Source organism: uncultured Streptococcus sp. (assembly GCF_902463925.1).
Lineage (GTDB): Bacteria > Bacillota > Bacilli > Lactobacillales > Streptococcaceae > Streptococcus.
Map to the genome: position 1 here is coordinate 1 of NZ_CABQHE010000004.1, position 56,290 is coordinate 56,290.

At 39.9% G+C, this 56,290-nt stretch carries 66 protein-coding genes; 56 read left to right on the top strand and 10 right to left on the bottom strand.

Translation table 11 applies throughout. The annotated features are described in order from the left end of the window. Positions 1-157 precede the first annotated feature (157 nt). From RDY04_RS03810 to RDY04_RS03820, 3 genes are all read left to right on the top strand, one after another. On the top strand, positions 158-454 hold the full coding sequence (locus tag RDY04_RS03810) for a bacteriocin immunity protein (protein WP_303951700.1): 297 nt from the start codon (positions 158-160) through the stop codon (positions 452-454). A gap of 340 nt (positions 455-794) precedes the next feature. Next, positions 795-1,040, top strand: a complete 246-nt coding sequence (locus RDY04_RS03815; RefSeq protein ID WP_303951703.1) for a hypothetical protein — start codon at positions 795-797, stop codon at positions 1,038-1,040. Positions 1,041-1,164: 124 nt separating this feature from the next. Next, positions 1,165-1,545, top strand: coding sequence for a bacteriocin secretion protein (locus tag RDY04_RS03820; protein ID WP_303951706.1), 381 nt, complete (start codon positions 1,165-1,167; stop codon positions 1,543-1,545). Positions 1,546-1,623: 78 nt separating this feature from the next. Here RDY04_RS03820 and RDY04_RS03825 read toward each other — a convergent pair whose 3' ends face one another. Beyond that, complete coding sequence (locus tag RDY04_RS03825) at positions 1,624-3,891, bottom strand: Xaa-Pro dipeptidyl-peptidase (RefSeq protein WP_303951708.1); 2,268 nt, start codon at positions 3,889-3,891, stop codon at positions 1,624-1,626. A 120-nt stretch (positions 3,892-4,011) separates the two neighbouring features. On the opposite strand from RDY04_RS03825, the gene gla reads away from it, so the two are divergent. Next, on the top strand, positions 4,012-4,875 hold the full coding sequence (gene gla, locus RDY04_RS03830; RefSeq protein WP_303951711.1) for an aquaglyceroporin Gla: 864 nt from the start codon (positions 4,012-4,014) through the stop codon (positions 4,873-4,875). 86 nt (positions 4,876-4,961) lie between these two features. Here gla and RDY04_RS03835 read toward each other — a convergent pair whose 3' ends face one another. Both RDY04_RS03835 and RDY04_RS03840 read right to left on the bottom strand, forming a co-directional pair. Then, positions 4,962-5,126 carry a type II CAAX prenyl endopeptidase Rce1 family protein gene (locus RDY04_RS03835; protein ID WP_303951713.1) on the bottom strand — a complete coding sequence of 55 codons (165 nt, stop codon included), beginning with the start codon at positions 5,124-5,126 and terminating at the stop codon, positions 4,962-4,964. A gap of 60 nt (positions 5,127-5,186) precedes the next feature. Continuing rightward, positions 5,187-5,324, bottom strand: coding sequence for a hypothetical protein (locus RDY04_RS03840; RefSeq protein WP_295493454.1), 138 nt, complete (start codon positions 5,322-5,324; stop codon positions 5,187-5,189). 283 nt (positions 5,325-5,607) lie between these two features. Between RDY04_RS03840 and RDY04_RS03845 the strand changes: the two genes are divergently transcribed. From RDY04_RS03845 to RDY04_RS03855, 3 genes are read left to right on the top strand one after another with little or no spacing between them, the layout of a single operon-like run. Beyond that, positions 5,608-6,363, top strand: a complete 756-nt coding sequence (locus RDY04_RS03845) for a CppA family protein (RefSeq protein WP_295493452.1) — start codon at positions 5,608-5,610, stop codon at positions 6,361-6,363. Continuing rightward, the gene (locus RDY04_RS03850; protein ID WP_303951718.1) at positions 6,363-7,310 is read left to right on the top strand and encodes a serine hydrolase domain-containing protein; all 948 of its coding nucleotides are present in this window, start codon (positions 6,363-6,365) and stop codon (positions 7,308-7,310) included. Before RDY04_RS03845 ends, RDY04_RS03850 begins: the two co-directional genes overlap by 1 nt. Then, positions 7,294-7,491 carry a DNA-binding protein gene (locus RDY04_RS03855; RefSeq protein ID WP_303951720.1) on the top strand — a complete coding sequence of 66 codons (198 nt, stop codon included), beginning with the start codon at positions 7,294-7,296 and terminating at the stop codon, positions 7,489-7,491. Before RDY04_RS03850 ends, RDY04_RS03855 begins: the two co-directional genes overlap by 17 nt. A gap of 16 nt (positions 7,492-7,507) precedes the next feature. Here the strand turns inward: RDY04_RS03855 and RDY04_RS03860 are convergent, their stop codons facing one another. The 3 genes from RDY04_RS03860 to pflB all read right to left on the bottom strand — a co-directional run bounded on the left by RDY04_RS03860 (position 7,508) and on the right by pflB (position 11,163). Next, positions 7,508-7,960, bottom strand: coding sequence for a GNAT family N-acetyltransferase (locus tag RDY04_RS03860; RefSeq protein ID WP_295493446.1), 453 nt, complete (start codon positions 7,958-7,960; stop codon positions 7,508-7,510). 84 nt (positions 7,961-8,044) lie between these two features. Beyond that, entirely contained in the window at positions 8,045-8,719 is a 675-nt protein-coding gene (locus RDY04_RS03865; protein WP_303951929.1) for a carbonic anhydrase family protein, read from the bottom strand. 131 nt (positions 8,720-8,850) lie between these two features. After that, positions 8,851-11,163 carry a formate C-acetyltransferase gene (pflB, locus tag RDY04_RS03870; RefSeq protein ID WP_303951723.1) on the bottom strand — a complete coding sequence of 771 codons (2,313 nt, stop codon included), beginning with the start codon at positions 11,161-11,163 and terminating at the stop codon, positions 8,851-8,853. A gap of 265 nt (positions 11,164-11,428) precedes the next feature. On the opposite strand from pflB, the gene dinB reads away from it, so the two are divergent. The 15 genes from dinB (at position 11,429) to RDY04_RS03945 (ending at position 24,203) form a co-directional block, all read left to right on the top strand. Then, positions 11,429-12,532, top strand: a complete 1,104-nt coding sequence (gene dinB, locus RDY04_RS03875) for a DNA polymerase IV (protein ID WP_303951725.1) — start codon at positions 11,429-11,431, stop codon at positions 12,530-12,532. A gap of 468 nt (positions 12,533-13,000) precedes the next feature. Beyond that, entirely contained in the window at positions 13,001-13,234 is a 234-nt protein-coding gene (locus RDY04_RS03880) for a hypothetical protein (RefSeq protein ID WP_302683975.1), read from the top strand. Positions 13,235-13,285: 51 nt separating this feature from the next. Next, positions 13,286-13,615 carry a hypothetical protein gene (locus tag RDY04_RS03885; RefSeq protein WP_303951729.1) on the top strand — a complete coding sequence of 110 codons (330 nt, stop codon included), beginning with the start codon at positions 13,286-13,288 and terminating at the stop codon, positions 13,613-13,615. Positions 13,616-13,682: 67 nt separating this feature from the next. After that, a complete protein-coding gene (locus RDY04_RS03890) occupies positions 13,683-14,513 on the top strand; it encodes a transporter substrate-binding domain-containing protein (protein ID WP_303951730.1) in 831 nt (276 codons plus the stop codon). A gap of 611 nt (positions 14,514-15,124) precedes the next feature. Then, positions 15,125-15,871, top strand: a complete 747-nt coding sequence (locus tag RDY04_RS03895) for an amino acid ABC transporter permease (protein ID WP_302545493.1) — start codon at positions 15,125-15,127, stop codon at positions 15,869-15,871. After that, positions 15,871-16,614: an amino acid ABC transporter ATP-binding protein gene (locus tag RDY04_RS03900; protein ID WP_048788176.1), complete on the top strand. Its 744-nt coding sequence runs from the start codon at positions 15,871-15,873 to the stop codon at positions 16,612-16,614. The genes RDY04_RS03895 and RDY04_RS03900 overlap by 1 nt, the downstream gene beginning before the upstream one ends. 214 nt (positions 16,615-16,828) lie before the next feature. Further along, the gene (locus tag RDY04_RS03905; protein ID WP_003093939.1) at positions 16,829-17,053 is read left to right on the top strand and encodes a DUF4059 family protein; all 225 of its coding nucleotides are present in this window, start codon (positions 16,829-16,831) and stop codon (positions 17,051-17,053) included. A 32-nt stretch (positions 17,054-17,085) separates the two neighbouring features. Continuing rightward, positions 17,086-18,039, top strand: coding sequence for a thioredoxin-disulfide reductase (gene trxB / locus RDY04_RS03910; protein ID WP_303951933.1), 954 nt, complete (start codon positions 17,086-17,088; stop codon positions 18,037-18,039). 142 nt (positions 18,040-18,181) lie between these two features. Continuing rightward, positions 18,182-18,730, top strand: coding sequence for a 16S rRNA (guanine(966)-N(2))-methyltransferase RsmD (rsmD, locus tag RDY04_RS03915; protein WP_308000823.1), 549 nt, complete (start codon positions 18,182-18,184; stop codon positions 18,728-18,730). A gap of 32 nt (positions 18,731-18,762) precedes the next feature. Beyond that, the gene (gene coaD, locus RDY04_RS03920; protein WP_303951737.1) at positions 18,763-19,260 is read left to right on the top strand and encodes a pantetheine-phosphate adenylyltransferase; all 498 of its coding nucleotides are present in this window, start codon (positions 18,763-18,765) and stop codon (positions 19,258-19,260) included. 16 nt (positions 19,261-19,276) lie between these two features. After that, positions 19,277-20,314 carry a SepM family pheromone-processing serine protease gene (locus RDY04_RS03925; protein WP_303951936.1) on the top strand — a complete coding sequence of 346 codons (1,038 nt, stop codon included), beginning with the start codon at positions 19,277-19,279 and terminating at the stop codon, positions 20,312-20,314. Between the two features lie 85 nt (positions 20,315-20,399). Beyond that, the gene (locus RDY04_RS03930) at positions 20,400-21,344 is read left to right on the top strand and encodes a TIGR01212 family radical SAM protein (RefSeq protein ID WP_303951740.1); all 945 of its coding nucleotides are present in this window, start codon (positions 20,400-20,402) and stop codon (positions 21,342-21,344) included. Continuing rightward, positions 21,341-21,889: a class I SAM-dependent methyltransferase gene (locus RDY04_RS03935; RefSeq protein WP_014634968.1), complete on the top strand. Its 549-nt coding sequence runs from the start codon at positions 21,341-21,343 to the stop codon at positions 21,887-21,889. Before RDY04_RS03930 ends, RDY04_RS03935 begins: the two co-directional genes overlap by 4 nt. Next, positions 21,886-22,128, top strand: a complete 243-nt coding sequence (locus tag RDY04_RS03940) for a hypothetical protein (RefSeq protein ID WP_303951743.1) — start codon at positions 21,886-21,888, stop codon at positions 22,126-22,128. Before RDY04_RS03935 ends, RDY04_RS03940 begins: the two co-directional genes overlap by 4 nt. 8 nt (positions 22,129-22,136) lie before the next feature. Continuing rightward, a complete protein-coding gene (locus RDY04_RS03945; RefSeq protein WP_303951746.1) occupies positions 22,137-24,203 on the top strand; it encodes a sodium:proton antiporter in 2,067 nt (688 codons plus the stop codon). Between the two features lie 49 nt (positions 24,204-24,252). On the opposite strand, the gene RDY04_RS03950 is transcribed toward RDY04_RS03945, so the two are convergent. Further along, complete coding sequence (locus tag RDY04_RS03950) at positions 24,253-24,573, bottom strand: hypothetical protein (protein WP_303951749.1); 321 nt, start codon at positions 24,571-24,573, stop codon at positions 24,253-24,255. A gap of 404 nt (positions 24,574-24,977) precedes the next feature. Further along, complete coding sequence (locus tag RDY04_RS03955) at positions 24,978-25,760, bottom strand: ABC transporter ATP-binding protein (protein ID WP_303951752.1); 783 nt, start codon at positions 25,758-25,760, stop codon at positions 24,978-24,980. A 109-nt stretch (positions 25,761-25,869) separates the two neighbouring features. Here RDY04_RS03955 and RDY04_RS03960 point away from each other — a divergent pair, with 109 nt between their 5' ends. From RDY04_RS03960 to RDY04_RS03980, 5 genes are all read left to right on the top strand, one after another. Further along, positions 25,870-27,201: a hemolysin family protein gene (locus RDY04_RS03960; protein ID WP_303951755.1), complete on the top strand. Its 1,332-nt coding sequence runs from the start codon at positions 25,870-25,872 to the stop codon at positions 27,199-27,201. Between the two features lie 386 nt (positions 27,202-27,587). After that, the gene (locus RDY04_RS03965) at positions 27,588-27,869 is read left to right on the top strand and encodes a hypothetical protein (RefSeq protein ID WP_303951757.1); all 282 of its coding nucleotides are present in this window, start codon (positions 27,588-27,590) and stop codon (positions 27,867-27,869) included. Beyond that, the gene (locus tag RDY04_RS03970; RefSeq protein ID WP_303951760.1) at positions 27,866-28,018 is read left to right on the top strand and encodes an LPXTG cell wall anchor domain-containing protein; all 153 of its coding nucleotides are present in this window, start codon (positions 27,866-27,868) and stop codon (positions 28,016-28,018) included. The genes RDY04_RS03965 and RDY04_RS03970 overlap by 4 nt, the downstream gene beginning before the upstream one ends. Positions 28,019-28,205: 187 nt before the next feature. After that, positions 28,206-29,006, top strand: coding sequence for a pyruvate formate-lyase-activating protein (gene pflA, locus RDY04_RS03975; RefSeq protein ID WP_003094298.1), 801 nt, complete (start codon positions 28,206-28,208; stop codon positions 29,004-29,006). A 69-nt stretch (positions 29,007-29,075) separates the two neighbouring features. Further along, positions 29,076-29,828: a hypothetical protein gene (locus tag RDY04_RS03980; protein ID WP_303951761.1), complete on the top strand. Its 753-nt coding sequence runs from the start codon at positions 29,076-29,078 to the stop codon at positions 29,826-29,828. A gap of 78 nt (positions 29,829-29,906) precedes the next feature. On the opposite strand, the gene RDY04_RS03985 is transcribed toward RDY04_RS03980, so the two are convergent. After that, positions 29,907-30,359 (bottom strand): universal stress protein, encoded by a 453-nt coding sequence (locus RDY04_RS03985; RefSeq protein ID WP_002891687.1) that lies wholly within the window; start codon positions 30,357-30,359, stop codon positions 29,907-29,909. A gap of 358 nt (positions 30,360-30,717) precedes the next feature. Between RDY04_RS03985 and RDY04_RS03990 the strand changes: the two genes are divergently transcribed. The 12 genes from RDY04_RS03990 to gatB all read left to right on the top strand — a co-directional run bounded on the left by RDY04_RS03990 (position 30,718) and on the right by gatB (position 41,413). Then, positions 30,718-31,932 carry a pyridoxal phosphate-dependent aminotransferase gene (locus RDY04_RS03990; RefSeq protein WP_003096246.1) on the top strand — a complete coding sequence of 405 codons (1,215 nt, stop codon included), beginning with the start codon at positions 30,718-30,720 and terminating at the stop codon, positions 31,930-31,932. Positions 31,933-32,189: 257 nt separating this feature from the next. After that, on the top strand, positions 32,190-32,975 hold the full coding sequence (codY, locus tag RDY04_RS03995) for a GTP-sensing pleiotropic transcriptional regulator CodY (RefSeq protein ID WP_003093975.1): 786 nt from the start codon (positions 32,190-32,192) through the stop codon (positions 32,973-32,975). Positions 32,976-33,041: 66 nt separating this feature from the next. Next, on the top strand, positions 33,042-33,593 hold the full coding sequence (locus RDY04_RS04000) for a cysteine hydrolase family protein (RefSeq protein ID WP_303951765.1): 552 nt from the start codon (positions 33,042-33,044) through the stop codon (positions 33,591-33,593). A gap of 228 nt (positions 33,594-33,821) precedes the next feature. Then, positions 33,822-34,721, top strand: coding sequence for a YafY family protein (locus RDY04_RS04005; protein ID WP_303951767.1), 900 nt, complete (start codon positions 33,822-33,824; stop codon positions 34,719-34,721). A gap of 62 nt (positions 34,722-34,783) precedes the next feature. Next, entirely contained in the window at positions 34,784-35,398 is a 615-nt protein-coding gene (locus RDY04_RS04010; protein WP_303951938.1) for a GyrI-like domain-containing protein, read from the top strand. Between the two features lie 145 nt (positions 35,399-35,543). Then, positions 35,544-36,983 (top strand): 6-phospho-beta-glucosidase, encoded by a 1,440-nt coding sequence (locus RDY04_RS04015; protein ID WP_303951769.1) that lies wholly within the window; start codon positions 35,544-35,546, stop codon positions 36,981-36,983. Positions 36,984-37,201: 218 nt separating this feature from the next. After that, positions 37,202-37,336, top strand: coding sequence for a hypothetical protein (locus RDY04_RS04020; RefSeq protein WP_303951772.1), 135 nt, complete (start codon positions 37,202-37,204; stop codon positions 37,334-37,336). 9 nt (positions 37,337-37,345) lie between these two features. Then, on the top strand, positions 37,346-37,612 hold the full coding sequence (locus RDY04_RS04025) for a glycosyltransferase (RefSeq protein ID WP_303951776.1): 267 nt from the start codon (positions 37,346-37,348) through the stop codon (positions 37,610-37,612). Further along, positions 37,548-38,063, top strand: a complete 516-nt coding sequence (locus tag RDY04_RS04030; RefSeq protein ID WP_303951778.1) for a glycosyltransferase — start codon at positions 37,548-37,550, stop codon at positions 38,061-38,063. The genes RDY04_RS04025 and RDY04_RS04030 overlap by 65 nt, the downstream gene beginning before the upstream one ends. A gap of 139 nt (positions 38,064-38,202) precedes the next feature. Beyond that, on the top strand, positions 38,203-38,505 hold the full coding sequence (gene gatC, locus RDY04_RS04035; protein ID WP_002884769.1) for an Asp-tRNA(Asn)/Glu-tRNA(Gln) amidotransferase subunit GatC: 303 nt from the start codon (positions 38,203-38,205) through the stop codon (positions 38,503-38,505). After that, positions 38,505-39,971 (top strand): Asp-tRNA(Asn)/Glu-tRNA(Gln) amidotransferase subunit GatA, encoded by a 1,467-nt coding sequence (gatA, locus tag RDY04_RS04040; RefSeq protein ID WP_303951781.1) that lies wholly within the window; start codon positions 38,505-38,507, stop codon positions 39,969-39,971. Before gatC ends, gatA begins: the two co-directional genes overlap by 1 nt. Beyond that, on the top strand, positions 39,971-41,413 hold the full coding sequence (gene gatB, locus RDY04_RS04045; protein ID WP_303951783.1) for an Asp-tRNA(Asn)/Glu-tRNA(Gln) amidotransferase subunit GatB: 1,443 nt from the start codon (positions 39,971-39,973) through the stop codon (positions 41,411-41,413). Before gatA ends, gatB begins: the two co-directional genes overlap by 1 nt. A gap of 102 nt (positions 41,414-41,515) precedes the next feature. On the opposite strand, the gene RDY04_RS04050 is transcribed toward gatB, so the two are convergent. Then, on the bottom strand, positions 41,516-41,881 hold the full coding sequence (locus RDY04_RS04050; protein WP_303951786.1) for a hypothetical protein: 366 nt from the start codon (positions 41,879-41,881) through the stop codon (positions 41,516-41,518). Positions 41,882-42,038: 157 nt separating this feature from the next. Between RDY04_RS04050 and RDY04_RS04055 the strand changes: the two genes are divergently transcribed. The 17 genes from RDY04_RS04055 (at position 42,039) to RDY04_RS04135 (ending at position 56,163) form a co-directional block, all read left to right on the top strand. After that, positions 42,039-43,475: a 6-phospho-beta-glucosidase gene (locus RDY04_RS04055; RefSeq protein ID WP_303951788.1), complete on the top strand. Its 1,437-nt coding sequence runs from the start codon at positions 42,039-42,041 to the stop codon at positions 43,473-43,475. A 54-nt stretch (positions 43,476-43,529) separates the two neighbouring features. Further along, a complete protein-coding gene (locus RDY04_RS04060) occupies positions 43,530-43,769 on the top strand; it encodes a SemiSWEET transporter (RefSeq protein WP_303951791.1) in 240 nt (79 codons plus the stop codon). Positions 43,770-43,900: 131 nt separating this feature from the next. Beyond that, entirely contained in the window at positions 43,901-44,215 is a 315-nt protein-coding gene (locus RDY04_RS04065) for a PTS cellobiose transporter subunit IIB (protein ID WP_303951794.1), read from the top strand. A 157-nt stretch (positions 44,216-44,372) separates the two neighbouring features. Beyond that, the gene (locus RDY04_RS04070) at positions 44,373-46,355 is read left to right on the top strand and encodes a transcription antiterminator (RefSeq protein WP_303951796.1); all 1,983 of its coding nucleotides are present in this window, start codon (positions 44,373-44,375) and stop codon (positions 46,353-46,355) included. A gap of 9 nt (positions 46,356-46,364) precedes the next feature. After that, positions 46,365-46,679: a PTS cellobiose transporter subunit IIA gene (locus tag RDY04_RS04075; protein ID WP_004183301.1), complete on the top strand. Its 315-nt coding sequence runs from the start codon at positions 46,365-46,367 to the stop codon at positions 46,677-46,679. A gap of 29 nt (positions 46,680-46,708) precedes the next feature. Continuing rightward, the gene (locus RDY04_RS04080) at positions 46,709-47,215 is read left to right on the top strand and encodes a hypothetical protein (RefSeq protein WP_303951800.1); all 507 of its coding nucleotides are present in this window, start codon (positions 46,709-46,711) and stop codon (positions 47,213-47,215) included. A gap of 59 nt (positions 47,216-47,274) precedes the next feature. Beyond that, a complete protein-coding gene (gene celB / locus RDY04_RS04085) occupies positions 47,275-48,621 on the top strand; it encodes a PTS cellobiose transporter subunit IIC (protein ID WP_303951802.1) in 1,347 nt (448 codons plus the stop codon). Positions 48,622-48,711: 90 nt separating this feature from the next. Beyond that, entirely contained in the window at positions 48,712-49,095 is a 384-nt protein-coding gene (locus tag RDY04_RS04090; RefSeq protein WP_303951804.1) for a hypothetical protein, read from the top strand. Between the two features lie 76 nt (positions 49,096-49,171). Further along, positions 49,172-50,089, top strand: coding sequence for a DMT family transporter (locus RDY04_RS04095; protein WP_303951806.1), 918 nt, complete (start codon positions 49,172-49,174; stop codon positions 50,087-50,089). Between the two features lie 137 nt (positions 50,090-50,226). After that, the gene (locus RDY04_RS04100; protein WP_002884676.1) at positions 50,227-50,754 is read left to right on the top strand and encodes a YqeG family HAD IIIA-type phosphatase; all 528 of its coding nucleotides are present in this window, start codon (positions 50,227-50,229) and stop codon (positions 50,752-50,754) included. Further along, positions 50,754-51,872, top strand: a complete 1,119-nt coding sequence (yqeH, locus tag RDY04_RS04105; protein WP_303951811.1) for a ribosome biogenesis GTPase YqeH — start codon at positions 50,754-50,756, stop codon at positions 51,870-51,872. The genes RDY04_RS04100 and yqeH overlap by 1 nt, the downstream gene beginning before the upstream one ends. Before the next feature lie 29 nt (positions 51,873-51,901). Beyond that, positions 51,902-52,219, top strand: coding sequence for a ribosome assembly RNA-binding protein YhbY (gene yhbY / locus RDY04_RS04110; protein WP_002884193.1), 318 nt, complete (start codon positions 51,902-51,904; stop codon positions 52,217-52,219). A gap of 71 nt (positions 52,220-52,290) precedes the next feature. Beyond that, on the top strand, positions 52,291-52,923 hold the full coding sequence (locus RDY04_RS04115) for a nicotinate-nucleotide adenylyltransferase (protein ID WP_295493331.1): 633 nt from the start codon (positions 52,291-52,293) through the stop codon (positions 52,921-52,923). Next, positions 52,920-53,510: a bis(5'-nucleosyl)-tetraphosphatase (symmetrical) YqeK gene (yqeK, locus tag RDY04_RS04120; RefSeq protein WP_303951817.1), complete on the top strand. Its 591-nt coding sequence runs from the start codon at positions 52,920-52,922 to the stop codon at positions 53,508-53,510. Before RDY04_RS04115 ends, yqeK begins: the two co-directional genes overlap by 4 nt. 23 nt (positions 53,511-53,533) lie before the next feature. Next, on the top strand, positions 53,534-53,887 hold the full coding sequence (rsfS, locus tag RDY04_RS04125) for a ribosome silencing factor (protein ID WP_014632696.1): 354 nt from the start codon (positions 53,534-53,536) through the stop codon (positions 53,885-53,887). A gap of 438 nt (positions 53,888-54,325) precedes the next feature. Further along, the gene (locus RDY04_RS04130) at positions 54,326-55,066 is read left to right on the top strand and encodes a class I SAM-dependent methyltransferase (RefSeq protein ID WP_303951822.1); all 741 of its coding nucleotides are present in this window, start codon (positions 54,326-54,328) and stop codon (positions 55,064-55,066) included. A 5-nt stretch (positions 55,067-55,071) separates the two neighbouring features. After that, positions 55,072-56,163, top strand: coding sequence for a nucleotidyltransferase (locus RDY04_RS04135; protein WP_303951823.1), 1,092 nt, complete (start codon positions 55,072-55,074; stop codon positions 56,161-56,163). Positions 56,164-56,290: the final 127 nt, after the last annotated feature.

The following is a 56,290-nucleotide window of genomic DNA, read 5'->3' on the forward strand; positions in this document are numbered from 1 at the left end:
GATTGAGTATCTCCCTCAATTTTTTTCATTTTGTATATGAATGACCATTCAGGACGTATAGCCACTTTTTGGGACGCTGGCTTTTAAATGACTATCAGTGTGCTATACTAAAGATGTGATTGAAAAATTAGTTGAAAGAAATAAGGAGGTTTTCTTAATGACAGGACTTAAATGGTTTGCAGGAGGCAAAGAGAGACGAAAACAAGCAGTAGCTATCATCGATGAAGTAATTGAAACTATTGGAGATAAGCCAGATTATGCTGATTTGAAGCAGGTCCTGCACTCCTACCGAACGGAACTTGCAGACTCTCGTTCAGCCACTCCCTATATCTTAAGCAGGATGTCACTGGAAATATCCGAAGTGGTCAGAAAAGACCAGCTAACCTTGTTTCCCTTTATCGAGGAGCGAATGGCAGAGTTGCGAAAATTGCTAGCGATTCGTTATGGCTATTGATGTCATTAGGGAGGATTTCTTGGTTTTAAGGTTGAGTTGTCCATTGAGAAAAGGAAGATGGAGCAAAAAGGTTCTTTTCCAATCTGTTGAGGAGCAGAGAAAGAACCTTAAGTCCTAGTTATGATTATGACAAGCGGACAAGTGATTGTGATAAAAGGTGAGTGCGATGCCTTATCTTAACCGACTTCGTTCAGGAAAGTTACTTTATTTACAACTCATGGTTGTTGCCTAAGGTTTGATAGATGGTAATATTGGTTTAGAATTATTATATAATGGTTCTTCTTTCTTATTTTAGTTACCCCTGGGTTTGGTTTCCTTACTGTGTCTGACCTACCTACCAGTGTTCATCGGACGAGAGCTTGACCGTCGTCCACTTGAGGAACGACAGTTTACTCCTAAACAAATTTACGCTGGTATGGGCTTGGCACATTTGGCTATTATTTTAGCTGGTATTTATCGTTTGCTGACGGTGAGAGGTGCCGAATGGCGCCTAATCATTATTGTTGTGATTGTTTTGGATATTTGTTTACTAGCTTTTCTGACACCTAGAGTGCTTAAAATCATTAAACAAAGTGAACGAGGTTAGAATGGCAGTTTATGATAGACACGCCTATAAAAATAGCGAGGCTGTAAGTGCTTATCTATGCTTTTGTAACTTTGTAGGTATTGTGAAAACTTTCTGTTTGAGAGAAGTGTGAGGTTTCAGTTTTATGTCAAAAAATCTACATGCTCTTACGGCCATTGTTTTGTCCCAATTGCTTATTGAGTGGATGGGATTCTTTTTAGGTATTCCTCTTAGTAAGATTCTGGTTTTAACAGTACTTAGCAGTCTAGCAGAGATCTTGATGCATCTTTTCCTAAGCAAAAAATCTAAAGTTGCTTTGAGTGATAAAGAGATATGGCATCAATACTTTTTATTCGTTAAGAAGACACTCTGGCTTTCCATTTTGTTTGTTGGAATTTTTCTTTTTTATACGTTGACTAAATCTGACAGCTTTATGCTTTATTTTTACTGGCATATCTTTGTGTTATTCCACCGTCTTGGCTACATCATTTGTTTAAATAATATTAAAATAAATCGTAAAAATTGAAGCCTAAATCTTGTTTATTTCCACACAATCAAAAAATCCCATGGGAGTTCTCATCCTATGGGATTTTTGCGATAAAGACTAATAAGGCAATGTCATCTGACTTTGGCTTAGGTCCACAGTCAATTCATAGTCACTATTATCACGAATAGTGTGCTCAAAGTCTGTGGTATAGAGGACCAGTCGGAGTTTGTCGCCCTTGTTAAGTTTGTAGATGGTTGGTTGCAAATCCAAACCGATAGTCATCCATTTGTTTGGAGTGACATTCTCAATGCTAAGGAGGTTCTTGCGATTTTGCAGATTAAGGTGTCCTTTGGTAATGACACGGTATTTTGCCTGCTTGAATGGCAATTCGCGTAAGGCTTCTTCCTTGAAGAGACGGCCGTTATCTAAATTCATACGTTTGAGTGCGGGAATAGGTGCGAGATACTTCTTATCACCCATTTCTAGAACTTGGGCCGAGATGAGACCACGGTTTGTACTAGACTTAACCTTGAGCTCAAGGTGGACACGACCATTGATTTGGATATCTTGATCCAGTTCAAAGTCCAAGGTAATGGCATTGGCTTTGTCTGCAAAGAGGTCATCCTTGAAGCTTTGGTAAGCTTTACAATATTTGTTGAAGGTTTCCTCTTCATAATGGTTAGCGATGCTAGCTTCAGTCTCACCAAGATGAATGTTTTTACCATTGTCGTGTCCAAAGTTATCGAGAACTTTCCAGGTCTGTTCAGACTGGTTGTTTTGCCAGATGACTGTAGGCAGTGTGTAGCCATTATCCAAACCAAGGAGTTTCTGACAAATCAAGGCGTTCATACTTTCTCGGAAGTCGATAGACTGCCAAGCATTCATGTAAACGTGGGTACCATTGTGGAAGAAGAGGTGTTTGTCAAGAGAGTCTGGAAGAGCATTGAACATTTGATAGACGTTAATCGGTTTGACATTCCAGTCTTGGCTACCATGTGTAAAGACAACAGTAGCTTTGACACGGTCCGCGAACTGCACATAGTTACGGTCATGCCAGAATTGGCTATAGTCCCCATGTTTACGATCAATAGCTGTGCTTAGCTCATTGAGGTAGGCCTGGTAGTCTTTTTGGTGGCGTAGGTATTCTCCAGCTAATAGGGCACGAGAATAAGTGAATTCAGTCAAGGTATCGAGATCCTCACCAGGGTAGCCTCCAGGACTAACGAGGAGTCCATTTTCACGATAATAGTCGTACCAAGAAGAAATACCCGCTTCAGCAATAACCATCTCCAAACCGTCAACGCCAGTTGTAGCAAGGGCGTTGGACATGGTACCCAAGTATGAAAGTCCAGTAGTAGTCACCTTACCAGAAGCCCAATCAGCAGTGATGGTGTGCTGTCTGCTACGACTAGTAAAGGCGCGTGCACGACCATTGAGCCAGTCAATGACAGCTTTGTAGGCCAGAACTTGTTGATAGTCTCCAGAGGTCATGAAACCTTCCGAGTTGAAAGTACCGACACCAGATACATAGATAGAAGCCACACCACGAGCCAACATGTAATCGTTAAGTGTATAGGTATCAGTGTGAGCAAAACGCTCCTGAGCCTTCGTGACAGGATTGATAGGCGTAAGATCTGCCTCTGGTGTCTTGATTTCTGGTTGGCTAAGGGAGATTTCACCTGCTGGTTTGACGAGCAAGTCTCCCTCCATCTTGTGGGTGAGCTTATCAGAGGCAGGTTCATTAGTCCCTTGTTGATAAGGACTTGCGGTCATCATGGCTGGAACCGGGAAGTCCACATTAGGACGTAAGATGGTTACCTTGACCAAGTCTAACTGTCCATCCTTATCGGTATCTACAGGAGTCTCGACATAAACCACTTCACGGTGAAGTTGATTGGTGTCAAATGTGGCCAAGCTCTTACCATTAAAGAAGACGTAGTCATTGCTTACAGGGATCAAATCCTGAGCTACTAACTGATCAATTAAGGTATTGCCAGACTGTTTGCGTGTTGCTAGCAATTGATGGAGGTTATTAAGGCTACCATCAAAAGTGATTGGAAAGGCCATTTTCTCTAGGAAAGCAGCACTGTCTGTAAAGTCCACATTAGGGACAAATCCTAGCATTTGAAGAGCTACCAAACCAAAGACTTTAGCAGTCAAAGGACGGTCTGATTGGAAGAAGGTTAGGAGATCAGTATCTGAATCGGCAATCCAGCTTTTCAGAGACAAATCAGTATCTTCAAAGAAAAGGAAGTACTTGCGAACAAATGATTCAAAATTGGCTTTGGCACTAGCATCTAGAGAAACTTCAAACCCCAAAGAACGGAGCTCTTGACAAGCAATTTCAGGACTAACAGGGATGTAACTAAACTGGTTAAATTTCATATTTAAAAACCTCAAAAATAATACGTAAACATTCCAGAAATATCTTTACATCAGACATTATACTTGATAAAATGATAGATGTCTAAATTATTGTAAAATCGAAAGGAAATAAAGAGACAAATGAATGATTTTCTAAAAGAAGCGTTCACCAGTGAATGGGTTTTGAAATACCTCACTGAGTTTATTGCGACTGCTTTTCTAGTAGCACTTGGTAATGGTGCTGTTGCTAATGTTGAGCTTAAGGGAACAAAAGGTAACAAATCTGGTTGGATTGTAATCGCCTTTGGTTATGGTTTTGGTGTTATGATGCCAGCTCTTATGTTTGGTGATGTTTCTGGTAACCACATCAACCCTGCTTTCACCCTTGGACTTGCTGCATCTGGATTGTTCTCATGGGTAGGCGTTCCTGGATACCTTGTTGCACAACTTCTCGGTGCCTTCCTAGGCCAAGCTATTGTGGTTTGGGTTCACCAGCCTTACTATGTACAAACTGAGAATCCTAACAATATTCTCGGTACCTTCTCAACTATCTCAGCAGTTTACGATCATGACAACACTCCAGAAAATCGTAACCGTGCATGTCTTAACGGTTTTGCCAATGAGTTTGCAGGTTCATTCCTTCTATTCTTTGGTGCTCTTGCCTTGACTAACAACTACTTTGGTCACAAGCTTGCCCAACAAGCTCTTGCTGCTGGTTACACTAAAGAAATGGTTGATGCACAATTCCATGGATCGCTTGAAACAGCTCACATCGGTGTTGGTTTCTTGGTTGCCGCTTTAGTTCTTTCATTCGGTGGACCTACTGGACCAGCCCTTAACCCAGCCCGTGACTTGATGCCACGTCTTCTTCACCACCTTTTGCCAACATCAGTTCTTGGTGAGCACAAAGGTGATTCTAAATGGTGGTATGCTTGGGTTCCAGTTGTAGCGCCAATCCTTGCAGGACTTTTGGCAGTATTCTTGTTCAAAGCTCTCTACCTTTAATCAATAACCAAAAATCTGAAGCATTGTCTTCAGATTTTTTTATGCCTAAAATTTGAAAGTAGCAAAAACTGAGAAAGTTTTCTAAGTCACATCGGATTAGTCATTACTAGAATGGTAGCACCTAAGGTGAAAACATTCCATAGGATATGAAGCGAGATAGTCGATGATAGATTTTCTCTTTTTTGGTAGACTATAGAGAGAGCCAAGCCCATTCCAATATAGAGGAAGAGGTGGGCAAGGTTGGTAGGCATATGGAATAGGAAAAAGAGACCGGTACTTACTAAAGCAGTAACTATTGAATAAGGAGCAAACTAAGAGCAAACCGACTTACGAAAGAGTAGTTCTTGCAAGAAGGCAGTAATCATCATGCTAATGGTTACTGGGAGGATAGACGTTGTCGTAAGAGTTCTTTGAAGTTCTGCATGGTAGTTGGTGTGGGTCAGTAGCATAAGATTGCTCCCAATAACTCTCATCAAAAAATAAGAACAAAACCCCAAGTAGTAAAAAGAATCCCTGATAGGTATGTCTAAACGCCAAATGATTGACGAAAGTTTTCAGAGTCTTTATTATATTCTAAAATGAGGAAATAGCTACTCAAAAAGTGAATAAACTATAATGTTTTTCACAATTTATGCGAAAGAAAGTGAAAAAAATTACAATCCTGTTTTTTCTTAGGAAAATTCTTGTCACACAGACTCTTTTTGGATAAAATAGTAAAGAATGGAGGGTGCCATGACGCAATCAGGGAATTTTAAGTTTCACACACCAATTTTTCGTGTGAATAATAGACAAGAAAATATCGATTTTTACCAAAATACGTTAGGATTTAAGCTTTTGACTGAGGAAAATGCTCTTGCTGTCTTCACTGACTGGGCAGAACGTAACTCACTTTTTGTAATTGAGGAGTCTCCAGCTTACCGTTGCCGTGCAGTTGAAGGTCCTAAGAAAATTAATAAAGTGGTCATTAAGGTTTCAAATCCACTTGAGATTGAGTACCTTTTGGCGCGTGATGATCATCAAGCTAAGGCTATTTTCCAAGGTGAAAATGGTTACGCTTTTGAGACTATCTCACCAGAAAATGGTCTTATTTTGGTGCATGCCGAAGATGATTTGTCAACTCTAAAGACAGTCGAGTATGCAGATGTGGAAGAAAATGAAGACTTTAAAGGTGTTTCAGACTTTACCGTTCAGTCTTTGACTTTGAATGTTGTGGATACGGTTAAAGCAGCCTTCTTCTATGACAATCTTTTTGGTGAAGAACTACCTTTATCTATTCACTTTGAAAAGGCAGAAGGTCCTGACCTTCAAGTAACTCCTGATCAAACTTGGGATTTGGAAATTCTCGAGTTTAAGGTGGCAGAGGACTATGACTTAGTTGCCTTGCATGATAAACTTGAAGAGGAACAGTTCTCAAGTTACTTGGATAGCAAAGGACACCTACTTGCATTGACTGATATGAGTAATATTGAGGTTTGGCTAACAAAATAATGACTGATTTTCAACAAACATTAGCAACAATTACAGACTACATCAAGGCTGACATCTTTCCGGGTGCCAGCCTTGCACTTTATGATGGACAAGATTGGCAGGAGCACTACCAAGGGACTCAGGATGGAAAGAATCCGGTAGTTCCAGGACTAACCTATGATCTAGCTAGTGTCTCTAAGGTGGTGGGAGTTGGGACTCTTTGTATCTTCTACTTACAGTCAGGAAAACTGGGTTTGGATGAGAAGTTCTCCATCTATTATCCTGAAGTAGCAGACCAGACGCTAACCCTTCGTCAGCTTCTTTCTCATAGTAGCGGAATTGATCCTTTTATTCCAAATCGTGATGAATTAGACCAAAAGGGCTTGATTGCTGCAATAAACGCCATCAAAGTTAAGGCTGATAAACCTTTCTTGTATACAGATATTAATTTTATTCTCCTAGGTTTGATGCTTGAGAAAGTCTCTGGACAAACACTGGATAAGCTTTTTGACTCCGAAATTTTCCAACCGTTTGGTATGTCTGAAACAGGGTTTGGGCCAGTTGACCTTGCTGTTCCAACTGTTGAGGGAATTCCGGGAGGAACTGTTCATGATCCCAAGGCTCGAGTGCTCAAAGAGCACTCAGGTTCAGCAGGTCTCTTTTCAACCCAAAAGGACTTGGAAATCTTTGTTAACCATTATTTGAAGGATGATTTTTCTAAAAATCTGACGCAAAATATCAGTCAATCCAAGAAGGAGCGTAGTGTCGCATGGGACCTTCAAGGCGATTGGATTCTTCATACTGGTTATACAGGTACCTTTGTGCTTATCAATATCCCAGCTCAACGTGCAGCTATTTTCCTCAGTAATCGTACCTATTACAAGGATGAGAGGACTCAATGGATCAAGAACAGAGATGCTTTGATTGAGATAATGAAGAAGGAGTTGGTTTGTGGAACGGTCGAGTAGACACTCTAAGAAAAGAAAGCTTGTCTCTTGCTTTTTTGGTCTACATGGAAATTTTGCCCCTTCTTTTTATAGGGGTGAAATACTGGAAAAAATCACAGAAATATTAAAAGCAGGAGAAAATGTGGCAGTTCTTGCTATCGAGCATAGCTATTCTATATTTTCAACAAAAGAAGAAGCTTAAGCAGTTGACTTACTGCTTAAGCTTTTTTACTTACTAAGGATTTTTCAACCGTGATGTGTTGGATACCAGCTTCTTCGAAGATTTGGCCGACTTCTTGATAGCCATTATTGAGATAGAACTTAAGTGCCCCTAGTTGAGCATGGAGAGAAATAGATTTGAAGCCCTGCTCTTGAGCGAAATCTTCAGCCTCTTTTAGGAGGATGCTACCCAGACCTTGACCTTGGTAGTCGTCAAGCACGGCCATGCGTTGGAGTATAACTTGTGTTAAGTCTATGTTAGGAAGTAGGCGTACGGTTGCTGTAGCCTGGCCCTTGTCATCATAGAGGACAAAGTGAATGCAGTAGGCTTCATTGGCATCGATCTCGATGGAGCGCGGAACTCCTTGGCCCTTAACGAAAACGGTGTTTCGAATAGCCACAGCATCTAGATAAGTCTCTGAAAGTGTATCTCTTGTATGTTTGATAATCATAGGAATAGTGTAGCAAAGATTTTACTCTATCGTCAATGAGAAAAAGCGTGATAAGAGGAGTAGTCACCAAGCTTTTGATAGGTTTTATTCTTTAATGTTTCGGCCGTTTGCATCTTGGATAGGACGGTTGTTTTCAAATCCAAGAGTTTGGGTGAATTCTTCCACCTGTTCCTTACTGACAGTTTCTTGGCTTCTGAAGACAATCCAGTTAACGCCTTCAGTACAAGGCAATGTTATCAATGAGCCTTCAAAGTTGTAATAGTCCTTGTTTTCAGGATAGAAATCATCAAGTAAGATAGCCTGAGATAAATCCGTTTCAGTATTAGTGGCTTGAGGCATTTTATCCCAGATTAATTGCAAGGCTTGGTTTTTATCTCCATAGTTATTGAGAACTGAGACAACTGTGATTTTTTCATTATCCATCTTGTAGACGAAATGCCCTTCAAGAAGATAGGTTTTGCTATCTATTTCATTCTCAACTTGGCCTTCTGATTCTTGATTATTAAGGTTTAGTTCTGGGAGATCAACGTCCTCAGCTCCGGTGATATTAATGTGGGATTGTTCCTTACCCGCCTTGCTGAGTTTATAATCTTTAGAAAGGTCACCCCAATGTTCAGGAGCAGTTTTACCCGTATAGCCCCATTGGACCTCTTGAGACTTAGAGGTTTTACTTTGAGTTTCAGACTGGCAGGCTACGAGTAGGATGGTACTGGCTATAAGAGACAATAATCCAATTAGCTTAAAACTTTTCTTAGTTATAATCCCTAGATGCTTTTATTTTATAGCTAATATGAAAGAAAGTAAATTATAGTTTATTTAGAAAATTATAATTAAAAAATAAGTGTTTTACAAAAAGAAAAGAACTCGCTATTGCGAGCTCTTTATTCATTTTATCCCAAAGCGTCATCCATTGAAAGAACTTCGTGGAAGACACGTTGTGTCAATTCAGTTTTTTGTTCTGGAGTGAGGTATTTAGTGTTTACACAGTATCCAGAGATACGCACGATAACATCTTCACCGCTCATGATCTTTTCATAAACATCTGACAAGTCCATAACGTTCAAGTTAACGTGTTGTCCACCGTTTTCGAAGTATCCGTCAAGGATTGTTACCAAGTTGTCGACTTGTTCGTCACGAGTTTTACCAAGAGCACGAGGTGATACTTGAGTTGTCAATGAGATACCGTCAGCAGCATAACCGAAGTCAAGGCTAGAAAGTGAGTTCAAGTTCTGCAACCAACCACCTTTAGCTTTGTTAGATGGGTTAGCACCTGGTGAGAAGAATTCCAATTTAGACAAGTTCACTGAACCATCTTCGTTGAGGTATACCCCTTTGTGAACTGGAGAGTTACCAGTTTGTTTAGAGTAAGCAACGTTAGAAGTGATTGTAAGAAGTGAAACTGTAGCTTCTGCATCTTTGTAGAGTTTGTGGCTACGAAGACGAGTAGTGTAAGCTTCGATCAACCATTCTGCCAATTCGTTTGAACGTGGGTCATCTTCACCCCAACGTGGGTATTCACCGATTGTTTCGTAGTCGTAGATGTAGCCATCTTCGTCACGGATTGGTTTAACTGTAGCGTATTTGATTGCTGACAATGTATCAACAGTATTTGCGAAACCACAGATACCGAATCCCATGTTAGCACGTTGTTTAGTTGGTAAGAAGGCCATTTGAACAGCTTCGTAGTTGTACTTATCAGTCATGTAGTGGATGATGTTAAGGGCATCTACGTAAGTGTCAGTCAACCAGTCAAGAGATTTTTCGAAGTTAGCTTTAACAGTGTCAAAGTCAAGAACTTCATCACGGACTGGATCGATGTCAAATACTTTGTAGTCTTTATGAACATCGTCGTAACCACCGTTCAAACCAGTAAGAAGGGCTTTAAGAACGTTAACACGAGCACCGAAGTATTGGATGTTGTGGCGTTGTTCTTCGTTTTCTGGGTCAAGTGGTGATACACAACATGAGATACAGCTCATTTCACCGTATCCGTCTTTAGCCATAGTAGTCACCCCTTCGTATTGGATAGAAGAGTGTTTGTGAGACATTGACATACAATAACGACGGAAAGCGTATGGCAATTTGTCAGTCCAAAGAACTGTCAAGTTTGGTTCTGGAGAGTTACCGATGTTGTCAAGAGTGTTCAAGAAACGGTAGTCCATCTTAGTAACACGGTGACGTCCGTCAGCACCCATACCAGCCATAGAAGTTGTGATGAATGTTGGGTCACCTGAGTACAATTGGTCGTAAGCTTTTGTACGAGCAAATTTAACTGTACGAAGTTTCATAACGAAATCATCAACGAATTCTTGGATTTCTGATTCAGTGTAAGTACCACGAGCAAGGTCACGTTCTGCGTATACGTCAAGGACGATTGGCACACGACCAAGTGAAGTAGCGGCACCGTTGATTACACGACATACTGCCATGAAGGCGATGTTTGTCCATTGGATAGCTTCTTTAGTATCGAAGGCTGGACGACGAACATCTACACCGTAAAGGTCACCAAGGCGAACAACATCTTGAAGTGCTTGGTATTGAAGGTTAACTTCTTCACGAAGACGGATAGTTTCTTCGTCGATTTCTTTGATAGCATTCCAGTCGTTAACTTTTTCTTGCATCAAGTAGTCAGCACCATAAAGGGCAAGACGAGCGTAAACCCCGATGATACGTCCACGTGAGTAAGCATCTGGAAGACCAGTAACTGTGTGAGCGTGACGTGCACGACGGATGTTTGAAGTGTAAGCACGGAAGATACCGTCATTAACTGTAGTTACGTATTTAGTGAAAATTTCGTGTACAGCTGGATCTGGTTCATAACCGTGTTCTTTCAAAGCAGTTTCTGCCATACGGATACCACCTTTAGGCATGAAGTTCAATTTGAAGAGCTCATCATTTTGAATACCATAGATAAGTTCATCTTCTTTTGAAATGTATCCTGCGTCAATGTCAGCGATTGAAGTTGGACGAGTATCCATTGGGAAGCGTCCTTCAGCTTCATAGCCTGCTTTAGTTTCATCTACGATTTTTTTAATTTTTAGAGAGCGTTCAGTTGGTCCTGCAAGGAAGCTTTCATCACCATCATAAGGTTTGTAGTTTGCTTGAACGAAACGTGAAACACTAGCTTTTTCTTTCCAGTCAGTTCCTTTAAAGCCTTCCCATGCTTTTTCAAAAACATCTGTGTTAGTTTTAACCGTTGCCATATTTGGTTCTCCTATAATTCTAGTAACAAATCATCTGTTACATTCTCTAAAAGTATTCTATCACACAGTAACCGCTTACACAACTTTAAAACTGCGTTTTTAGAGACATTCTTTTATAATACAGTTTCGAAAATGAAAAATCTGTATTATAAATTTCTGTTTTTTGATAGATTTTGTTATCATAAGGGGAGAATGCTTTGTAGTCCCAAAGTTTTATGTGAAAAGCTTTACAGTGAGATAAATCTGAGAAAGGAGGCAGGGAGCCATGTTAGAGTTTCCTCTAATAAATGATACCAGTCGGAAAATCATCCATATTGACATGGATGCCTTTTTTGCTCAGGTCGAGATGAGGGATGACCCCAGTCTTAAGGACAAACCGGTTATTATCGGTCACGATCCCAGAAAAACAGGAGGTCGTGGTGTGGTGTCTACTTGTAATTACGAGGCTAGAAAATATGGTGTCCATTCAGCCATGTCTTCTAAGGAAGCCTATGAACGTTGTCCTAATGCTGTCTTTATCTCAGGAAATTATAGTCATTACAGAGAGGTGGGGATGCAAATTCGTGAGATTTTTAAACGCTATACCGACTTGGTAGAGCCCATGTCTATCGATGAAGCCTATCTTGATGTGACGATAAATAAGCTTGGTATCAAATCGGCGGTTAAAGTAGCTAAGCTTATCCAGTATGATATTTGGCAGGAACTTCACCTGACTTGTTCAGCAGGCGTTTCCTATAATAAATTTATTGCCAAACTAGCCTCTGATTTTCAAAAGCCTGCTGGTTTGACGGTGGTACTTCCAGAGGAGGCTCAGGAATTTTTGGAAAAGCTACCTATTGAAAAGTTTCATGGTGTTGGTAAAAAGTCAGTTGAGCGTCTTCATGACATGGATATATACATCGGTGCCGATCTTTTGAAAATTCCTGAGATAACCTTAATAGACCGCTTTGGCCGTTTTGGTTTCGATCTCTTTCGAAAGGCTAGAGGCATTTCCAATAGCCCAGTAAAGCCTAACCGTGTCCGTAAATCTATCGGAAGTGAGCGAACCTATGGTAAGCTCCTGTATAATGAAGATGACATCAAGGCTGAGTTGACTAAGAATGCTAGACGGGTAGCGGAAAGTGCCCAGAAAAATAAAAAAGTCGGTCGTATCATTGTTATCAAGGTTCGTTATTCGGACTTTTCAACCCTAACCAAACGTATGACCTTGGACAAATCGACCCAGGACTTTGACACCATCGAAAGGGTTTCCCATAGCATTTTTGATCAGCTAGACGAAAATAGCAGTGGTGTTCGACTGTTGGGTGTTACGCTGACAGGTTTGGAAGATCAAGAAGGTAGACAGTTAGACTTAGACGATTTAGCGTGACTATATTATAGTAGAGTTTTGACTTGTTACGTTGCCAGTTGACCTTAAAGCATTATCAGACCTGTGCTATCTTAATTAGTAAGTAATAGAAATGGGGTAATAAAAGTAATGAAAAAGTTTTTACCTACCTGTGCTTGACTTTAACAACCTTCTTGATTCTTGTAGCCTGTACTTCAAATAAGCCAGTTAAAAAGAAAAAAACGAATCAACTTCGACATAACGTGTCAAGACGAATGCGACGATTTTGATTGATATCATGCTTGGAAAATTAAGTAACAGTTTTTCAAAACTATACAGAAAAAATTATGAAACAGGACCGAAACGAATGTCTTTAAAAAACAGGTTGCAGTCACTATTGAAGAGAAGAAATTCACGCCTGAAGAAAATGACACCTATAAGTACATCGAAGGCTATGATGCTAAGGCACCAATTCAAGTGTTTTCAAAGTTTCTCAGGGTACGCCGTAATATGATTAGCAAGATTCAGGACTATAAACTGAAGGATGTTAAAGTCAAGGAAAATGAAGCAACAGTGACTGTTACTTTACGCTCTGTTAATGTCCATGGAGCTGAAGCTGCTGTTCGTACTCTCCTCATGAGTCTCTATGGTATTAATATTGACAAGTTGAAGCACTGGAACCAATCTGATAAGAGTAATGATGAAAAGGGTAAGATCAAAGATCTCACAACGAAGTTCCTTTAGGGTGAAAACTTTAACGGTGATTTAACGCCATTTAAGAATATTGATAAAGAATTGTTCTATATACCTTTGACAGGTGCAGATAATTTGGAAAGAACCTTCAAATTTACCGAAGATAATGGGGGCAACTGGACTATCTCTACAAAAGATTATAAAGAACTTGTCGAGGCTCTGATTGGCCATGATGAATCAGGAATTAAAGCCGTTTACGCCGAACGTATCCATAAGAATTTGTCAGACTATCAACCTGAAGATAGTAGCGACTCAAGTAATAAGTTAAAGATAAAAAGAGTTATCACTGATGTGGCAGCTCTTTTCTATCTTGTTATTTCTAGCCTTATCCCTATAACCTTTATCTATCACCTCTTAGGTTTTTATTATTAGACGAGTTTGGATGAAGATGGTAAACTGTTATCACTAACTATTAATGAAAGTATCGAGGATTATAGATATGAAAAAATGGCTTGCAGGCATAGGGATTCTTGGCTTGTCGGTTTTGACTTTGGCAGCTTGTGGAAACAAAAATGACAGTAAGGCATCTGGTGAAAAGCAGACGATTACTGTTGCGACTGACTCTGATACGGCACCTTTCACTTTTAAAAAAGGTGATGACTTCAAGGGTTATGATATTGATTTGGTCAAGGCTATTTTCAAGGATTCGGACAAATATGAGGTCAAGTTTGTAACGACACCTTTTGATTCCATCTTGACAGGGGTGGATTCTGGACGTTATCAGATTGCAGCTAATGACTTCAACTACAATGAAGAACGTGCACAGAAATATAGTTTTTCAGATCCGATTTCACGTTCTAACTATGCAATTACCAGTGCTGAGGGTACCAAGTATACTAGCCTAGACGATTTGTCTGGTAAGACGACAGAGGTGCTTCCTGGCTCTAACTACGCTCAGTTGCTTGAAAATTGGAACCACGCCAATGCGGACAAGACACCAATTACAATCAACTACGCTTCTAGTTCAACTGGTCTTTCAACGCGTGTTCAACACATTCAAGAAGGAAAAATTGATTTTATCCTTTACGATGCCATTTCGTCTGAGTACATTGTTAAAGATCAAGGCTATAAGTTGGCTGTAAACAAGATTAAAGACGATATCGGTATGAAGACTGATGGACTTGAATATCTTCTTTTCTCAAATGATAAGCAAGGTAAGGAACTCAAGACTTTTGTCAATAAGCGTATCAAAGAGCTCAAGAAGGATGGAACCCTTGCCAAACTCAGTAAGGAATACTTCGGTGGCGATTACGTCAGTGATTTGAAATAAGATGGTTAAAAGGTGAGACCGCTGTCTCAGCTTTAGATCGAAAACAAAGTTTTCTTTTGAGGCTTTCCTTAGGTAACAACGGACGTCAGTGACCTTCTTCGAAGTTTCATGACTAAGTTTTAAGCCTAAGGATTTAAAACTTCCGAACACCTGACACTTTAATGTTTCAGGTGTTTTTCTCACGGCGGAAAGCCTTGGTTTATGCTTACTTTGTTCCTAAAATAAGGATTCGTTGAGAGAAATTCTCAAAAATCTGTTTAAACCTCAACAAGATAGTGTTATCAGTGATATGATTTCCTTATCACTATGATAAGAAAAGACTATTTCACAGACTTTCCGAGTCGTGCTAAAATGAATATTATAAAATTTATGATAAGATATTAGGACGGTTAGCACTAGGCTAACCGACTTTTTTAGAAAGAAAGGGCAACATTGTGAAAAAGAGTATCGAAGCATTTAATCGGTCACCTTGGTATCTCCAAGTTATCATTGGTTTAATTGGTTTGGCAGTAGTTGTTGCTTTGGCTATTCCCGTATCATGGTTAGTGGAGATTCTTTGGAGTTATATTTTGCAATTGGTTACAATTGTCTTCAAATGGATTTCATCTTGGATGCCAGCTGGTAAGCTCTTCTCATGGAAGGCTGTCTTTGATGCGGTTCCTCAGATTGTAGAACGCTTGCCTTTAACCTTGGGCTTGACCATTGCAGGTGCCTTCTTTGGATTGATTTTGGCCCTCGTCTTTGCGGTTGTTAAGATTAATCGAGTTCGTATCCTTTATCCGATTCAAGCTGTTTTTGTGAGTTTCTTGCGCGGGACACCGATTCTTGTCCAACTCATGTTGACCTACTATGGTATTCCACTCTTCCTTCGTTACTTGAATGGTGAATTCGGATTAGATTGGAATATTAATGAGATTCCACCAGCTATCTTCGCTATTACAGCCTTTGCCTTTAACGAAGCGGCTTACATGAGTGAAACTATTCGTGCGGCAATTCAGGCTGTTGATGCTGGGGAAATCGAAGCTGCCCGTTCTCTTGGGATGACATCAGCACAGGTTTACCGTCGTGTCATTATTCCAAATGCGGCTGTTATTGCGACACCAAGTTTGATTAACAGTTTGATTGGTTTGACTAAGGGAACATCACTTGCCTTCAGTGCTGGTATCGTCGAAATGTATGCACAGGCTCAAATCCTAGGTGGTGCTGACTATCGTTACTTTGAACGTTATATCTCAGTAGCTCTTGTATACTGGGTAATCTCAATCTTGATTGAAAACATTGGTCGTTCAGTTGAAAATCATATGGCTATTAAGGTTCCTGAAGCGACTGACATTTCTGGAATTGGAGGTGACCGCTAATGATTAGCATCAAAAATTTGACCAAGGAATTTTCAGGGCAAAAGGTTCTCGATGGCATTGATATTGATATTGAAAAAGGTGAAGTTGTCGCTCTTGTTGGTGCCTCTGGTGCAGGGAAGTCGACTATCCTTCGTAGCTTGAACTATTTGGAACAGCCTGATTCTGGTACAATTATCATTGATGATTTTAAGGTGGATTTCGAAACAATTACCAAAGAGCAAATCCTTACCCTTCGTCGTAAGTTGGCCATGGTTTTCCAACAGTTTAACCTCTTTGAACGTCGTACAGCCTTGGATAATGTTAAGGAAGGTCTTAAGATTGTTAAGAAACTTTCTGACGAAGAAGCTACTAAGATTGCGAAAGAAGAACTCGCTAAGGTTGGGCTTTCTAATCGTGAAAATCACTACCCACGCCACTTGTCAGGTGGTCAAAAGCAACGTGTGGCCTTGGCCCGTGCCCTTGCCATGAAGCCTGATGTGCTCTTGCTTGACGAACCAACATCTGCTCTTGACCCTGAGTTGGTTGGTGAGGTTGAAAAATCAATCGCTGATGCGGCTAAGTCAGGTCAAACCATGATTTTGGTCAGTCACGACATGAACTTTGTTTATCAAGTGGCTGATAAGGTGCTTTTCCTTGAAAAAGGTCATATCCTTGAACAAGGAACACCTGATGAAATCTTTAACCATCCAAAAGAAGAGCGAACAAAAGAATTTTTCGCTTCTTATTCAAAACAATACCTTTAAGATGGGATTTTTGTTACAATAGAAAAGGTGGTGGGATAGGACTACATTTTTAGTTTATAGTCAAAGTCCCACAAGGATGATTAGTCGCCTTTGAATACTTCAAAGGCGACTAAGGAGTCCAATCAGATACTACACCGCGCAGTTATTACTATTCGGATTCAGAGGTTGGAGAATATTGTCTCAGCCTTTTCTATTTTTTACTTTAGGATGATTTATGTTATTAAATATTTTTAAATTTTATCTCTTAGGCCTTGTGATTGCTTTCTTTGTTTGCTTGGTGCTTGGTGCCCTTTGGCTTGGATGGCGTGCCCTACGTCGTGCAGACAAAACCGTTAAGGAGCGTCAAGGTGCCCTCTATGATGCTATTATGATGTCGATGGTTTCGATTCCAGTATTAGCATTTGCTTTTATGGCGATTCTTATCGTACTGAATGCATAATTCTAGCTTTGTTGGCACATTAGGTGTAAGATATCTCTACAAGAAAATCATATAAGGAGTTACTCATGTACGATACAATTGTTATTGGAGCTGGTCCTGCGGGAATGACTGCAGCACTTTATGCAGCCCGTGCCAACCTTAAAGTGGCAACTTTGGAGCAAGGTGCTCCTGGCGGACAGATGAATAACACGTCCGAAATTGAAAATTACCCTGGTTTTGAAAGTATTTCTGGTCCAGAATTATCAATGAAGATGTTTGAACCATTGGAAAAATTGGGCGTTGAAAATCTTTACGGTATCGTGTCTGGTATCGAAGACAAGGGTGATTATAAAGTTGTCAAAACTGGTGACGAGGAGTACCAAACCAAGACAGTTATCATTGCGACTGGTGCTAAACACCGCCACATTGGTGTTGCTGGTGAAGAAGAGTACAACAGCCGTGGGGTATCTTACTGTGCGGTGTGTGATGGTGCATTTTTCCGTAATCAAGACCTCTTGGTTGTTGGTGGTGGAGACTCTGCTGTTGAAGAAGGGATTTATTTGACACGCTTTGCCAACAGCGTGACCATTGTTCACCGTCGTGATGAATTGCGTGCCCAAAAGGTCCTTCAAGACCGTGCCTTCGCCAATGAGAAAGTCAAGTTTATCTGGGACTCAGTCGTTGAAGAAATCAAGGGTGATGACATCAAGGTTCGCAGTGTTGATATCAAGAATGTCAAAACTGGTGAGGTGACTAACCACGAATTTGGCGGTGTCTTCGTTTATGTGGGACTTGATCCTGTTTCAGATTACTTGACAGGTCTCGACATCACTGACCAAGATGGTTGGGTAATTACAGATGATAAGATGGCGACACGTATTCCTGGTATCTTTGCCATTGGGGATGTCCGTCAGAAAGACCTTCGCCAAATTACAACAGCCGTAGGGGACGGTGCCACAGCCGGTATCGAAGCTTATAACTATGTGACTGCACTTGGTGATAACTAAAATGAATGGAAACTCGGGAGGTTCTCGAGTTTTTTTGTGTTCTCTTGGGGGAATTTAACTTGTCTAGTCCTCTTTGGACCAACATCTAAGTGTGATTTTTTGTTATAATAGAAAAGTCTTACTAAAAAACAGTAAAAACGAGGTGACCGACTTGCGTGTTGTAGCAGGTGAATTTGGCGGGCGTCCGCTTAAAACGTTAGAAGGCAGAACGACTCGTCCAACAACGGACAAGGTCAAGGGTGCCATTTTCAATATGATTGGTCCTTTCTTTGATGGAGGACGTGTTTTGGATCTTTTTTCTGGGAGTGGTAGTCTGGCTATTGAGGCTATCAGTCGTGGCATATCGTCTGCTGTCCTTGTGGAAAAAGACCGTCGGGCACAGGCTGTTATCCAGGAAAATATCAAGATGACCAAAAGTGAGAAGCAGTTCCAGCTTTTGAAGATGGATGCGGCGCGTGCGCTGACACAATTGACGGGTCAATTTGATTTGGTACTTTTAGATCCGCCTTATGCCAAAGAGCAGATTGTGGCCAATATTACTCAGTTAGAGGAGCAAGGGCTCTTGGCTGAGGAAGTTATGTTGGTTTGTGAGACGGATAAGGCTGTGGACCTGCCTGAAGAAATTTCAAACTTTGGGATTTGGAAGCAGAAAACCTATGGTATCAGTAAGGTGACCGTTTACGTGCGTTAGCCTTAGATAGGGAAGTTGTAAAAAGGAATGCTATGACAAAAATTGCTATGTTTACGGGGTCTTTTGATCCGATTACTAATGGGCATATGGATGTTATTACCAGAGCTAGCAAGCTCTTTGATGAGCTCTATATAGGCCTTTTTTATAATAAAAATAAGCAGGGCTTCTGGGATGTTGCGACTCGCAAGCGTATTTTGGATGAGGTTGTGGCAGATTTTCCCAATGTCAAGGTTATAACGGCTCACGATAGTCTGGCTGTAGATGTCGCCAGAGATCTTGGGGTGACTTATTTGGTCCGAGGTCTTCGTAATGCGATAGATTTCGACTATGAGGTTAATATGGATTATTTTAATAAGGGACTGGCACCTGAAATTGAAACGGTTTATCTGGTTGCTAGTCATGAGGTGACACCTGTCTCCTCGAGTCGTGTACGTGAGTTGATTTATTTTGAGGGTGACATTAGTTCTTATGTTCCTCAAGCAGTTGTTAAGGAAGTGGAGGCCAAGCGTGGCAAACAAGACAAAATCTAAATTACTATTAGAGAAAATGTGGCGTATTAAGTGGTGGTTATTAAGTATTTTTACGGTACTTTTCCTCCTTTTTGCCCTCTTTTTCCCGCTAAATAATTATTATGTTGAGCTTCCGGGTGGTGCTTTTGATACCAAGGAAGTCTTGACTGTAGATAAGAAAGCTGATGATTCAAAAGGATCCTACAATTTTGTGGCGGTGGCTCAAACCAAAGCGACTTTGGCCTTGATGCTCTATGCTCAGCTTAATGATTTTGCAAAGCTTCAAACAGCTGAAGAGGCAACTGGAAATTACTCTGATGAAGATTTCATGCGTATCAACCAATTTTACATGGAGACTTCCCAAAACCAAGCGATTTATCAGGGCTTGACTCTGGCTGGTAAGGAGGCTAGCTTGGAGTATATGGGTGTTTATGTGCTTCAGGTGGCTGACGATTCTAGCTTCAAGGGAGTCCTTAATATTGCCGATACGGTGACAGCTGTCAATGGCAAGACTTTTGATAATTCTGCTGACTTGATTAAATACGTTCAAGGACTTAAGCTGGGTTCAAAAGTCAAGGTCACTTATACGACAGATGATAAAGAAAAGACTGCTACTGGTAAGATTATCAAGATTGCTAATGGTAAAAATGGTATTGGTATCGGTTTGACAGATCATACCGAGGTCAAGAGTCCTGAAAATGTGAAGTTTAAACTTGATGGTGTTGGTGGGCCAAGTGCGGGTCTTATGTTTACCTTAGCTATTTACGATCAGGTGTCTGGTCAAGACCTCAAGGCTGGTCGTAAGATTGCTGGAACGGGAACCATTGAAAAGGATGGTTCGGTTGGTGATATCGGTGGTGCCTACCTCAAGGTGAAATCAGCGGCTGATAGTGGTGCAGACATTTTCTTCGTGCCAAATAATCCAGTAACCAAGGAAATGAAAAAGGCTGATCCGGATGCCAAAACTAACTATCAAGAGGCCAAGGAAGCTGCTAAGAAACTGGGAACCAAGATGAAAATCGTCCCTGTTAAAACAGCTCAAGAAGCCATTGATTATTTGAAAAAGACTAAATAAGAAGAGAGAGTAGGACAGGCAGAAATCCATGATTTTTGTCTGAGTCTTACTCTCTTTTTTAGGTTAAAATGTTATAATAGGCTTTATGAAAAAACGTTATAGAACAGTCAATGATTACTATCGTGAAATTTTTGGCGAAAAGATTTTCAAACTACCAATAGATGCGGGTTTTGATTGTCCCAACCGTGATGGCACAGTGGCCCACGGTGGCTGTACCTTTTGTACGGTATCGGGGTCTGGGGATGCTATTGTAGCTCCTGAGGCACCGATTCGTGAGCAGTTTTACCATGAGATTGACTTCATGCACCGCAAATGGCCAGAAGTTCAGAAATATCTGGTTTATTTTCAAAACTTTACCAATACCCACGCGCCGCTTGAAGTTATCAAGAACCGCTACGAACAGGCTATCAATGAGCCTGGTGTTGTTGGTATCAATATCGGTACCCGTCCAGACTGTTTGCCAGACGATGTGATTGATTATCTGGCAGAACTCACAGAACGTATGCATGTGACCGTCGAGCTTGGCTTGCAGACGACTTATGAAGAAACGTCAGAACTCATTAACCGGGCACACAGCTATAATCTCTATGTGGAGACGGTTAAGCGCGTGCGTGAGCGTGCGCCAAAGGTTGAGATTGTATCGCATCTGATTAATGGGCTGCCAGGGGAAACCCACGAGATGATGGTGGAAAATGTTCGCCGTTGTGTGACGGATAATGACATTCAGGGAATTAAACTCCACCTCCTCCACTTGATGACCAATACGCGTATGCAAAGGGACTACCACGAGGGACGTCTTAAATTGCTGAGTCAGGAAGAGTATGTGTCAATCATCTGTGACCAGTTGGAAATCATCCCTGAGGATATCGTTATTCATCGAATCACTGGTGATGCGCCGAGAGATATGTTGATTGGTCCTATGTGGAGTCTCAACAAATGGGAAGTCCTCAATGCCATTGACAAAGAGATGGAACGTCGCGACTCATGGCAAGGATGCAAAGTAACTAGCGAGAAGGAGGAAAAAGCATGATTAAACGACCAATTCATCTATCTCATGATTTTCTAGCAGAAGTGCTGGATGACGAGAGTGTTGCTGTTGATGCAACCATGGGAAACGGTAATGATACAGCCTTTCTGGCTGGCCTTGCCAAGAAGGTTTATGCCTTTGACGTGCAGGAGCAGGCGCTCGAAAAGACTCGACAACGCTTGTCGGACTTGGAAATTGAAAATGCGGAACTCATTTTAGATGGTCATGAAAATCTGGACCGTTATGTCACGGAACCTATTCGTGCAGCTATTTTCAATCTGGGCTATCTGCCATCTGCAGATAAGAGTGTTATTACTAAGCCACATACGACCCTTGAGGCCATTGAGAAAATTCTTGACCGCTTAGAGGTGGGTGGTCGTTTAGCTATTATGATTTACTATGGTCATGATGGTGGCGATATGGAGAAGGATGCTGTGCTTGAGTACGTTATCGGTTTGGACCAGCGTGATTTTACAGCCATGCTTTACCAACCCCTTAATCAAATTAATACCCCACCATTTTTGGTGATGTTGGAGAAATTACAATGATTACAGATATTAAAGAAAAGCTTGCAGATATGCAGGCCAAATATATAGATAAGCAAAGTGCCGAGGATACTTTGAAGAAGGTTGATAATCGTAAAACGGCTAAAATTAAGAAAAAGTTAGCTAGTCTTGAGGTCGAACGTTGCCATAAACTTTTGGCCAAGGAAGATATCACTGCCATAGATAAAAAAATTAGTAAGCAAAAAGAACTATTCTCAAACTGTTGTCATAAGGAAGGGTAGGAGGAGCTATGCATTTATCATTAGCTTTGCTTGTTCTTCTTTTTAGCTTGATTTTATCGAACGTTATCAACCGTGTCTTTCCACGTCTTCCCCTACCTTTGATTCAAATTATTTTTGGAGTGGGTATTGGTTTTCTTTTGAAGGGACGTGCTTTCGAGCTTGAAACAGAACTTTTCCTAGCTTTCATTATTGCTCCCTTGCTTTTTCGTGAGGGTGAAGAAAGTGATATTACTAGTATTCTACGTAACTGGAAACTCATTCTATTTTTGATTTTTCCAGTTATCTTTGTGTCTACCTTGGGAATCGGTTATCTTGCTAAGGCCGTCTTGCCTGCTTCGGTACCCTTGTCTGCCTGCCTAGCCATCGGTGCTGCCCTTGGGCCAACGGATTTAGTGGCCTATTCGGCTATTTCCAAACGCTTCAGTTTTCCAAAGTGGATTAGTTATATTTTGCAGGGTGAAGGTCTTCTGAACGACGCATCTGGCTTGGTTGCCTTTCAGGTGGCAGTGACTGCATTGACAACAGGTGCTTTCTCCCTCCTTGGTGCTAGCTGGAATTTGGTTATTTCTGTGCTTGGTGGTTTTTTGGTTGGCTTGATTACAGCCCTATTTAATCGTCTCTTTTTGACCATTTTGGATAATATGGATGCTGCAGATGTCACAGGTGCACTCTTACTAGAGTTAGTGCTACCGATTTCCTCTTACTTTGTAGCCGAGGAAATTCATGCTTCTGGAATTATTGCCGTTGTCGTAGCAGGGATTTCACTTGCCAGTCGTTTCAAAAAAATCACCGTTTTTGATGCCAAGTTGGATAGTGTTTCTCACACGATTTGGGGAACCATTACCTTTATGCTTAATGGCATGGTCTTTTTCCTTCTGGGGACGGAACTTCCAACCCTAGCAGCCCCAGTACTGCGTAGCAGTACCTACGATAATCTCTGGATGCTGCTTGCTATCGTCCTTTTAACAGCGACCATGTTTGGCATTCGCTTTGTTATGATTAGTGCGGTATTTGCCCAAAGAGCTTGGAGGGCCAAACGATCACTAAAAAAAATCTGGAAGGGTGCTACGCTTTTGACTTTTTCTGGCGTAAAAGGAACGGTTTCGATTGCAACAATCCTTTTACTTCCGATTGCTAATATGACTGAGCTAGAACACAGTCTCTTGCTTTTTACGGTAGCGGGTGTTACGCTATTGAGCTTCTTGATAGGGATTTTAGTTCTACCTAGGTTAGCCACTGGACCAGCGCATACGACCAACCATTATATGCAGATTGCTATTCTTAATGATGTGGTAAGAGAGCTAGACAAAGACCTGAAGCAGTCTGCAAATCAAGGAGCTGTTTATGCTACCATTGACAACTATAACCAACGCTTGGAAGATTTAATCTTGGAGCAGGAATCAAATGATGTCAAAGAAGAGTTGGCCAATATCCGAGTAATGATTATGGAAATCGAGAGTGAGGGTCTGGAATACGCCTACAAGAATGGTAAGATTTCAGAACTCGAATACAATCTCTACCAACGTTATATCAAGGGCTTAGAGCGTCGTATTAACCGTGGTTTTGTCTCTAGTCTTTCTTACGCTCTAGCTGTCTTTGTGCGTGGCCTTCGTAGATTGTTGCACTTGGCTCTCACCTTCAAGTTTCGTATTGATCAGGATGAAAATAGAAGAGGCCCTAGGTTGACGGAAGAAAACCGCGACCATATGACTGAGCTCTATTTGACAAATACTGAGCAGATTTTGGAAGCCTTGAGTAATTTGGAAGGTGTTTATCATTCAGATCTCTTGTCTTATCTGAAACGTAGTCGCCTTCAAGAGGCTGAGATTATTCAATCAGGTGCCTTTGTTGAGCGGGTTATCACCCACCTTCATCCAGACAATATTGATGAAATGTTGCGAGGCTACTATTTGGAACGTAAGGTTATCAACGAGTACGAGCAGGCTGAACTTATCTCTAGCCGTTATGCCAAACAGCTTCGTAAGGAAGTCAATACTTTGGAGGACTATTCTCTCAAAGAAACAAGCAATACTTTGACCTATGATATGATTAATCTGGCCCGAAGGGGAGCTTAAGAAAGAATTTAGAGTAGAAAAAGAAGCCAAGTTATTAATTTGGCTTCTTTTAATGTTTGCTTTTTTCATTATCGTGGTCAGGAAAGAGACAGCCAAATCCTAGGCCTACTAGGATACCGTCAACAATCAGAGTTTCGGTAGGAATAGGGAGTAGGTCATAGATTGTATTAGCAATCATCAGCCCAATCAAGGTACTAATGAGGCTAGACTTATAATCTTTTTTCATGAGATTCTCAATTGTAAAGAAGATCAATAAGGCAACTGGAAAGAGTGGCCAAAGAGAAATCTCTATTTTTGGGAAGCCGGGAATACTGTAAATGATAACTGTTACTGCTGTAGCAATTAATCCAAAACCTATTACTTGAGTCATGTCCCTACCTCTTTTTCTATATCTTAAGATCTGTTGTTTTAACACTTACTAATGTATCAAAAGGGTAACTCTCGGACAATATCATATGTCTATGTGGATAATCTTAGAATCTATTCGGTCAAAAAAAGAAGTGTTTTGTTATCGAATTGGTAAAAGTCAAAAGATTTCCTCACACAGTAAAATCTCTGACAAAAGCCGTTTATATATAGTCGCTGCAGTATTTATTTTATTCAAGAACATCGATAGAACACCTTGTGCTTCCAGCTTTAATTTTGTATGGCGTATCTCAAATAAAAGAGAAGTAATGATGAAAGAATAAATCCCCCAGGCTTATAGTCTAGGGGACTTGTTTCTTTAATGTTGTTCGTAAATTAGCCCTAAATCAAGCTAATATTGATCGATTTTTAGAGAAGTGGGTTAATGTAAAAACGATGGTCATCAATTGGAATAATTTGAACAGGGTTTTGGTAGAAGTCAGCTAAAACTTCTGGTGTGATGACATCATTTTTGGGTCCTTGTGCTACGATTTTTCCTTGACGGAGTAGGAGAATATGGTCCATGTTTTCAGTGATTTCCTCAGCGTGATGAGTGACGTAAAGAACTAGCGGAGCATGAGGAAGCGAGGTGATACGATCAATCTGACGCAAGAGCTTTTCACGAGCAAAGAGGTCCAAGCCAACAGTCGCTTCATCAAGGATAATGATGTCAGGATCTTCCATGAGACTGCGAGCAATCAAACAAATTTGTTTTTCTCCTTGAGAGAGGCCATGGTATTTACGACCTATCAAATCCCCAGCACCAAGTGAAGTCAGCATGTCCTTAGCTTCTTGTAACTCCTTATCTCCATATGCCTTGTAGAGGATTGAGCTCTTGTATTTACCAGTAAGGACGATTTTTTCAGCGGTCATATGCTTAGGCAGACGCTCAGTGATAAAGGAGCTGACGATACCGATACGTTTACGAAGGCCTGTGATATCTCCTTTACCAAAGGCATAGCCAAGGATTTCGGCTTGACCTTCAGAAGGAAAGAAGTCAGCTGTCAATAAGCGTAGAAGTGTTGATTTCCCTGCGCCATTAAGTCCAAGGATAGCCCAGGTCTGGCCTTTTTCAACTGTCCAGTTAAGATCGGACAAGAGTGTTTTTCCTTGGCGAGCCAAGCTGACATTTTCTAAGCGTATAAGTGACATAAGTCTCTCCTTCGATGATAAATTACTCTAATTATAGCATAAAATAGGAACCTATATTGGAAAATTGTGATATAATGGAAGTCAGAATTTTTTTAGAGGAGAAGATAAAATGGAAGACTCTAGTGGTCAGTCCTTATTATTTCAATTTATTTTATTACTAATTTTAACCTTGCTTACGGCCTTTTTCTCAGCGTCTGAGATGGCTTTAGTATCACTAAACCGTTCACGTGTGGAACAAAAGGCTGAAGAAGGCGATAAGAAATTTATTCGCCTGCTCAAGGTTCTTGAAAATCCCAATAACTTCTTATCGACTATTCAGGTTGGTATTACTTTTATCAGTCTTTTGCAAGGGGCCAGTCTCTCTGCTTCGCTAGGAGCAGTCATAGCAACCTGGTTTGGCCACGTAGCCTGGGCTAAAACAGCAGGTAGCGTGGTATCTTTGGTGATCTTGACTTACATTTCTATCGTTTTTGGTGAGCTTTATCCTAAGCGTATTGCCATGAATCTTAAAGAGAATCTAGCCATCTACTCAGCGCCTGTCATTATTGTTACTGGTAAGATTGTTAGTCCCTTTGTTTGGATTCTTTCGGCGTCAACCAATCTTTTGTCTCGTTTGACACCTATGACCTTTGATGATGCAGATGAGCAGATGACACGTGATGAGATTGAGTACATGTTGACCAAGAGTGAGGATACACTTGAGGCTGAAGAAATTGAAATGCTCCAAGGGGTATTCTCTCTTGATGAATTGATGGCGCGTGAGGTTATGGTCCCTCGTACAGACGCCTTCATGATTGATATTGAAGACAATACTCAAGAAAATATCCAAGCTATTCTCAAGGAAAGTTTCTCTCGTATTCCTGTTTACGAAGATGACAAGGATAAGATTATCGGTGTAATCCATACCAAAAACCTCCTTCAAGCAGGTTATGAGCTCGGTTTTGAGAATGTTAAGCTTCGCCGTATCATGAATGAGCCCCTCTTTGTTCCAGAAACAATCTTCGTTAATGACCTCTTGGCAGCCTTTCGTAATACCAATAATCAAATGGCCATCTTGCTTGATGAATATGGTGGTGTGGCTGGTCTTGTGACCTTCGAGGATCTTTTGGAAGAAATCGTCGGTGAAATTGATGACGAAACAGATAAAGCCAGTGTGGAAGTTCGTGAAATAGGAGAGAATACCTATATTGTTGAGGGGGCTATGACTCTTAATGACTTCAATGAACACTTTGATACAGAGCTTGAAAGTGATGATGTTGATACTATCGCAGGCTATTATTTGACTGGTGTAGGAGCAATTCCCACTCAAGAAGTCAAGGAACATTATGAAGTTATCAACAAGGACAAACATCTTGAATTTATTAACGATAAGGTTAAGGATGGTCGCGTAACTAAACTTAAGGTAATCATCACAGCAGCTCCAGAAGAAGCAGGAGAATAGAATTCACCAGCTTTAGATTAGAAAAGACTAGAGCTAAAAAGTAAGATAATGATAATTGAGCGCCTTCTTTCCTTTGAATAGGAAGCGCTTTTTATTATCTTTTTTGATAAGTGTTTTTAATAGATATAATTAGATTAGAAAATGGATGAAAATCGCTATACTATTATATTTCAATAAAACATCTAGTTATTATTGGCCTACGACCTTGTTTTTTGAAGTAATTTAAACAGGTTTTGAAATGATGGTAGATTAAGCATAAAAATAAATAAGATTTTGATTAAAACGCTTCTCTATTTCTTTTTATGACAGAATATAAATTAACTGATAAATGAAAAAGGAAAATCTTAATAGCTTCTAAAAAATCTCTATATTCTATACATAGTAGCTTGCTTTTACTCACCCTTATTCTAGTAGCTTTTCTACCAGTAACTTCTTTTGCAGATGACGGCATTGCGACAAATGATACTGTTCTTACGCAGCCAAAAACTGATACAGATACAAATACAAGTGAGGCCCCTCAATCACCTGAAGTTCCTTCAGTCAACGTTAATGGTCAACCTGTTGTTACTGTGACACCAGCAGCACCAGTTATCACAGCAGCTGGTCAAACAATCATTTCTACACGAAACAGTCAACTTGTTGTTCCTGAAGTACAGGATTCAAAGTGAATGCTGATGGTACATTGATTGGTAAAGATGCCAAAGGTAAAGAAGTCATTTTTCCCAAGACTGGTGAAGCATCAACTGCAATCTTGACATTTGTAGGAACATTCTTCCTTACTATTGCAGTTCTATTGGGATTTAAGAAACGTGCCTAATCGTATAGATAATAAAAAAACTGGATTCTTCCAGCTTTTTACTTTTTCTTCTGGTATAGTATAGTTATATTGTAATTTCAGATGTATTATAGTATAACCTTTGCTTGAATTCAGGCAGATATAGAGCATGTTTCCGATAAAAGAGGTATAATAAAATCATGTAAAAAGCGTTTTCAAGGAGGCTGCCATGGCAGAAATTGATTACAGTCAGGTGACTGGACTTGTTCATTCAACCGAAAGTTTTGGATCTGTAGATGGTCCTGGTATCCGTTTTATTGTTTTCATGCAAGGCTGTAAGATGCGTTGCCAATATTGTCATAACCCAGATACTTGGGCTATGGAGTCAAATAAGGCTGTTGAACGTACAGTTGAAGATGTCTTAGATGAGGCTCTTCGTTTCCGTCATTTCTGGGGTGAGCATGGTGGTATCACTGTATCAGGTGGTGAGGCCATGCTTCAGATTGATTTTGTCACTGCCCTCTTTACAGAGGCTAAGAAGCTAGGAATTCATTGTACGCTTGATACTTGTGGGTTTGTTTACCGCAATACTCCTGAGTATCATGAAGTTGTTGACAAACTTTTGGCTGTGACAGACTTGGTCCTACTTGACATCAAAGAGATTGACCCCGAACAACACAAGTTTGTGACTCGTCAACCTAATAAGAATATTTTGGAATTTGCTCAATATCTGTCTGATAAACAAGTTCCAGTCTGGATTCGCCATGTCTTGGTACCTGGTTTGACAGACTTTGACGAACACTTGGTTAAGCTTGGTGAGTTTGTAAAGACCTTGAAAAATGTCGATAAATTTGAAATTCTTCCCTATCATACAATGGGTGAGTTTAAATGGCGTGAGCTCGGTATTCCATATCCTTTGGAAGGAGTTAAACCACCAACTGCAGATCGAGTTAAAAATGCCAAAGCTCTCATGCACACTGAAACGTATCAAGAGTATAAAAATCGTATCGGTGTCAAAACCTTGGATTGAAAAAGAAGCTCTTGACAAGGGCTTTTTAACTTTGCTATTATTTAGGGAGCAATAAAGAGCGGGTAAATTATGTTTCGTATTTTAAAATTTGATGATGACTTTGTTTATCTCAGTCATCCTGACGGGCGACTTAAGAAAATAGATCGCACGCTTTTTGATTTTGATATAAAATTAGGAGACCGTATAGATGTCTATCAGGATGGGGACTTGACAGTTGTTACTCCGGCAGAAGTTCAAACGGACTTGAGCCTAGAGGGAGACAAATCTGTTAAATCACACCTCTTACAAGGGATTTTAGATCTTTTCCTTGAAACCCTTAATATTCACAATAATCATTTGGGTGACTTGAAGAAGATTTTCACGCAGTTATTGATTACACTCTTCATGGCTTGGAGCTTGTTAGGAGTTATTCTGGTTGAGATTCTTCTCTTTGCAGAGTCAATTATTGTTTTCCTATGGAGACTCTTGGTTCGTCTTATTAAGTGGATGAATATTAAAGACAATACTAAGGTCTTGGTTGATGAGACGCAAAAACGTCATGCTAAGCGTGAGCGTCAAAAAGCTCAAAGACGTGAGCAGGAAAGACGTCGTCAGGAAGAACTAGAAGAACGTGAATATCTTCGTGAAACAGAACGTCAAAAGGAACTCATGATTGTTGAAGCTAGCCTTAGTCAGGAAGCGGAGCGTGAGAGTCTTTCAACTAGCCTTGCTTTGGAGCAAGCAGGTGTCTCAAGTCAATCTGCTAGTGAAGACTTGGTCGAAGAAAGTCAGTCAACTTCAGAGTCAGCAGTGATGTCTGAAGCAGCAAAGTCTGAAAAATAGAACAAAAAAAGAACTGAGAGTTAAAATCTCGGTTCTTTTTCATATGAGAAAAGCACCAGAGGTGCTTGTGAGAGGTGACTAAAGTGTTTTTTCAGAGTCACGAACAATGAGCAAGTCAACTTTTGCGTGACGGAGAATGTACTCAGAAGATGAACCGATAAGCAAACGCTCAAAAGTATTGAGACCAGTGGCACCAACCATAATCAGGTCAACATTTTCCTTATCAGGGATATCAACAGCCAAGAGGCTCTTAGGATTACCGAACTCAATAACTTTGCGAATCTTGGTTAAACCAGCTTCTCTGGCTTGACGTTCAAAGTCAGCCAATACAGCTTTAGCCTCGTCTTCTAGTTTTTCATAGATGTAAGAGTCGAAAGTCGCAACGCTTTGAAGGGCGCGTGTATCGATAACGTGTACCAATAGTAACTGAGCATTATTACGTTTTGCAACGTGCACACCTTTAATAAAGGCCAGTTCTGATTCGTAAGAACCGTCGATAGCTACCATAATACGTTCATATTGTTGAGACATAAGCTCTACCTCCTATCTTTAGCTTTATTATACTCCTTTAATCTAAAAAATGAAAGCGTTGTTATAGATTTTCTGAAATCTTTTTTTGACTGCTTACTTTAGGATGCTCTTGGTAATGTGAAGATTTCAGTATTATCTAAAAATTGAAGATTGCTTGAAAAAGAGGTATAATACAATCTGTTATTAGCTTCGTAAGAAACATGATAATTAAAAAAGAGGAAGACAAGTCTTCAGAAATGATACCAATTGGCCAAGCCTAAAATTGGTGTCAATAAGAGTAGAAATCTCCATCAGGTGTTGAATTTTTTTATTTTCTACTAGATGTGTCTGCTTTAGTATCTTTTGAAAGGATTAACTTATGAAAACATTTGATAAATCATCAAAGTTGGAACACGTTGCCTATGATATTCGTGGTCCAGTTTTGGATGAGGCCAACCGTATGATTGCCAACGGTGAAAAAATTCTCCGTCTTAATACAGGAAATCCTGCGGAATTTGGTTTTACAGCACCAGATGAAGTCATTCGTGATTTAATTATGAATGTTCGAAACAGTGAAGGGTATTCGGATAGTAAGGGGATTTTCTCAGCTCGTAAGGCGATTATGCAGTATTGCCAGCTAAAGGGATTCCCAAATGTAGATATTGATGATATTTATATTGGTAATGGTGTTTCAGAAATGATTTCCATGTCTATGCAGGCCTTGCTTGATGATGGAGATGAGGTTTTGGTCCCAATGCCAGACTATCCTCTTTGGACTGCCTGTGTCAGTCTAGCTGGCGGTAACGCTGTGCACTATGTCTGTGATGAAAAATCTAACTGGTATCCAGACATTGATGATATCAAATCAAAGATTACATCAAATACTAAGGCTATTGTTATCATCAATCCGAATAACCCGACAGGTGCTCTTTACCCTAAAGATGTTCTTGAACAGATTGTCGATATTGCACGCCAAAATGACTTGATTATCTTTGCGGATGAGATTTATGACCGCTTGGTTATGGATGGTAAGAAACACATTGCTATTGCAAGTCTTGCACCAGACGTTTTCTGTGTATCTATGAATGGTCTTTCTAAATCTCACCGTATTTGTGGTTTCCGTGTGGGTTGGATGGTTCTTTCTGGGCCTAAGAAGAATGTTCGGGGCTATATTGAAGGGCTTAATATGTTGTCCAATATGCGCCTTTGTTCTAATGTGCTCTCTCAACACGTAATTCAGACCTCACTTGGGGGTTACCAATCTGTTGATGAGCTTCTGATTCCTGGTGGTCGTATTTATGAACAACGTGAGTTTATTACAAACACAGTAAACGATATTCCAGGACTTACAGCTGTTAAGCCAGATGCAGGTCTTTACATTTTCCCTAAGATTGACCGCAACATGTATGATATTGACGATGATGAAGAGTTCTGTCTTCGTCTCTTGAAGAAGGAAAAGGTCCTCTTGGTTCCAGGTAAAGGCTTTAACTGGAATGAACCGGACCACTTCCGTATTGTCTACCTTCCTCGTGTGGAAGAATTGGCTGATCTTGGAAATAAAATCGAACGTGTTTTGTCATATTACAAGCGCTAAATTCGTGAAAACTGGACAAAAAGGCTTGTCCAGTTTTTATCTTGCTTAAAAAAGAGTCGCTTTTACCTAAAATCCGAACGTTTCCCCTAAAAAGACATAATATAATGAATAGTAGAATAATAAATAATTTTCAGACAATTGTTTGCAATTTTTAGGTCAGGTGTGCTATAATGATAGGGCTAGCGGGTCTTAACGGATATGCTTGGTACAGGACCTGAGATTATTAAGATTATAAATAGAAAGTGAAGATAATAAAAATGGCAAATTTGCTGGCTAAAACACGTAAAATTACTTCTATCTTGCAACGCTCAGTAGATAGCTTGGAAGGAGATCTTCCATACAACAACATGGCTGCTCAGTTGGCAGATATTATTGATTGTAATGCTGCTATCGTAAATGGTGGTGGTGCTCTCCTTGGTTTTGCTATGAAATACAAAACCAACACTGACCGCGTGGAAGAGTTTTTTGAAGCGAAACAGCTTCCAGAGGAATACACACGTGGTATCAGCCGTGTTTATGATACTCAAGAAAATATCGGTATTGACAGTGACTTGACCATTTTCCCAGTGGAATCAAAAGATGATTTCCCAGACGGTTTAACCACAATTGCACCAATCTATGGTGGTGGTATGCGTCTTGGTTCTTTCATTATTTGGCGTAACGACCATGATTTTGTGGACGACGACCTTATCTTGGTTGAGATTGCATCTACAGTAGTTGGTTTGCAATTGTTGAATCTTCAAACAGAAAACTTGGAAGAAACAATTCGTAAACAAACAGCTATTAATATGGCTATTAACACCTTGTCTTATTCAGAAATCAAGGCAGTTTCAGCTATTTTGAATGAGTTGGACGGTTTAGAAGGTCGTTTGACAGCCTCTGTTATTGCGGACCGTATTGGAATTACGCGTTCAGTTATTGTTAATGCTCTTCGTAAGTTGGAATCAGCTGGTATTATTGAGAGCCGTTCACTCGGTATGAAAGGGACTTATCTTAAAGTCCTTAACGAAGGTATCTACGACAAATTGAAAGAATACGAATAAGAAGAATACTGAAAGAAAGTGAGGTAGGAGGGACCTGCCCCACTTTTTTTAAAAGGAGAAAGTAATATGACAAAAGCATTGATTTCAATTGATTACTCTTATGATTTTGTAGCAGATGATGGAAAGTTGACGGCTGGTAAGCCTGCTCAAGCTATTGAAGATCGTATTGCTCAGGTAACTCAAGAGGCCTATGATAATGGGGATTATATCTTTGTTGCCATGGATCGACATGATGAGGGGGATACTTTCCATCCTGAGACTAAACTCTTTCCACCTCACAATATTGCAGGGACAGCTGGACGAGGACTTTATGGTAAGTTAGCTGGTGTATATGATGCCATCAAGGATGATAATCGTGTATTTTGGATGGATAAGCGTCACTATTCAGCCTTTTCAGGAACTGACTTGGATATTCGTCTACGTGAACGTCGTGTGACAACAGTCGTTTTGACGGGAGTTTTAACAGATATTTGTGTGCTACATACGGCTATTGATGCTTATAATTTGGGCTATGATATTGAGGTTGTAGCGAGTGCAACAGCTTCCTTGACACCTGAAGCTCATGACTTTGCTATCGGGCATTTTAAGAATGTGCTTGGAGCAACAATTGTAGAGTAAGAGTTGGTTGCGACTCTTTTTTGACGGTAAAGTCCCATTGTGACACCTCGTCTTCATTCTGAAGCACCATTTTATATGGTGTTTTTTTTGATGGGGCTAAACTTAGTGAAAGAAATATAGTTTATTGAATAAAACAGTAGTTAGGAGAGAAAATAGGAAAAACATTTTATAATATGACAATTTGTGTCATGTTATTGCAGTATAATAAATATAGGAGATGTTAATACTATGAAAGATAATAGGCTATTTAGATTACTGTATTATATTTTAGAAAAAGGTAAAGTTACAGCAAGCGAACTTGCAGATAAATTTGAGGTGTCAGTAAGAACTATCTACCGAGATATTGATTCTATGAGTAGCTCTGGTATTCCCATCTATGCTTTGCGAGGAAGAGGTGGTGGAATAGAAATTGCTGAGGACTTTGTTCTTAGTAAATCGCTACTTTCTGAGAATGAGAAACAACAGATTTTGTCAGCTCTTCAAGGATTGGAACATGCAACAATACAGCATGAGAATGAACTATTAACAAAACTATCAGCACTTTTTAAAATAAAAAACACTAGTTGGATCGAAGTTGATTTTAATAATTGGCAAAACAATAAGATGTATGAAAGAACATTCAATGATATAAAATCAGCAATCTTAAGTAAAAAGATTATCTCATTCGCATATTTTAGTAGTAATGAAAAAGAGACAAACAGAAGTGTCAAACCTGTGAGATTACTTTTCAAGAGTCAGGACTGGTACCTATATGCCTTTTGTTTACTTAGAAATGATTTTAGATATTTTAAGTTGTCTAGAATGAAGCATATAGAAGTTCATGATGAAAAGTTTGATGATAGCTTTGAAAATGTAATACTGAAAAAAGAAATGCCACATGATAATGTCAGGCGTATAAAAGTCAAATTCGACCGCAAAGTTGCTTTTCGAGTATATGATGAATTAAGCAGTGAGATTATGGAAGATGATGACGGAAATCTATATACTGAATTAGAAATAGTAGATGATTACAATCTATACTATTACCTTCTTTCTTTCGGAGATAGTGTAGAAGTTTTAGAGCCTGAAGAAGTTAGGGCTCAAATTAAAGAAATGATAACAAAAATGACAGAAAAATATAAAACATGACAAATGGTGTCAAGTATTGCGCAGTATAATGTAATTGACCAAAAGAAAGGGAGGATTATATGATGAAATACGAATGGAGAAAAGAAGAAAAAAGTCTATACAGTGTAAAACGAATGCCTATTCTTGTAGAAGTACCAAAACAAAAATTTATTTCGATAGATGGGGATGGTAATCCGAATGAAGCGGATTTTTCAAACAGGATAACTGCACTGTACTCACTGGCCTACTCTATTAAGATGATGTACAAAAATGCAATGAAAAGTAATAGAAGTGTTGATACCACAGATTTTACAGTATATCCATTAGAGGGCCTTTGGAAAAAAGTAAATCAAACAGTACTTGATAAAAGTAAACTAGAATACACATTAATGATTAAGCAGCCAGATTTTATTACACAAGAGATGTTTACAAATGCAATGGAGAGTGTGAAAAAGAAAAAACCTAATGTCTTGTATGAAGAAATAAGTTTTAGGGAGATAGAAGGGGGAAAAGCTGTTCAGATGTTACATATTGGCAGTTATGATAATGAGCCTAGAACATTTGAACAGATGGATGATTTTACTAGGAAGCTTGCTTTAACAAGAATAGGTGATTTCCATAGAGAAATATATCTAAGCAATAAAAATAGAACATCGGAAGATAAACAAAAAACAATCTTAAGATATTTAGTAAAATAGAAGAGTATTATCACGATAGTCCTACTCTCGTTTTTATCTAAAATCATAGGATAGTATCAGTTTTCCGTAGTTTACTATAAGAAAACGATTACAGGCTATTGTATACTATTACTATATTAAATCGAAATATATAAGAGGTAGAACAATGACTAAAAAAATGACTTTTCCTGACGGATTTTTGTGGGGTGGGGCGACAGCGGCCAACCAATGTGAGGGTGCCTATGATGCGGATGGGCGTGGTTTAGCCAATGTTGACGTGGTGCCAATTGGTGAGGATCGTCTTTCAATTATCACAGGACGTCGTAAGATGTTTGATTTTGAGGATGGTTATTTTTATCCAGCTAAGGAAAGTATCGATATGTACCACCGTTACAAGGAAGATATTGCTCTCTTTGGTGAAATGGGATTTAAGACCTATCGTCTTTCTATTGCTTGGTCACGTATCTTTCCTAAGGGGGATGAGTCTGAGCCAAATGAAGCTGGGCTTGCCTTTTACGAGGACCTCTTCAAGGAATGTCACAAGCATGGCATTGAACCTTTGGTGACGATCACACACTTTGATTGTCCCATGCACTTGATTACCGAGTATGGAGGATGGCGTAATCGTAAGATGCTTGGTTTCTATGAAAATCTTTGCCGTACCCTTTTCACACGCTTTAAAGGTTTGGTGAAGTACTGGCTTACTTTCAATGAAATTAATATGATTCTCCATGCACCATTTATGGGAGCGGGACTCTGCTTTGAAAAGGGTGAAAATGAGGAGCAGGTTAAATACCAGGCGGCCCACCATGAGTTGGTAGCTTCAGCCATGGCGACTAAGTTGGCCCATGAGATTGATCCTGAAAATAAGGTCGGTTGTATGTTGGCAGCAGGTCAGTATTATCCAAATACAGCCCACCCACGCGACTACTGGGCAGCCATGCAAGAAGATCGTAGTAGTTATTTCTTTATTGATGTTCAAGCTCGTGGAGAGTATCCAAATTATGCTAAGAAGCAATGGGAACGTGATGGTATTGGGCTTGAGATGACGGAAGAAGATTTGACCCTTCTTAAAGAGCATACTGTTGATTTTATTTCTTTCTCTTACTATGCAAGTCGTGTGGCTTCAGGCGATCCAGAAGTTAATGAAAAGACCGCTGGAAATATCTTTGCCTCTATTAAAAATCCCTATTTGGAAGCTTCAGAGTGGGGTTGGCAAATTGATCCACTAGGTCTTCGTATTACCCTTAACGTTATTTGGGATCGTTATCAAAAACCGATGTTTATTGTTGAAAATGGTCTCGGTGCTGTGGATACACCAGATGAAAATGGTTATGTTGAAGATGATTACCGTATCGACTACTTGGCAGCTCACATCAAGGCCATGCGTGATGCTATTAATGAAGATGGTGTAGAGCTTTGGGGCTACACAACCTGGGGCTGTATTGACCTTGTTTCTGCTGGAACTGGTGAAATGAAGAAACGTTATGGCTTCATCTATGTGGATCGAGATAACGATGGTAATGGTAGTCTTAAACGCTCTAAGAAGAAATCATTTAACTGGTACAAAGAAGTTATCGCAAGTAACGGTGCCTCTGTAGAATAGGGTGTGAGTTCTCGACCAATGACATCTATGAGTTGAGAGGTGTTGAGTGTTCTAAGCCATGTGCTAGTCTGAATCCTGTTTTACGCATGTAACGAGCACTAAGAAAAAATTGATCTCCATTTAAAGTCAGCCTTAGGGTTGGCTTTTTTTGTAAAGGATAGAAATTGTAATATTTTCTAAAAAATGATATTTTTATTAGAGTTTGAGAGAAAGAAAACATGGGTAAAAAATCAGTTGTATTTGTAGCTGAGCTATCCTATATGGAAAAGTTAGAGGTAGCTCTTAAATCTTTGTGTGCACATAAAGGGCAGTGGAAAATTTATGTGCTAAATGAGAATTTACCAACAGAATAGTTTACGCTGATGAATCGTCGTTTAAAGTCTACTGATTCTGAAATTCTTAATTGTCGTGTGTCTGCCGAAAGCTTTAAACATTTTTCGCTTCCAAGTGCGCATATTCATTATGCGACTTTTTTCCGTTATGCGATTCCTGAGTTTGTTCAAGAAGATCGTGTTCTCTATTTGGATTGTGATATGATTTTTACGAAGGATTTGTCACCACTTTTTGAAGTGGATCTGGGCGGATTTGGCTATAAGAGCCGTTGCACTTGCCCATCAAAAAGAGCCTAATCTTCGCTTTGACATCTATGGTAAAGGTGGGGAACAAGAGAATCTACAAGATCTGATTGATACTCTTGGGGCGAATGATTACATTCAACTTAGAGGACATGCGGATTTGCGTGACGTCTACCCACAGTATGAACTTTATGTTACCGCCACTCAGTGGGAGATCTTTGGTTTGACTCTGATGGAGGCGGTGGGAGAAGGTCTAGCCCTGGTTGGTTTTGATGCCCGTTATGGCAATCCAACTTTCATTAAAGATGGTAAAAACGGCTTTCTGGTTCCTTATAGAGAAACTATGGATGAGAACCTACTTGTTTCTCAGATGGCGGACAAAATTGTATTTGCCTTAGAGAGTGAACTTGAGTCTATGCATCAAGTCTCATACGACCTGGCAAAACAGTATTTGAAGCCAGAAATCCTAGAGGCTTGGAGAAAGCTCTTGATAGCCATACGATAAGTGTTTTGAAAAAGCTCTATCTCTGTAAACTGTAGTGACAAAAAAGTTACTACAGTTTTTTTATCCTCTAAGCAAAATATGCCTAATTATGGTAAAATAGAAAGTATTGAAAAATCATCATTTCACGAAAGGAAGCAAGATGAAAATTACGCAAGAAGAGGTAACCCACGTTGCCAATCTTTCAAAATTGAAATTCTCTCCAGAAGAGACAGCTGAGTTTGCGACAACCTTGTCTAAAATTGTCGACATGGTAGAATTGTTGGAAGAAGTGGACACAACAGGTGTTGCCCCAACAACGACCATGGCTGACCGCAAGACCGTATTGCGTCCGGATGTTGCTGAAAAAGGGACTGACCGTGACCGCTTGTTTAAAAATGTACCTGAAAAAGATAACTATTACATCAAGGTACCAGCTATCCTAGAAGATGGAGGAGATGCCTAATGTCATTCAACAATAAAACCATTGAAGAGTTGCACGACCTCCTTGTCTCTAAGGAAATTTCAGCAACGGAATTGACACAAGCGACGCTTGATGATATCAAGGCGCGTGAAGAAGCAGTCAATGCCTTTGTAACGGTGGCCGAAGAAGCTGCCCTTGCGCAAGCTAAGGCCATTGATGAAAAAGGAATCGATGCAGACAACCTCTTGTCAGGTATTCCACTCGCTGTCAAAGACAATATCTCAACAGATGGCATTTTGACAACTGCGGCTTCAAAAATGCTCTACAACTACAAGCCAATCTTTGATGCGACAGCTGTTGCCAATGCAAAAGCTAAAGATATGATTGTCATCGGGAAGACCAACATGGATGAATTTGCCATGGGTGGATCTGGTGAAACATCTTATTATGGCGCGACTAAAAACGCTTGGGACCACAGCAAGGTGCCTGGTGGATCTTCTAGTGGTTCAGCAGCTGCTGTAGCTTCAGGGCAAGTCCGTTTGTCGCTTGGTTCAGATACAGGTGGTTCCATCCGTCAACCGGCTGCTTTTAACGGGATTGTTGGTCTCAAACCAACTTACGGAACGGTTTCACGTTTTGGCCTCATTGCCTTTGGTAGCTCACTTGACCAAATTGGTACTTTCTCACCAACGGTTAAGGAAAATGCCCAATTGCTCAATGTCATTGCCAGCGAAGATGCCAAGGATTCAACATCTGCACCTGTTCGTGTAGCAGACTTTACTTCTAAGATTGGTCAAGACATTAAAGGCATGAAGATTGCCCTTCCGAAGGAATACCTCGGTGAAGGAATTGACCCAGAAGTCAAAGAAACTATCCTTAATGCGGCTAAACATTTTGAAAAATTGGGAGCAACTGTCGAAGAAGTCAGCTTGCCACACTCTAAATACGGGGTTGCCGTTTACTACATCATCGCTTCATCTGAAGCTTCTTCAAACTTGCAACGTTTCGACGGGATTCGCTATGGTTTCCGTGCAGAAGATGCTAAAAACTTGGATGATATCTACGTGAACACTCGTAGCCAAGGCTTTGGTGATGAGGTCAAACGCCGTATCATGCTTGGTACCTTTAGCTTGTCATCTGGTTACTACGATGCTTACTACAAGAAAGCTGGTCAAGTCCGTACCCTCATTATCCAAGACTTCGAAAAAGTCTTTGCAGATTACGACCTCATCCTTGGTCCAACAGCTCCAAGCGTGGCCTTTGATTTGGATTCGCTCAACCATGATCCGGTTGCCATGTACTTGGCTGACCTCTTGACTATTCCAGTCAACTTGGCAGGTCTTCCAGGGATTTCGATTCCTGCAGGTTTTGCTCAAGGTCTTCCAGTTGGTTTGCAGTTGATTGGTCCGAAGTATTCTGAAGAAACCATCTACCAAGCTGCAGCTGCCTTTGAAGCAACGACGGATTACCACAAGCAACAACCCCTTATTTTCGGAGGTGACAATTAATGAACTTTGAAACAGTCATCGGACTTGAAGTCCACGTTGAATTGAATACAAACTCAAAAATTTTCTCACCAACCTCTGCTCACTTTGGGAACGAGCAAAATGCCAATACTAATGTGATTGACTGGTCTTTCCCAGGGGTGCTTCCTGTCTTGAACAAGGGTGTTGTGGACGCTGGTATCAAGGCTGCTTTGGCGTTGAATATGGATATCCATCAGCACATGCACTTTGACCGTAAGAACTATTTCTACCCTGATAATCCAAAGGCTTACCAAATTTCGCAATTTGACGAGCCAATCGGTTACAACGGTTGGATTGAAGTACAATTGGAAGACGGCTCAACTAAGAAAATCGGGATTGAACGTGCCCACTTGGAAGAGGATGCCGGTAAAAACACCCACGGAACAGACGGTTTCTCTTATGTAGACCTCAACCGTCAAGGGGTTCCATTGATCGAAATCGTATCTGAAGCAGATATGCGTTCTCCAGAAGAAGCCTACGCTTATTTGACAGCTTTGAAAGAAGTCATCCAATACACTGGTATTTCAGACGTCAAGATGGAAGAAGGATCTATGCGTGTGGATGCCAACATTTCCCTTCGCCCATACGGTCAAGAGGAATTCGGTACCAAGACTGAGTTGAAAAACTTGAACTCTTTCTCAAACGTCCGTAAAGGTCTTGAATACGAAGTGCAACGCCAAGCGAAAATCTTGCGTTCAGGTGGTGTCATTCGTCAAGAAACACGCCGTTATGATGAAGCTAATAAGAGCACTATCCTTATGCGTGTCAAAGAAGGGGCAGCGGATTACCGTTACTTCCCAGAACCAGACCTTCCATTGTTTGAAATCTCAGATGAGTGGATTGAGGAAATGCGTACTGAGTTGCCAGAGTTTCCCAAAGACCGTCGTGCTCGCTACGTGACAGAGCTTGGCTTGTCTGACTATGATGCCAATCAATTGACAGCTACGAAAGTTACTTCTGACTTTTTTGAAGCAGCCGTAGCCCTTGGTGGCGATGCCAAACAAGTGTCTAACTGGCTCCAAGGTGAAGTCGCACAATTCTTAAATGCAGAAGGCAAGACACTGGAAGAAATCCAATTGACACCGGAAAACTTGGTCGAAATGATTGCCATCATCGAAGATGGAACAATTTCATCTAAGATTGCCAAGAAAGTCTTCGTTCATTTGGCGAAAAATGGTGGCGGTGCGCGTGAATACGTCGAAAAAGCTGGTTTGGTACAGATTTCAGATCCTGAAGTCTTGATCCCAATCATCCACCAAGTCTTTGCAGACAATGACGCAGCCGTAGCCGACTTCAAGTCAGGTAAACGTAACGCTGACAAGGCCTTCACAGGCTTCCTCATGAAAGCAACCAAAGGCCAAGCCAACCCACAAGTAGCTCTTAAATTACTTGCTCAAGAATTGGCGAAGTTGAAAGAAGAGTAATAGATAAAAAACCAGCCGAAAGGTTGGTTTTTTATTTTTAGGGTATACAAAAACTCCTACGAATTATACTCGTTAGGAGCTTTTGAAAAAGACTAAGTGACTTTAGAAATGAGGAAGAGCTGAAGCAACCTTCATTTCTTCAGGAACAGTGACAATAACTTGATGAGCTTTTAAATGATATTTATCAATAATCCATTGACGAAGTTTTTCTTTAGAGACATTAGCAGTTCCTCGGAATTCATGTCCGTTATCATGGACAGTCCAGTCTCCCATTTTCTTAAAATCAGTATTCTTAAGTAAGTCAGGGTATTGATCTAGCTCTTTAAGATGAACAATGGTAAAGGTATTACTATTACGTACAATGACGTTTTTCTTTAAAGCCTTACTAAAGTACCAGAAGAGCATAGCAACAGCACTAACTCCAACAACAAGTCCAGCAAAAGTAATTAAAAACTGTATGAAATTCATAATATTACCTCCTTATCAGACATAGTATACTCTTTAGCTAAAGCGTTTTCAAGCAAAAGATAACTTATTACTTTCCGTAGTATTATGGAAAAAGAATGCGTGTTCATTGCTATTTATGGAGTTTATAATAGAAGTATCAAAGTCAGGAGGAAAAATGATGACTACTTTTAAAGATGGATTTTTATGGGGTGGTGCTGTAGCTGCTCATCAACTTGAAGGTGGATGGCAAGAAGGTGGTAAGGGTATCAGTGTTGCTGATGTCATGACAGCTGGTCGCCATGGAGTTGCCCGTGAAATTACACCGGGTGTTTTGGAAGGTAAATATTATCCAAACCATGAGGCTATAGATTTTTACCATCGTTATAAAGGAGATATTGCACTTTTTGCTGAAATGGGATTTAAGTGCTTCCGAACATCAATTGCTTGGACACGTATTTTTCCAAAAGGTGATGAGTTAGAGCCTAATGAAGAAGGGTTGCAATTTTATGATGATCTCTTTGATGAGTGCCTGAAGCATGGAATTGAACCTGTAATTACTTTATCCCATTTTGAGATGCCTTATCATTTGGTTACAGAATATGGTGGATGGAAAAATCGAAAATTGATTGATTTCTTTGTTCGCTTTGCAGAAGTCGTATTCAAACGTTATAAAGATAAAGTTAAATACTGGATGACCTTTAATGAAATCAACAATCAGGCCAATTATCAGGAAGATTTTGCACCATTTACGAACTCAGGTATTGTATATGAGGAAGGTGACGACCGAGAAGCTATTATGTATCAAGCAGCACACTATGAGTTAGTAGCCTCTGCTCGAGCAGTAAAAATTGGCCATGAAATCAATCCAGATTTTCAAATTGGTTGTATGATTGCGATGTGTCCTATTTATCCTGCAACTTGTAATCCTAAAGATATTTTAATGTCTATGAAGGCTATGCAAAAACGTTATTACTTTACTGATGTACATGTTTTGGGTAAATATCCTGAACACATTCTCAAGTATTGGGAACGTAAAGGAATCTCAGTTGATTTTACAGATCAAGATAAAGAGGATTTACTTGGAGGAACAGTAGACTATATTGGATTTAGTTACTATATGTCTTTTGCTATCGATTCTCATCGTGAGAATAATCCTTATTTCGATTATCTTGAAACAGAAGATTTGGTTAAAAATAATTATGTTCAGGCATCTGAGTGGGAGTGGCAAATTGACCCAGAGGGATTACGTTATGCATTAAACTGGTTTACGGATCATTATCATTTGCCACTATTTATTGTTGAAAATGGTTTTGGTGCTATAGACCAAGTTGAAGCAGATGGCATGGTTCATGATGATTATCGAATTGATTACCTAGGAGCTCATATTCGTGAAATGAAAAAAGCTGTAGTTGAAGATGGTGTTGATTTAATGGGATATACTCCTTGGGGCTGTATAGACCTGGTTTCAGCTGGTACCGGTGAGATGAGGAAACGTTACGGATTTATCTATGTAGATAAAGATGACAATGGACAGGGAAGTTATGAACGCTCACCGAAAAAATCATTTAATTGGTATAAAGAAGTTATTGCATCTAATGGTGCAACGGTAGAATAAAACTAAGAAGCTGGGGAATTCCCAGCTTCTATTAGTAAACATAGGAGAATAAATATGATTGGTAGCATTGCAGCAATTTTCACAACATTTGCTTTTTTGCCTCAAGTTGTGCGTGTGGTAAAAACAAAAGATACTGAATCGATTGCCTTAGGGATGTATGTTATGCAGGTTATTGGCATTGCTTTGTGGCTTGCTCATGGTCTTCATATTGGTGACTTACCTTTGATTTTGGCTAATAGTGTTTCGTTCTTGCTATCTGGTATTATTTTGATTTATAAATTGAGGTACAAATAATTATTTTCCGTATCGTTGAGGAAAAATCAGCAATGGAAAATGTAAGCGCTTCGCTTTATAATTAAAGTGTAAATAAGAAATAACCCAATCAGGTATCAGTTTGATGGGATTAGATTAAAGGAGAAAATCTTATGGCAAAAGCATTGATTATTTGTGCGGCAGGAATGTCTTCATCACTCATGGCAAAGAAAACAACGGAGTTTTTAAAGGGGAAAGGTCAGGATATTGAGGTTGACGCTATTAGTGCTACTGAAGGCGGAAAAGCTATTGCAGCATCAGAGTTTGATTTGTACCTTGTAAGTCCTCAAACAAAAATGTATTTTAAACAGTTTGAAGAAGCAGGTGATAAAGTCGGAAAACCAGTTGTTCAAATTCCACCTCAAGCCTATATTCCAATTCCAATGGGAATTGAAAAAATGGCTAATTTGATTGTAGAAAACATCTAATCTTCGTTAAAGAAATAGTGCAGAAAATAGGTGTTAGTTAATATTATCTATTAGCTAAATTATAAATGATTCATAATATGACTTATGTTCAATAAAAAGAATTTAAGGTGTGAAAATATCCTATAATAGAAGGTGAGAATGTCATTTTTAGGAGGATATGAGAGTGTCAAATACTAGAGAAAAAGGCATCCTTCAATTCTTGTTAAAGCACAGGGAACGTTATGTTACAAGTAAGGAGCTTGCTGAATGCTTGTCCTGTTCGGATAGGACTGTACGTAATCACTTAAAATCAATTGATCAAACGTTAAACCTTCAAGGTGTTAGGTTGGTCTCAAAACAAGGACAGGGGTATCGACTATTTTTTGAAAGTCAAGAAGCTTGCCAATCTTTTCGTCTGATTTATGAATTAGGGGATGATTATAATACGAAATCGTCCATGTCCAAAGGTGATGATCGGCTAGCATTCATTTTAAATAAACTTTTGTTTGAACAGGTTTCAGTTCTTTTCGATGATTTAGTTGAGGAGTTATATGTTAGTCGCTCGACCTTGTCTAATGATTTTAAAAAGATACGCCAGATGCTAGCTGGTTATGACCTAACTATAGAGAGTAGGGCGAATAAAGGTGTTTATGTTTCTGGTGAAGAACGAGACAAACGTCGCTTTATTATGAGTTATTTCTTGGAGAACCAGTTTTTTAAAGCATTACATTCTTATGTGAAGTCAGAATTTTTTGACCAAAATCTTCCGATGGAGGAATTGGCAAAAATTGTTTTAGAAGAATGTCAAGAAGCTAACTTGAAACTATCGGATTTTGTCTTACAAAATTTAGTTGTTCATATAGCTTTAGCAATAGGCCGTATCAAGTCAGGCTTCGAAATTAGTAACTTAGATTGTCAGATGGCAGATAATGACATCGAACGTCGGGTTGCTAAGAGGATTCTTTCAAGAGTTAGTAAGGTAACCAATCAAGAATTTCCAGTTCAAGAAATCGATTATATTACCCTACATCTGTTAGCTAAAAGTCAGTTACCCCAAAACACCCAAACAGAGTTTTCTAAAGAGGCACTGAGAGACTCGGTGGTCCAAAGCTTTAAAACCTTAGGGTTAGATGATATATATCACTTTTCTTCGGATTTTCAGCTTATTGAGAGCCTTATAACTCATTTGATGACCTTACAGGTACGTTTAGCCAGTCATATTAATCTTAGTAATCCATTGGTAGATGAGGTTAAACAGAATTATAGTGATGTATTCTTCATGACCAAGGAGATTCTTGAAAATATGGAAGCTTTTTCACAGGCTACTATATCTGATGATGAAATAGTTTATGTATGTCTTCATTTCTTGGCTGCTATCGAACATCGAAAAGAAAATCATAAATTTTCAGTATTGGCGATTTGTGCGACAGGATTTGGGGCTGCTCAAATGCTTAAAAATCGTCTTGAATCTGAGCTTGGGAATCGTATAGAGGTGGTTGATGTCATAGGTTACTATGAGTTGAACCAAGAAAAAATAGACGGTATTGATTTTATTGTATCGGCTGTTGATTTATCGAACCTTTACTTTCAGATACCAGTTTTTACAGTGAGTGTCTTTCTTAAAAACGAGGAAATATCTCAGATCCGTCACGCTATGGACCAGATGCAAGTTTCGAGAATTGGAAATCGTTCAGAAGTAGCTCGGATTAAAGATGATAATTTTAAAAAGTACTTTAGCCAAGACCATTTCTTTGTGTGGTCGAAGTGCGACAAATCACACCTATTAGAAGAAATGGTTGAAGCTCTGTCTGTCGGTGAATCAGATGATTTCGAACAATCTTTACTTTACGAAATTAAACAGCGTGAGGAATTAAGTTCTGTTGTCTTTTCCAAAAGAGTTGCGGTTCCACATCCCATTAGGCCTTTGGGGAAAGAAGTTAAAGTATCAGTTGCTATCTGTCAAGAACCTATATCTTGGGATAATCAAAGTTCACATATTCAACTTGTTTTTCTTTTATCACCATCATTATATGGTAATGATGGGTTGAAGGATGTGACGAAGAAAATAGTTTCCTTGACAGAAAATGATGACTTACAAAAGCAATTAATCAATTGCAAGGAATTTGAAGATTTTATTAAGATATTTGAAAAAATAACATAGGAGGTTCGTATGAATCAAGAAGAATTACAGGTAGCAGCCTTTGAAATCATTCTGCATTCAGGCACTGCTAGAACAGAAATCCATGAAGCGTTTGCCGATATGCGAGAAGGTCGCTTTGACGAAGCAGAAGCTAAGTTAGAACATTCAAATGAAGAAATTTTAGAAGCACACCATGCACAAACAAAACTTTTGCAAGACTATGCAAGTGGTGTAGAAATTAAGATTGAAATTATCATGGTCCATGCTCAAGATCATTTAATGACTACAATGACTCTATTGGAAGTAGCAAAGGAAATGCTGGTTCTTCATAGAAAGGTTGGCTAAATAGATATAGTTAAACAAGGAGGAAGACAATGACAAAAAAAGAACAACTAGAAATCGAGCGTCAACGTCGGGAGACAGCATTAAAAAATACTTTCTTTAATCGCTATCTTCTTCTACGTTATACAATAGCACTCTTCTTTTTTGGCAATATCTATTGGCTTTTGAATCAATTTATTCGTCCTTCTTTTGCTATTGTTCTCCCTATTACGTTAATTGTATTAGCGATTTTGGCTACTGTTGAGCAGTTTCGATTGTATGGCAAGCGTGATGAACGTTTGAAGGTGACTCAGATGTTTGTTCGCTCGCAAGCTGTTATTCAGGTGGGACTACTTGTTCTAACTTGGACAAGTCTGTTTACAACTCTTTTTCCAATTTTTGAAAATAATCAAGCTGCACGTTTCTTCGTTTTCGTTATTCTTTTACTAGGTTTTGGCCTATGCTTGCTAAATCTTAAAAGAATTCAAGAAATATTTGAACGTAAAGATAAGGCTTATCAGCGCTTTATCCAGTTAGAAAAGAGTTCTGTAACCTTATAGCCCTTGCAAAAGGATAACTATTGAAATAAATATATAATTATTATTAAGGAGGTCCGATTATGGATCAACAAAACGGATTGTTTGGTTTCCTTGAAAATCATGTCATGGGACCAATGGGGAAACTTGCTCAGTTTAAAGTTGTACGTGCAATCACGGCAGCAGGTATGGCAGCTGTACCCTTTACTATTGTTGGGTCAATGTTCTTGGTATTTAGTATTCTGCCACAAGCCTTCTCATTCTGGCCAATTGTAGCTGATATTTTCTCAGCTTCATTTGATAAGTTTACTTCTCTATACATGGTTGCTAACTATGCTACTATGGGTTCTCTCTCTCTTTACTTTGTTCTCTCACTTGCTTATGAGTTAACTAAAATCTATGCAGAAGAAGAGGGGTTAAATATGAACCCTCTCAATGGTGCGTTACTTTCGCTCATGGCTTTCATTATGACAGTTCCACAAATCATTTTTGATGGTGGAATGATGAAAGCTGTAAGTAGCCTTAAAGAAGGTGCAGTTGTTGTTGATGGTTGGGCAATGGGTAATGGTGTTACTCGTTTCGGTACTACAGGGATTTTCACAGCTATTATTATGGCTATTGTGACAGTCCTTATTTATCGTACATGTGTAAAACATAATTGGGTTATTAAGATGCCTGATGCTGTTCCAGAGGGAGTTTCACGTGGATTTACTGCCTTGATTCCTGGATTCGTCGTTGCATTTGTGGTTATCTTTATTAACGGTGCACTAGTTGCATTGGGAACTGACATCTTTAAAGTTATTGCTATTCCATTTGGGTTTGTTGCTAACCTAACTAACTCATGGATTGGATTAATGATTATTTATCTTTTAACTCAGCTTCTCTGGATTGTAGGGATTCATGGAGCTAACATTATCTTTGCTTTCGTTAACCCTATCGCACTTGCTAACATGGCAGAAAATGCTGCTGGTGGACACTATGCTGTAGCTGGTGAATTTTCTAACATGTTTGTTATCGCTGGTGGATCAGGTGCAACTCTTGGTTTGTGCCTCTACATTGCTTTTGCTGCCAAGTCAGAGCAACTAAAAGCGATTGGACGTGCCTCAGTTGTTCCAGCATTGTTCAACATTAATGAACCTTTGATTTTTGGTTTACCAATTATCTATAATCCAGCATTAGCAATTCCATTTATCTTGGCGCCAATGGTTACAGCTACTATTTACTACTTTGTTAATGCATTACATTTGATTAATCCTGTTATTGCACAAGTTCCATGGCCAACGCCAGTTGGAATCGGAGCCTTCTTAGGAACTGCAGATCTCCGTGCTGTCCTAGTTGCTCTTGTCTGTGCTGTTGCCGCCTTCCTTGTTTACTTCCCATTTATTCGTGTCTACGATAAGAAATTGTTGAAAGAAGAACAAGAAGCTTAATTTATGATTAAGGATCTTAACGTTTGTTAAGGCCTTTTTTGTTACATTAGTGGTATTCAATAAAGTATCATTATAAGTAGGAGCAACCCTATGAACAAATTCTTAAGATTCCTATTTATCCTTGTCATCCTCGCCATGTCTGGAGCGATTATCCTCCAGCTGTTCTTCCCAACTTATATGGGAAGTCATTCGGGGTACGGTATTTCAGTTAGCTGGCAGAGGGAGAATGGTATTTGGAGTGTGGCATTCCTTGTCATCCTGATTGCCGTAAACTTCAAATACGATTGGTTTTATCCGAGAGCTGTACTGATAGATTTGATTATTGGAGGCCTTGGGATTGGGACTAATCATTTCCTTAGCTATCTTCGCCATCATCACTCAGTCAATGCTATTGGTGCACTTGAAAATTATCTTTTAGTCCGTGGCTGGATTGTCGGTTGGTGGCTAGAGCATTCCTCAAGAAAAACAGTTTAATTTTTCTGAAGTTATCGGCTGGCGGGCAACTCCCTGTGTTATAATAAATAGGCATTATTATAATCGAGGAAAACACATGTCTAAACAACTAAAAGGTAGTCTGATGGTCATAACTGCAGGAATTGCCTGGGGATTTTCAGGAGTTTCTGGTCAATACCTGATGGCTCATGGGGTTAATGTCAATCTTTTAACGAGTTTACGTTTGATTCTGGCTGGTACTTTACTAACGGTCTCGGTCTTTTTTAGGCAGCGAGACAAATTAGTACAAGCCATTAAAGATAAGAAAACCTTAGTAAGTATCGCCTTATTTGCTCTCTTTGGTCTGGTCTTGAATCAGTATGCCTATCTTAGTGCTATTCAGTACACCAACGCTGGAACTGCGACAGTCTTACAGTATGTCACGCCAGTCCTTATTTTGGCTTTTGTATGTGCGAAGAACCGCAGATTTCCAACGGTCTCAGAGTTAGTGGCTATTATCATGGCTATTGCGGGAACCTTTATCATCGCCACACATGGTCAGGTGACAGAGTTAGCTATCACACCTATTGGCTTGTTCTGGGGACTCTTCTCTGCAGTAACCTATGCACTCTATATCTTACTGCCTGCTAAAGCTATTGAAAAGTGGGGCAGTCTGATTGTCATCGGTCTAGGAATGTTACTCGGTGGTTTGATCTTTCCAATTGCTATCCAAGCCTGGAAGTCTGAGTTACCCTTGACTAGTGGAAATCTTCTGGCACTCTTTGGCTTGGTCTTCATCGGGACAGTCTTTGCCTACACAGTTTTCCTTAAGGGGACGACCATGGTTGGTGCTGTAAAAGGAAGTCTTCTGGCATCGGTAGAACCTGTGGCATCGGTCATTTTAACGGTCTTAATCATGGGTGACCACTTCTTTGCCATTGATGTACTTGGTATGATTTTAATTGTTCTTGCTGTCATCCTCATTTCGCTTAAGGATTTAGTAGCCCTTAAAAAACAAGAGAAAATTCAAAGATAAAGATAGAGCCCAAGTGATTGTGGCTCTTTTTCTATACCGTCGTGTAATTGATGTTCTTAAAAAATAGGACTTAAGTCTCACACATAAACCTTAAAAATATGGTAAAATAAGAGGTAAACTAACATTTTGGAGAGAAAATGAGTATAGACGATTACAGGCCCCATTTTATGGTGGAGGCTGTTTATGATTTGAAACCTGACCAACTACGTGAACACGGTATTCGTGCTGTCTTGGTCGATTTGGATAATACCTTGATTGCTTGGAACAACCCTGATGGGACTCCTGAGCTACGTGCTTGGTTAGATGAGATGACAGAGGCTGACATTCCAGTGGTTGTGGTCTCTAACAACAAACATGAACGTGTGGAACGTGCGGTTGCTAATTTCCATGTAGATTTCGTAAGTCGTGCCATGAAACCTTTTACTAAAGGTATTAATGAAGCGATTGAGCGTTACCACTTTAACCGTGACGAGGTTGTTATGGTGGGAGATCAGCTCATGACTGACATCAGAGCTAGCCACCGAGCTGGTATTCGCTCGATTTTGGTTAAGCCCTTGGTGCAATCAGATGCTTGGGTAACCAAGTTTAATCGTTGGCGTGAGCGTCGCATGTGGAAAAAAATTGAAAAAGCATATGGTCCAATGACCTTTAATAAAGGAATTTAATGGAAGAATTATTTTGTATTGGCTGTGGAGCCCAAATTCAAACAGAAGATAAAGAAAAGGTTGGTTACACACCCGCTAGTTCTATTAAAAAGGCCGAAGAAACAGGTGAGTTATACTGCCAACGCTGTTTCCGCCTTCGTCACTACAATGAAATTGTGGACGTCCACATCACTGATGACGAGTTTTTAAAATTGCTTCATGAAGTTGGAGACAGTGACGCCCTCGTTGTCAATGTTGTTGATATTTTCGATTTTAATGGATCAATCATTCCAGGCTTGTCACGCTTTGTTTCTGGTAATGATGTGCTCTTGGTCGGAAATAAAAAGGATATCCTACCTAAATCTGTTAAAGATGGTAAGGTAACTCAATGGTTGACAGAACGTGCCCATGAAGAAGGCATGCGTCCCGTGGATGTCATGTTGACGTCTGCCCAAAATCACCACGCCATTAAAGAGTTGATTCAGCGTATTGAAAAACTCCGTAAGGGTCGTGATGTTTATGTTGTCGGTGTGACGAATGTTGGTAAATCAACCTTAATTAATGCGATTATCAAGGAAATTACAGGTGATAAAGATATTATCACGACTTCACGTTTTCCTGGAACGACCCTTGATAAGATTGAAATTCCTTTGGATGATGGTACTTACATTTTTGATACACCAGGAATCATCCACCGCCACCAGATGGCACACTATCTGTCAGCCAAGGATCTCAAGTATGTTAGTCCTAAGAAGGAAATTAAGCCAAAAACTTACCAGTTAAATGCAGGCCAAACCTTATTCTTAGGCGGTCTTGGACGTTTTGACTTTATTGATGGGAATAAGCAAGGCTTTACAGCCTTCTTTGATAATAACTTGAAGCTTCATCGTACTAAACTTGAAGGCGCGGATGTCTTCTATGATAAGCATGTTGGAAGTCTTCTCATGCCTCCTGGACCAAAGGAACTGGCTGATTTTCCAAAACTTGTCCGCCACGAATTTACTATCAAAGATAAGACAGACATTGTCTTCTCAGGACTAGGCTGGATCCGTGTCCAAGGAAAAGCTGACCAACCAACCATCGTTGCCGCCTGGGCACCAGAAGGTGTTGGCGTCGTCGTACGAAAAGCGATTATTTAAACTTAATAGAGTAGTTATAAGGAATAAACATGTCATTAACATCAAAACAACGTGCCTTCCTCAAATCGGAAGCACACACTCTCAAACCTATTGTACAAATCGGGAAAAACGGTCTTAACGACCACATCAAAACTAGCGTTCGTAATGCCCTTGATGCCCGTGAATTGATCAAAGTAACCCTACTCCAAAATACTATGGAAGATATTCATGAGGTTGCTGAAATTTTGGAAGAAGAAATTGGCTGTGATACAGTCCTTAAGATTGGACGTATCTTGATTCTCTACAAAGAATCAGCTAAAAAAGAAAATCGTAAGTTATCACCAAAGGTTAAAGCCATCCAAAAATAGTTGATGACTTTTGAAACCTTAAAGGCAAAAGAACAGTTATTTAGATGATGTTTGAGTAAGAGGAGGCGTAAATGGCACTGGATCTCGTAACCCCATTTACAAAGGTTCAACTAGAAGAAGAAATCAAAGATACTGGCCGTAGGCAGGTGGGAATTTTGGGTGGAAATTTCAACCCTGTTCACAATGCTCACTTGGTTGTTGCTGACCAGGTGCGCCAGCAGTTAGGCCTTGATGAAGTTCTTCTTATGCCTGAGTTTGAGCCACCTCATGTCGATAAAAAAGAGACTATTGATGAACAACATCGCCTAAATATGCTCATGTTGGCTATTAACGGTATCGAAGGTTTGGATATTGAAACCATCGAGTTGGAGCGCAAGGGAATCAGTTATACTTATGACACCATGAAGCTTTTGACAGAGGCCAATCCTGATACGGATTATTACTTCATTATTGGTGCTGATATGGTAGACTATCTGCCTACATGGCATCGCATTGACGAACTTATCGAGATGGTCCAATTTGTGGGTGTTCAACGTCCTAAGTATAAGGCAGGAACGTCTTACCCAGTTATTTGGGTGGATGTGCCCCTTATGGATATTAGTTCGAGTGCAGTCAGGGCCTACATTAAGAAGGATCGTACACCTAACTTTATGGTGCCACAGTCTGTACTTGCCTACATCAAGAAAGCGGGGCTCTATAAATGACCTATGAAAAATATCTAGACTATTCTCGTGAAGAACTCCTTGAAAAAGTTCGAGCGGTCATGAGTCCTAAACGCTTCAATCATGTTCTGGGTGTTGAGAGAGCTGCTATTACTCTTGCTGAAAAGTACGGATATGATACTGAGCAAGCTGGCTTGGCTGGCCTCCTTCATGATTATGCCAAGGAACTTCCAGATCAGGAATTCTTGGAACTTATAGATAAATATGAGCTTGATCCTGCATTGAAAAAATGGGGAAACAATGTCTGGCATGGCATGGTTGGGATTTACAAAATCCAAGAAGATTTGGGATTGACTGATCCCGAGATTCTGCGTAGTATCGAAATCCATACCGTCGGAAGCCATGACATGTCAACCCTGGATAAGATTGTCTATGTGGCTGATTATATTGAGCATAACCGTAATTTCCCTTTGGTAGAGGAAGCTAGACAAGTAGCAGAGCAATCCTTAGATAAGGCAGTTGCTTTTGAAACAGTCCATACGGTAGAACACTTGGCCCACCAAGCTTTACCGATTTTCCCGCAAACCTTGGAAACCTATAATGTTTTTGTGCATTACTTAAAAGATTAATAACAAATTACTGGAGAATATCATTGACTAAAGAAGAATTACTTGAATTGGTTGTCAAAGCTGCTGATGAAAAGCGAGCTGAAGACATTGTTGCCCTTGATTTGTACGGCCTTACAAGCCTAACGGATTACTTTGTTATTTTGAGTGCCATGAATAGCCGTCAGTTGGAAGCTATTGCTGACAATATCCGTGAGAAAGTGAAAGAAGCGGGCCTTGACGCTAGTCACATGGAAGGTGACAACAAGGGTGGTTGGATTCTTTTGGATCTTAACGACGTCGTTGTTCACATCTTTACAGAAGATGAACGTGCTCACTATAACCTTGAAAAACTCTGGCATGAAGCACCAATGGTGGATGTGTCAGCTTATTTGGCATAAAAATTGAACTCAGTTGGCGACAACTGGGTTTTGTTGCTTCAACTAAAGATTTAATAGGAAGGATAGAGCTTTGTGTTTAGTTGGCTTGTCAACTGAACACGCACCAAAAACTGTGAGAAAAAATCAATTTCCTTTGTATCTAACGATACAGCCGAAAGTTTCCTGTTTTCTCTGTGCTTTTGACGCTCTTTGTATCTTAGAAAGGATTTGAACTCGTCCTGTAATCGTCGGAAATAGATAGCTCTATGTTAAATTATTAATATTAAAATTTATTATTTGGCGCAGTAGCTAATTGGACTCTTCATTCGCTTTTTAAGCTCGGAAGAGTAGCGAATTAGCCTTGCGGGGTGAGACAACGAACGATTTTTCTAAGAAAACTCGTTCTGTCTCACTCCCCTAATTTTCTTTCCGATTACGGGCGGACTTGGTATCATCATTATGGCTACTTATGAAACTTTTGCGGCGGTATACGACGCTGTTATGGATGATAGTCTTTACGATTTGTGGACGAATTTTTCTCTCCGTCATTTGCCAAAGACTAAGGATAAAAAGAAATTACTTGAATTGGCTTGTGGAACTGGAATTCAGTCTGTACGCTTTTCTCAAGCTGGTTTTGATGTAACTGGACTCGATTTGAGTGCTGATATGTTGAAGATTGCGGAGAAGCGTGCGTCCTCTGCCAAACAGAAAATTGACTTTATTGAAGGCAACATGTTGGATTTATCGCAAGCGGGCAAGTATGACTTTGTGACCTGCTACTCAGATTCAATCTGCTATATGCAGGACGAAGTAGAAGTCGGAGACGTGTTTAAAGAGGTTTACAATGCTCTCAATGAGGATGGCGTCTTCATCTTTGATGTGCACTCAACCTATCAGACGGATAAGGTTTTCCCTGGCTATTCCTATCATGAAAATGCAGAAGACTTTGCTATGCTCTGGGATACCTATGAGGATGCGGCACCACATTCTATTGTTCATGAATTGACCTTCTTTGTCCAAGAGGAAGATGGAAGCTTTAGCCGTCATGATGAGGTCCATGAGGAACGTACCTATGAGGTTTTGACTTACGATATCTTGTTGGAGCAGGCTGGCTTCAAATCTTTCAAACTTTACGCTGATTTCGAGGATAAGGAACCGACTGAAACTAGTGCACGTTGGTTCTTTGTGGCCCAAAAATAAGAGCTATGACAGTTACAGGTATTATTGCTGAGTTCAATCCTTTTCATAACGGCCACAAGTATCTCTTGGATCAGGCTGAAGGTGTCAAAATCGTTGCCATGTCTGGGAACTTTGTTCAGCGAGGTGAGCCAGCTATTGTGGATAAGTGGACTAGGGCTCAGATGGCTTTGGAAAATGGAGTGGACCTCGTGGTTGAGTTGCCTTTCTTGACTTCAGTCCAGTCTGCCGATTATTTTGCTGCTGGAGCTGTCGAAATCTTGTCCCGACTGGGAATTGATAGCCTTACTTTTGGCACGGAAGAAGTCCTAGACTACCAGGCTATAGCAGATGTCTATGCTGAAAATTCCGAGGAAATGGAAGCCTTTGTGGAAAGTTTGCCTAGTGATTTGTCTTATCCACAAAAGACACAAAAAATGTGGGAAAAGTTTGCTGGTGTGGATTTTACTGGCAATACCCCCAACCATATTTTAGGACTAGCCTATGCAAAAGCTTGTGCTGGTAAGGGTATTAAGTTGACTCCTATTCAGAGACAAGGAGCTGGCTATCATTCCTCAGACAAGGAAGTATCTTTCGCCTCAGCGACCAGCCTACGTCTCCACAAGCAAGACAGTGATTTTGTGGATAAGTTCATGCCCAACAGCAAACTTTTTCAGAATTCTCCACAGGTCTCTTGGGATAATTATTTCCAATTGTTGGTTTATCAGATTCTTACAAACCCTGATTTGACTAGCGTTTTCCAGGTGAATGAAGAGATTGCCAGTCGTTTAAAAGTTGCTATCCGTGAGGTTTCTTCTGTGGAGGAACTCGTGGATAAGGTGGCGACTAAACGCTATACAAAAGCACGGGTACGTCGTATTTTGACCTATATCCTAGTTGGAGCTGTGGAAAATCCTTTACCCCAGGCTGTTCATGTCCTTGGTTTTTCTCAAAAAGGGCAGTCTCATCTCAAATCTGTGAAAAAGTCTGTGGATATAGTGGCTCGGATTGGAAGGGAGCCTTGGGATATACTTACACAACAAGCGGATAATGTTTATCAATTAGGCAACCCCGAGCTTTCTCAACAAAACTTCGGACGCGTACCGATTAGAGTAAATTAGCTTTATGATAGGTCTACCCTTGGTAGGCTTTTTTACTTTTCGGAAAATATTCTTAAAAAGGTCAAAAAAGATCAAATAAAACTATTGACCTTTACTGACTAATGGTGTATGATAATCTTGTAAGGAT

Coding starts and splice junctions, on each gene's coding strand:
- RDY04_RS04020 (WP_303951772.1), top strand. CDS start 37,202: ATGGGTAAAAAATCAGTTGTATTTGTAGCTGAGCTATCCTATATGGAA.
- yqeH (WP_303951811.1), top strand. CDS start 50,754: ATGGAAGAATTATTTTGTATTGGCTGTGGAGCCCAAATTCAAACAGAA.
- RDY04_RS04135 (WP_303951823.1), top strand. CDS start 55,072: ATGACAGTTACAGGTATTATTGCTGAGTTCAATCCTTTTCATAACGGC.
- dinB (WP_303951725.1), top strand. CDS start 11,429: ATGTTAGAGTTTCCTCTAATAAATGATACCAGTCGGAAAATCATCCAT.
- RDY04_RS04010 (WP_303951938.1), top strand. CDS start 34,784: ATGAAATACGAATGGAGAAAAGAAGAAAAAAGTCTATACAGTGTAAAA.
- pflA (WP_003094298.1), top strand. CDS start 28,206: ATGGCAGAAATTGATTACAGTCAGGTGACTGGACTTGTTCATTCAACC.
- RDY04_RS04095 (WP_303951806.1), top strand. CDS start 49,172: ATGTCTAAACAACTAAAAGGTAGTCTGATGGTCATAACTGCAGGAATT.
- RDY04_RS04050 (WP_303951786.1), bottom strand. CDS start 41,881: ATGAATTTCATACAGTTTTTAATTACTTTTGCTGGACTTGTTGTTGGA.
- RDY04_RS04060 (WP_303951791.1), top strand. CDS start 43,530: ATGATTGGTAGCATTGCAGCAATTTTCACAACATTTGCTTTTTTGCCT.
- codY (WP_003093975.1), top strand. CDS start 32,190: ATGGCAAATTTGCTGGCTAAAACACGTAAAATTACTTCTATCTTGCAA.
- coaD (WP_303951737.1), top strand. CDS start 18,763: ATGACAAAAATTGCTATGTTTACGGGGTCTTTTGATCCGATTACTAAT.
- RDY04_RS04115 (WP_295493331.1), top strand. CDS start 52,291: ATGGCACTGGATCTCGTAACCCCATTTACAAAGGTTCAACTAGAAGAA.
- RDY04_RS04065 (WP_303951794.1), top strand. CDS start 43,901: ATGGCAAAAGCATTGATTATTTGTGCGGCAGGAATGTCTTCATCACTC.
- RDY04_RS03925 (WP_303951936.1), top strand. CDS start 19,277: ATGTGGCGTATTAAGTGGTGGTTATTAAGTATTTTTACGGTACTTTTC.
- RDY04_RS03935 (WP_014634968.1), top strand. CDS start 21,341: ATGATTAAACGACCAATTCATCTATCTCATGATTTTCTAGCAGAAGTG.
- RDY04_RS03900 (WP_048788176.1), top strand. CDS start 15,871: ATGATTAGCATCAAAAATTTGACCAAGGAATTTTCAGGGCAAAAGGTT.
- RDY04_RS03950 (WP_303951749.1), bottom strand. CDS start 24,573: ATGACTCAAGTAATAGGTTTTGGATTAATTGCTACAGCAGTAACAGTT.
- pflB (WP_303951723.1), bottom strand. CDS start 11,163: ATGGCAACGGTTAAAACTAACACAGATGTTTTTGAAAAAGCATGGGAA.
- RDY04_RS03850 (WP_303951718.1), top strand. CDS start 6,363: ATGACTGATTTTCAACAAACATTAGCAACAATTACAGACTACATCAAG.
- RDY04_RS04025 (WP_303951776.1), top strand. CDS start 37,346: ATGAATCGTCGTTTAAAGTCTACTGATTCTGAAATTCTTAATTGTCGT.
- RDY04_RS03990 (WP_003096246.1), top strand. CDS start 30,718: ATGAAAACATTTGATAAATCATCAAAGTTGGAACACGTTGCCTATGAT.
- RDY04_RS03810 (WP_303951700.1), top strand. CDS start 158: ATGACAGGACTTAAATGGTTTGCAGGAGGCAAAGAGAGACGAAAACAA.
- RDY04_RS04075 (WP_004183301.1), top strand. CDS start 46,365: ATGAATCAAGAAGAATTACAGGTAGCAGCCTTTGAAATCATTCTGCAT.
- RDY04_RS04015 (WP_303951769.1), top strand. CDS start 35,544: ATGACTAAAAAAATGACTTTTCCTGACGGATTTTTGTGGGGTGGGGCG.
- RDY04_RS03945 (WP_303951746.1), top strand. CDS start 22,137: ATGCATTTATCATTAGCTTTGCTTGTTCTTCTTTTTAGCTTGATTTTA.
- RDY04_RS03860 (WP_295493446.1), bottom strand. CDS start 7,960: ATGATTATCAAACATACAAGAGATACACTTTCAGAGACTTATCTAGAT.
- RDY04_RS03820 (WP_303951706.1), top strand. CDS start 1,165: ATGTCAAAAAATCTACATGCTCTTACGGCCATTGTTTTGTCCCAATTG.
- RDY04_RS04005 (WP_303951767.1), top strand. CDS start 33,822: ATGAAAGATAATAGGCTATTTAGATTACTGTATTATATTTTAGAAAAA.
- RDY04_RS03905 (WP_003093939.1), top strand. CDS start 16,829: ATGTTATTAAATATTTTTAAATTTTATCTCTTAGGCCTTGTGATTGCT.
- gla (WP_303951711.1), top strand. CDS start 4,012: ATGAATGATTTTCTAAAAGAAGCGTTCACCAGTGAATGGGTTTTGAAA.
- RDY04_RS03835 (WP_303951713.1), bottom strand. CDS start 5,126: ATGCCTACCAACCTTGCCCACCTCTTCCTCTATATTGGAATGGGCTTG.
- RDY04_RS03880 (WP_302683975.1), top strand. CDS start 13,001: ATGATTAGCAAGATTCAGGACTATAAACTGAAGGATGTTAAAGTCAAG.
- RDY04_RS03955 (WP_303951752.1), bottom strand. CDS start 25,760: ATGTCACTTATACGCTTAGAAAATGTCAGCTTGGCTCGCCAAGGAAAA.
- RDY04_RS03960 (WP_303951755.1), top strand. CDS start 25,870: ATGGAAGACTCTAGTGGTCAGTCCTTATTATTTCAATTTATTTTATTA.
- celB (WP_303951802.1), top strand. CDS start 47,275: ATGGATCAACAAAACGGATTGTTTGGTTTCCTTGAAAATCATGTCATG.
- gatC (WP_002884769.1), top strand. CDS start 38,203: ATGAAAATTACGCAAGAAGAGGTAACCCACGTTGCCAATCTTTCAAAA.
- yhbY (WP_002884193.1), top strand. CDS start 51,902: ATGTCATTAACATCAAAACAACGTGCCTTCCTCAAATCGGAAGCACAC.
- RDY04_RS04070 (WP_303951796.1), top strand. CDS start 44,373: ATGAGAGTGTCAAATACTAGAGAAAAAGGCATCCTTCAATTCTTGTTA.
- RDY04_RS04055 (WP_303951788.1), top strand. CDS start 42,039: ATGACTACTTTTAAAGATGGATTTTTATGGGGTGGTGCTGTAGCTGCT.
- RDY04_RS03940 (WP_303951743.1), top strand. CDS start 21,886: ATGATTACAGATATTAAAGAAAAGCTTGCAGATATGCAGGCCAAATAT.
- RDY04_RS03895 (WP_302545493.1), top strand. CDS start 15,125: ATGCCAGCTGGTAAGCTCTTCTCATGGAAGGCTGTCTTTGATGCGGTT.
- RDY04_RS04000 (WP_303951765.1), top strand. CDS start 33,042: ATGACAAAAGCATTGATTTCAATTGATTACTCTTATGATTTTGTAGCA.
- RDY04_RS03930 (WP_303951740.1), top strand. CDS start 20,400: ATGAAAAAACGTTATAGAACAGTCAATGATTACTATCGTGAAATTTTT.
- RDY04_RS03825 (WP_303951708.1), bottom strand. CDS start 3,891: ATGAAATTTAACCAGTTTAGTTACATCCCTGTTAGTCCTGAAATTGCT.
- RDY04_RS03845 (WP_295493452.1), top strand. CDS start 5,608: ATGACGCAATCAGGGAATTTTAAGTTTCACACACCAATTTTTCGTGTG.
- RDY04_RS03840 (WP_295493454.1), bottom strand. CDS start 5,324: ATGCTACTGACCCACACCAACTACCATGCAGAACTTCAAAGAACTCTT.
- RDY04_RS03985 (WP_002891687.1), bottom strand. CDS start 30,359: ATGTCTCAACAATATGAACGTATTATGGTAGCTATCGACGGTTCTTAC.
- RDY04_RS04100 (WP_002884676.1), top strand. CDS start 50,227: ATGAGTATAGACGATTACAGGCCCCATTTTATGGTGGAGGCTGTTTAT.
- yqeK (WP_303951817.1), top strand. CDS start 52,920: ATGACCTATGAAAAATATCTAGACTATTCTCGTGAAGAACTCCTTGAA.
- gatA (WP_303951781.1), top strand. CDS start 38,505: ATGTCATTCAACAATAAAACCATTGAAGAGTTGCACGACCTCCTTGTC.
- RDY04_RS04130 (WP_303951822.1), top strand. CDS start 54,326: ATGGCTACTTATGAAACTTTTGCGGCGGTATACGACGCTGTTATGGAT.
- RDY04_RS03980 (WP_303951761.1), top strand. CDS start 29,076: ATGTTTCGTATTTTAAAATTTGATGATGACTTTGTTTATCTCAGTCAT.
- RDY04_RS03890 (WP_303951730.1), top strand. CDS start 13,683: ATGAAAAAATGGCTTGCAGGCATAGGGATTCTTGGCTTGTCGGTTTTG.
- RDY04_RS04080 (WP_303951800.1), top strand. CDS start 46,709: ATGACAAAAAAAGAACAACTAGAAATCGAGCGTCAACGTCGGGAGACA.
- RDY04_RS04090 (WP_303951804.1), top strand. CDS start 48,712: ATGAACAAATTCTTAAGATTCCTATTTATCCTTGTCATCCTCGCCATG.
- gatB (WP_303951783.1), top strand. CDS start 39,971: ATGAACTTTGAAACAGTCATCGGACTTGAAGTCCACGTTGAATTGAAT.